61 protein-coding genes (1 of these 61 only partly in view) are annotated in these 56,733 nt (G+C 41.9%); 19 read left to right on the top strand and 42 right to left on the bottom strand.

The window, feature by feature from the left end; all coding sequences use genetic code 11:
• Positions 1–514: 514 nt before the first annotated feature.
• From rplQ to AN389_RS09505, 18 genes are all read right to left on the bottom strand, one after another.
• Positions 515–916 carry a 50S ribosomal protein L17 gene (gene rplQ, locus AN389_RS09420; RefSeq protein WP_004589197.1) on the bottom strand — a complete coding sequence of 134 codons (402 nt, stop codon included), beginning with the start codon at positions 914–916 and terminating at the stop codon, positions 515–517.
• Between the two features lie 39 nt (positions 917–955).
• The gene (locus AN389_RS09425; protein WP_004589198.1) at positions 956–1,942 is read right to left on the bottom strand and encodes a DNA-directed RNA polymerase subunit alpha; all 987 of its coding nucleotides are present in this window, start codon (positions 1,940–1,942) and stop codon (positions 956–958) included.
• Positions 1,943–1,966: 24 nt separating this feature from the next.
• Positions 1,967–2,587: a 30S ribosomal protein S4 gene (gene rpsD / locus AN389_RS09430; RefSeq protein WP_002959461.1), complete on the bottom strand. Its 621-nt coding sequence runs from the start codon at positions 2,585–2,587 to the stop codon at positions 1,967–1,969.
• 21 nt (positions 2,588–2,608) lie between these two features.
• Positions 2,609–2,995, bottom strand: a complete 387-nt coding sequence (rpsK, locus tag AN389_RS09435; RefSeq protein WP_002959471.1) for a 30S ribosomal protein S11 — start codon at positions 2,993–2,995, stop codon at positions 2,609–2,611.
• Between the two features lie 12 nt (positions 2,996–3,007).
• The gene (rpsM, locus tag AN389_RS09440; protein WP_004589200.1) at positions 3,008–3,364 is read right to left on the bottom strand and encodes a 30S ribosomal protein S13; all 357 of its coding nucleotides are present in this window, start codon (positions 3,362–3,364) and stop codon (positions 3,008–3,010) included.
• A 125-nt stretch (positions 3,365–3,489) separates the two neighbouring features.
• Complete coding sequence (rpmJ, locus tag AN389_RS09445; protein ID WP_002959476.1) at positions 3,490–3,603, bottom strand: 50S ribosomal protein L36; 114 nt, start codon at positions 3,601–3,603, stop codon at positions 3,490–3,492.
• Positions 3,604–3,625: 22 nt separating this feature from the next.
• Positions 3,626–4,954 carry a preprotein translocase subunit SecY gene (secY, locus tag AN389_RS09450; RefSeq protein WP_055015418.1) on the bottom strand — a complete coding sequence of 443 codons (1,329 nt, stop codon included), beginning with the start codon at positions 4,952–4,954 and terminating at the stop codon, positions 3,626–3,628.
• Positions 4,955–4,964: 10 nt separating this feature from the next.
• Positions 4,965–5,399, bottom strand: a complete 435-nt coding sequence (rplO, locus tag AN389_RS09455) for a 50S ribosomal protein L15 (RefSeq protein ID WP_004589202.1) — start codon at positions 5,397–5,399, stop codon at positions 4,965–4,967.
• Between the two features lie 4 nt (positions 5,400–5,403).
• A complete protein-coding gene (gene rpmD / locus AN389_RS09460; protein ID WP_004589203.1) occupies positions 5,404–5,586 on the bottom strand; it encodes a 50S ribosomal protein L30 in 183 nt (60 codons plus the stop codon).
• 2 nt (positions 5,587–5,588) lie between these two features.
• Positions 5,589–6,095 carry a 30S ribosomal protein S5 gene (gene rpsE, locus AN389_RS09465; protein ID WP_004589204.1) on the bottom strand — a complete coding sequence of 169 codons (507 nt, stop codon included), beginning with the start codon at positions 6,093–6,095 and terminating at the stop codon, positions 5,589–5,591.
• 9 nt (positions 6,096–6,104) lie between these two features.
• A complete protein-coding gene (gene rplR, locus AN389_RS09470) occupies positions 6,105–6,455 on the bottom strand; it encodes a 50S ribosomal protein L18 (RefSeq protein WP_004589205.1) in 351 nt (116 codons plus the stop codon).
• A 9-nt stretch (positions 6,456–6,464) separates the two neighbouring features.
• Positions 6,465–6,998, bottom strand: a complete 534-nt coding sequence (gene rplF / locus AN389_RS09475; RefSeq protein ID WP_055015419.1) for a 50S ribosomal protein L6 — start codon at positions 6,996–6,998, stop codon at positions 6,465–6,467.
• Between the two features lie 13 nt (positions 6,999–7,011).
• The gene (rpsH, locus tag AN389_RS09480) at positions 7,012–7,404 is read right to left on the bottom strand and encodes a 30S ribosomal protein S8 (RefSeq protein ID WP_004589207.1); all 393 of its coding nucleotides are present in this window, start codon (positions 7,402–7,404) and stop codon (positions 7,012–7,014) included.
• Between the two features lie 21 nt (positions 7,405–7,425).
• Positions 7,426–7,731 (bottom strand): 30S ribosomal protein S14, encoded by a 306-nt coding sequence (rpsN, locus tag AN389_RS09485; protein ID WP_004589208.1) that lies wholly within the window; start codon positions 7,729–7,731, stop codon positions 7,426–7,428.
• A 10-nt stretch (positions 7,732–7,741) separates the two neighbouring features.
• The gene (gene rplE / locus AN389_RS09490; RefSeq protein WP_010392500.1) at positions 7,742–8,281 is read right to left on the bottom strand and encodes a 50S ribosomal protein L5; all 540 of its coding nucleotides are present in this window, start codon (positions 8,279–8,281) and stop codon (positions 7,742–7,744) included.
• Between the two features lie 16 nt (positions 8,282–8,297).
• On the bottom strand, positions 8,298–8,612 hold the full coding sequence (rplX, locus tag AN389_RS09495) for a 50S ribosomal protein L24 (RefSeq protein WP_004589210.1): 315 nt from the start codon (positions 8,610–8,612) through the stop codon (positions 8,298–8,300).
• Positions 8,613–8,622: 10 nt separating this feature from the next.
• Complete coding sequence (gene rplN, locus AN389_RS09500) at positions 8,623–8,991, bottom strand: 50S ribosomal protein L14 (protein WP_004589211.1); 369 nt, start codon at positions 8,989–8,991, stop codon at positions 8,623–8,625.
• Between the two features lie 279 nt (positions 8,992–9,270).
• Entirely contained in the window at positions 9,271–11,241 is a 1,971-nt protein-coding gene (locus tag AN389_RS09505; RefSeq protein WP_055019694.1) for an AsmA family protein, read from the bottom strand.
• 311 nt (positions 11,242–11,552) lie between these two features.
• Here AN389_RS09505 and AN389_RS09510 point away from each other — a divergent pair, with 311 nt between their 5' ends.
• Together AN389_RS09510 and AN389_RS09515 are read left to right on the top strand one after the other, a co-directional pair.
• Complete coding sequence (locus AN389_RS09510; RefSeq protein ID WP_055015421.1) at positions 11,553–12,716, top strand: hypothetical protein; 1,164 nt, start codon at positions 11,553–11,555, stop codon at positions 12,714–12,716.
• A gap of 279 nt (positions 12,717–12,995) precedes the next feature.
• Complete coding sequence (locus AN389_RS09515; protein ID WP_055017994.1) at positions 12,996–13,682, top strand: TorF family putative porin; 687 nt, start codon at positions 12,996–12,998, stop codon at positions 13,680–13,682.
• A gap of 393 nt (positions 13,683–14,075) precedes the next feature.
• Here the strand turns inward: AN389_RS09515 and AN389_RS09520 are convergent, their stop codons facing one another.
• Both AN389_RS09520 and AN389_RS09525 read right to left on the bottom strand, forming a co-directional pair.
• Positions 14,076–17,654 carry a M1 family aminopeptidase gene (locus AN389_RS09520; protein WP_055019695.1) on the bottom strand — a complete coding sequence of 1,193 codons (3,579 nt, stop codon included), beginning with the start codon at positions 17,652–17,654 and terminating at the stop codon, positions 14,076–14,078.
• A gap of 9 nt (positions 17,655–17,663) precedes the next feature.
• Positions 17,664–18,545: an ABC transporter ATP-binding protein gene (locus AN389_RS09525; protein ID WP_055017995.1), complete on the bottom strand. Its 882-nt coding sequence runs from the start codon at positions 18,543–18,545 to the stop codon at positions 17,664–17,666.
• A 179-nt stretch (positions 18,546–18,724) separates the two neighbouring features.
• On the opposite strand from AN389_RS09525, the gene AN389_RS09530 reads away from it, so the two are divergent.
• On the top strand, positions 18,725–19,402 hold the full coding sequence (locus AN389_RS09530; RefSeq protein ID WP_055019724.1) for a nitroreductase family protein: 678 nt from the start codon (positions 18,725–18,727) through the stop codon (positions 19,400–19,402).
• Positions 19,403–19,408: 6 nt separating this feature from the next.
• Here AN389_RS09530 and AN389_RS09535 read toward each other — a convergent pair whose 3' ends face one another.
• The gene (locus AN389_RS09535; protein ID WP_055017955.1) at positions 19,409–19,717 is read right to left on the bottom strand and encodes a helix-turn-helix transcriptional regulator; all 309 of its coding nucleotides are present in this window, start codon (positions 19,715–19,717) and stop codon (positions 19,409–19,411) included.
• Between the two features lie 98 nt (positions 19,718–19,815).
• On the opposite strand from AN389_RS09535, the gene AN389_RS09540 reads away from it, so the two are divergent.
• The 3 genes from AN389_RS09540 to AN389_RS09550 all read left to right on the top strand — a co-directional run bounded on the left by AN389_RS09540 (position 19,816) and on the right by AN389_RS09550 (position 22,193).
• Positions 19,816–20,004, top strand: a complete 189-nt coding sequence (locus AN389_RS09540) for a DUF2892 domain-containing protein (protein ID WP_055019696.1) — start codon at positions 19,816–19,818, stop codon at positions 20,002–20,004.
• A complete protein-coding gene (locus AN389_RS09545; protein ID WP_055017957.1) occupies positions 20,004–20,348 on the top strand; it encodes a rhodanese-like domain-containing protein in 345 nt (114 codons plus the stop codon). Before AN389_RS09540 ends, AN389_RS09545 begins: the two co-directional genes overlap by 1 nt.
• Before the next feature lie 66 nt (positions 20,349–20,414).
• On the top strand, positions 20,415–22,193 hold the full coding sequence (locus AN389_RS09550) for an alkaline phosphatase (protein ID WP_055019697.1): 1,779 nt from the start codon (positions 20,415–20,417) through the stop codon (positions 22,191–22,193).
• Here AN389_RS09550 and AN389_RS09555 read toward each other — a convergent pair.
• Entirely contained in the window at positions 22,190–22,729 is a 540-nt protein-coding gene (locus AN389_RS09555) for a PH domain-containing protein (protein WP_055019698.1), read from the bottom strand. The genes AN389_RS09550 and AN389_RS09555 overlap by 4 nt on opposite strands.
• 231 nt (positions 22,730–22,960) lie before the next feature.
• On the opposite strand from AN389_RS09555, the gene AN389_RS09560 reads away from it, so the two are divergent.
• Positions 22,961–23,710 carry a MipA/OmpV family protein gene (locus tag AN389_RS09560; RefSeq protein WP_055015429.1) on the top strand — a complete coding sequence of 250 codons (750 nt, stop codon included), beginning with the start codon at positions 22,961–22,963 and terminating at the stop codon, positions 23,708–23,710.
• 23 nt (positions 23,711–23,733) lie between these two features.
• Here the strand turns inward: AN389_RS09560 and AN389_RS09565 are convergent, their stop codons facing one another.
• The 3 genes from AN389_RS09565 to AN389_RS09575 form a co-directional block, all read right to left on the bottom strand.
• Positions 23,734–24,351 (bottom strand): LysE family translocator, encoded by a 618-nt coding sequence (locus AN389_RS09565; protein WP_055015430.1) that lies wholly within the window; start codon positions 24,349–24,351, stop codon positions 23,734–23,736.
• Positions 24,352–24,534 carry a hypothetical protein gene (locus AN389_RS09570; protein ID WP_055017961.1) on the bottom strand — a complete coding sequence of 61 codons (183 nt, stop codon included), beginning with the start codon at positions 24,532–24,534 and terminating at the stop codon, positions 24,352–24,354.
• A gap of 119 nt (positions 24,535–24,653) precedes the next feature.
• Positions 24,654–25,052 (bottom strand): DUF3224 domain-containing protein, encoded by a 399-nt coding sequence (locus tag AN389_RS09575; protein WP_055019699.1) that lies wholly within the window; start codon positions 25,050–25,052, stop codon positions 24,654–24,656.
• A 91-nt stretch (positions 25,053–25,143) separates the two neighbouring features.
• Between AN389_RS09575 and AN389_RS09580 the strand changes: the two genes are divergently transcribed.
• Positions 25,144–26,922, top strand: coding sequence for an ABC transporter transmembrane domain-containing protein (locus tag AN389_RS09580; protein ID WP_055015433.1), 1,779 nt, complete (start codon positions 25,144–25,146; stop codon positions 26,920–26,922).
• Here the strand turns inward: AN389_RS09580 and AN389_RS09585 are convergent.
• Complete coding sequence (locus AN389_RS09585; protein ID WP_004587548.1) at positions 26,919–27,551, bottom strand: OmpA family protein; 633 nt, start codon at positions 27,549–27,551, stop codon at positions 26,919–26,921. The two genes, AN389_RS09580 and AN389_RS09585, sit on opposite strands and share 4 nt — an antisense overlap.
• Positions 27,552–27,765: 214 nt before the next feature.
• Between AN389_RS09585 and chrA the strand changes: the two genes are divergently transcribed.
• A complete protein-coding gene (gene chrA, locus AN389_RS09590) occupies positions 27,766–28,917 on the top strand; it encodes a chromate efflux transporter (protein WP_055019725.1) in 1,152 nt (383 codons plus the stop codon).
• On the opposite strand, the gene AN389_RS09595 is transcribed toward chrA, so the two are convergent.
• From AN389_RS09595 to speA, 4 genes are all read right to left on the bottom strand, one after another.
• On the bottom strand, positions 28,889–30,133 hold the full coding sequence (locus AN389_RS09595; protein ID WP_055015434.1) for a mechanosensitive ion channel family protein: 1,245 nt from the start codon (positions 30,131–30,133) through the stop codon (positions 28,889–28,891). The two genes, chrA and AN389_RS09595, sit on opposite strands and share 29 nt — an antisense overlap.
• The gene (locus AN389_RS09600; RefSeq protein WP_055015435.1) at positions 30,130–31,050 is read right to left on the bottom strand and encodes an acetyltransferase; all 921 of its coding nucleotides are present in this window, start codon (positions 31,048–31,050) and stop codon (positions 30,130–30,132) included. The genes AN389_RS09595 and AN389_RS09600 overlap by 4 nt, the downstream gene beginning before the upstream one ends.
• Positions 31,051–31,076: 26 nt before the next feature.
• Positions 31,077–31,955 carry an acyltransferase gene (locus tag AN389_RS09605; RefSeq protein WP_055015436.1) on the bottom strand — a complete coding sequence of 293 codons (879 nt, stop codon included), beginning with the start codon at positions 31,953–31,955 and terminating at the stop codon, positions 31,077–31,079.
• A gap of 64 nt (positions 31,956–32,019) precedes the next feature.
• Positions 32,020–33,900, bottom strand: a complete 1,881-nt coding sequence (speA, locus tag AN389_RS09610) for a biosynthetic arginine decarboxylase (protein WP_055019700.1) — start codon at positions 33,898–33,900, stop codon at positions 32,020–32,022.
• 197 nt (positions 33,901–34,097) lie between these two features.
• Between speA and speE the strand changes: the two genes are divergently transcribed.
• Positions 34,098–34,961 carry a polyamine aminopropyltransferase gene (speE, locus tag AN389_RS09615; protein ID WP_055019701.1) on the top strand — a complete coding sequence of 288 codons (864 nt, stop codon included), beginning with the start codon at positions 34,098–34,100 and terminating at the stop codon, positions 34,959–34,961.
• A 59-nt stretch (positions 34,962–35,020) separates the two neighbouring features.
• Here the strand turns inward: speE and AN389_RS09620 are convergent, their stop codons facing one another.
• Positions 35,021–36,247 (bottom strand): hypothetical protein, encoded by a 1,227-nt coding sequence (locus tag AN389_RS09620; protein WP_055019702.1) that lies wholly within the window; start codon positions 36,245–36,247, stop codon positions 35,021–35,023.
• Positions 36,237–36,860 (bottom strand): methylamine utilization protein, encoded by a 624-nt coding sequence (locus AN389_RS09625; RefSeq protein ID WP_055015440.1) that lies wholly within the window; start codon positions 36,858–36,860, stop codon positions 36,237–36,239. Before AN389_RS09625 ends, AN389_RS09620 begins: the two co-directional genes overlap by 11 nt.
• Before the next feature lie 159 nt (positions 36,861–37,019).
• Here AN389_RS09625 and AN389_RS09630 point away from each other — a divergent pair, with 159 nt between their 5' ends.
• A complete protein-coding gene (locus tag AN389_RS09630) occupies positions 37,020–39,062 on the top strand; it encodes a glycoside hydrolase family 97 protein (RefSeq protein WP_055019703.1) in 2,043 nt (680 codons plus the stop codon).
• A 45-nt stretch (positions 39,063–39,107) separates the two neighbouring features.
• On the opposite strand, the gene envZ is transcribed toward AN389_RS09630, so the two are convergent.
• Together envZ and ompR are read right to left on the bottom strand one after the other, a co-directional pair.
• A complete protein-coding gene (gene envZ, locus AN389_RS09635; protein WP_055015442.1) occupies positions 39,108–40,424 on the bottom strand; it encodes a two-component system sensor histidine kinase EnvZ in 1,317 nt (438 codons plus the stop codon).
• Between the two features lie 5 nt (positions 40,425–40,429).
• Complete coding sequence (gene ompR / locus AN389_RS09640; RefSeq protein ID WP_055015443.1) at positions 40,430–41,149, bottom strand: two-component system response regulator OmpR; 720 nt, start codon at positions 41,147–41,149, stop codon at positions 40,430–40,432.
• Between the two features lie 186 nt (positions 41,150–41,335).
• On the opposite strand from ompR, the gene greB reads away from it, so the two are divergent.
• The 4 genes from greB to AN389_RS09660 all read left to right on the top strand — a co-directional run bounded on the left by greB (position 41,336) and on the right by AN389_RS09660 (position 45,418).
• The gene (gene greB / locus AN389_RS09645; RefSeq protein ID WP_055015444.1) at positions 41,336–41,809 is read left to right on the top strand and encodes a transcription elongation factor GreB; all 474 of its coding nucleotides are present in this window, start codon (positions 41,336–41,338) and stop codon (positions 41,807–41,809) included.
• Positions 41,810–41,941: 132 nt separating this feature from the next.
• Positions 41,942–42,253: a hypothetical protein gene (locus tag AN389_RS09650; protein WP_055015445.1), complete on the top strand. Its 312-nt coding sequence runs from the start codon at positions 41,942–41,944 to the stop codon at positions 42,251–42,253.
• 50 nt (positions 42,254–42,303) lie between these two features.
• On the top strand, positions 42,304–42,885 hold the full coding sequence (locus AN389_RS09655; RefSeq protein WP_055015446.1) for a CBS domain-containing protein: 582 nt from the start codon (positions 42,304–42,306) through the stop codon (positions 42,883–42,885).
• 211 nt (positions 42,886–43,096) lie between these two features.
• On the top strand, positions 43,097–45,418 hold the full coding sequence (locus AN389_RS09660) for a Tex family protein (protein WP_055019704.1): 2,322 nt from the start codon (positions 43,097–43,099) through the stop codon (positions 45,416–45,418).
• Between the two features lie 245 nt (positions 45,419–45,663).
• Here AN389_RS09660 and AN389_RS09665 read toward each other — a convergent pair whose 3' ends face one another.
• The 3 genes from AN389_RS09665 to bioH all read right to left on the bottom strand — a co-directional run bounded on the left by AN389_RS09665 (position 45,664) and on the right by bioH (position 47,665).
• On the bottom strand, positions 45,664–46,524 hold the full coding sequence (locus AN389_RS09665) for a putative metalloprotease CJM1_0395 family protein (protein ID WP_055019705.1): 861 nt from the start codon (positions 46,522–46,524) through the stop codon (positions 45,664–45,666).
• Positions 46,525–46,529: 5 nt separating this feature from the next.
• Positions 46,530–46,838 carry a hypothetical protein gene (locus AN389_RS09670; RefSeq protein ID WP_055017965.1) on the bottom strand — a complete coding sequence of 103 codons (309 nt, stop codon included), beginning with the start codon at positions 46,836–46,838 and terminating at the stop codon, positions 46,530–46,532.
• A gap of 89 nt (positions 46,839–46,927) precedes the next feature.
• Positions 46,928–47,665, bottom strand: a complete 738-nt coding sequence (bioH, locus tag AN389_RS09675; RefSeq protein WP_055019706.1) for a pimeloyl-ACP methyl ester esterase BioH — start codon at positions 47,663–47,665, stop codon at positions 46,928–46,930.
• A 73-nt stretch (positions 47,666–47,738) separates the two neighbouring features.
• Between bioH and AN389_RS09680 the strand changes: the two genes are divergently transcribed.
• The gene (locus AN389_RS09680; RefSeq protein WP_055015451.1) at positions 47,739–48,416 is read left to right on the top strand and encodes a ComF family protein; all 678 of its coding nucleotides are present in this window, start codon (positions 47,739–47,741) and stop codon (positions 48,414–48,416) included.
• A gap of 8 nt (positions 48,417–48,424) precedes the next feature.
• Here AN389_RS09680 and AN389_RS09685 read toward each other — a convergent pair whose 3' ends face one another.
• On the bottom strand, positions 48,425–50,980 hold the full coding sequence (locus AN389_RS09685; protein ID WP_055019726.1) for a M14 metallopeptidase family protein: 2,556 nt from the start codon (positions 50,978–50,980) through the stop codon (positions 48,425–48,427).
• 146 nt (positions 50,981–51,126) lie between these two features.
• Between AN389_RS09685 and nfuA the strand changes: the two genes are divergently transcribed.
• Together nfuA and AN389_RS09695 are read left to right on the top strand one after the other, a co-directional pair.
• Positions 51,127–51,702: a Fe-S biogenesis protein NfuA gene (gene nfuA / locus AN389_RS09690; RefSeq protein WP_055015452.1), complete on the top strand. Its 576-nt coding sequence runs from the start codon at positions 51,127–51,129 to the stop codon at positions 51,700–51,702.
• Positions 51,703–51,708: 6 nt separating this feature from the next.
• Positions 51,709–51,978 carry a hypothetical protein gene (locus AN389_RS09695; RefSeq protein ID WP_029774191.1) on the top strand — a complete coding sequence of 90 codons (270 nt, stop codon included), beginning with the start codon at positions 51,709–51,711 and terminating at the stop codon, positions 51,976–51,978.
• A gap of 9 nt (positions 51,979–51,987) precedes the next feature.
• On the opposite strand, the gene dinF is transcribed toward AN389_RS09695, so the two are convergent.
• On the bottom strand, positions 51,988–53,322 hold the full coding sequence (gene dinF, locus AN389_RS09700; protein ID WP_146258073.1) for an MATE family efflux transporter DinF: 1,335 nt from the start codon (positions 53,320–53,322) through the stop codon (positions 51,988–51,990).
• On the opposite strand from dinF, the gene AN389_RS09705 reads away from it, so the two are divergent.
• Positions 53,302–54,327, top strand: a complete 1,026-nt coding sequence (locus tag AN389_RS09705) for a polysaccharide deacetylase family protein (protein ID WP_055017999.1) — start codon at positions 53,302–53,304, stop codon at positions 54,325–54,327. The two genes, dinF and AN389_RS09705, sit on opposite strands and share 21 nt — an antisense overlap.
• A 22-nt stretch (positions 54,328–54,349) precedes the next feature.
• Here AN389_RS09705 and AN389_RS09710 read toward each other — a convergent pair whose 3' ends face one another.
• The 3 genes in view from AN389_RS09710 to AN389_RS09720 are tightly spaced (at most 8 nt apart) and all read right to left on the bottom strand, a layout consistent with a single transcriptional unit that may run on beyond the window.
• Complete coding sequence (locus AN389_RS09710; RefSeq protein ID WP_055017969.1) at positions 54,350–55,381, bottom strand: chemotaxis response regulator protein-glutamate methylesterase; 1,032 nt, start codon at positions 55,379–55,381, stop codon at positions 54,350–54,352.
• Between the two features lie 8 nt (positions 55,382–55,389).
• Positions 55,390–56,013 carry a chemoreceptor glutamine deamidase CheD gene (gene cheD, locus AN389_RS09715; RefSeq protein WP_029774194.1) on the bottom strand — a complete coding sequence of 208 codons (624 nt, stop codon included), beginning with the start codon at positions 56,011–56,013 and terminating at the stop codon, positions 55,390–55,392.
• Positions 55,997–56,733, bottom strand: partial view of a protein-glutamate O-methyltransferase CheR gene (locus AN389_RS09720; RefSeq protein WP_055015455.1) — the 3' portion only. 94 nt of this gene lie beyond the right edge of the window; 737 of the gene's 831 nt are visible here — the last part of the coding sequence; the start codon falls outside the window, past its right edge; the stop codon is at positions 55,997–55,999. Before AN389_RS09720 ends, cheD begins: the two co-directional genes overlap by 17 nt.

A 56,733-nucleotide genomic window follows, 5' to 3' on the forward strand; every position in this document is an offset into this window, starting at 1 on the left:
CGAAGTTTTACTCGACTCACTAAGTAGCTTGCTTGCCTCGCTAAGCGTTGCCTGCTCTGCCGTCTCAGTGGGGTCGCATTATAGGGAGATCCGAAAACAGATCAACCCTTTTTTTAAGAAAACTTAAAATAAATGACTGTTCGCTGCGTATTTGAGCTAAACGCTCAAAAACACAACTAAAAGTAGCCTTTATTTAGATGATAGTAGTGCTTTTATGTAAATGAATGCTGTGATTGCGCTTATTTATAACTTACCCATTAAGTAAAGCTCTATAATAAGTTTATAAGTACTATTAAAGCTTACTAGATAGGCCCATTCATTTCTTAAGCTAAAAATTCTTAAAATTGATAAGTAGATAAGTAGATAAGTAGATAAGTAGATAAGTAGATAAGTAGATAAGTAGATAAGTAGATAAGTAGATAAATAGATAGAATAACTCAAACAATTTGTTTATCAAATCTTTGGTATTAAAAAGCCGAGCATAAGCTCGGCTTTTTGGTGTCTCTTTAAAGACTTACTCTGCAGACTGCGCGTCTTCTTGAACTTCTTCGTTAGTCGCTGGGCGACCCACTAGTTCAATATAAGCCATTGGTGCATTATCACCAGCACGGAAGCCACACTTAAGAATACGAGTGTAACCACCTGGACGGTCTGTATTACGAGGACCGATTTCGCTGAACAATTTACCAACTACTTCATTATCACGCGTGCGAGCAAACGCTAAACGGCGATTTGCTACACTGTCAGTCTTAGCCAGTGTGATTAAAGGTTCAATTACACGGCGTAACTCTTTCGCTTTAGGCAAAGTAGTTTTGATGATTTCATGTTTCACCAAAGAACCTGCCATATTGCTGAACATCGCTTTACGATGGCTACTGTTACGGTTTAATTGACGACCACTCTTACGATGGCGCATGACCCTATCCTTCTAACTAAACTAATATAGTGATTTAGATTATTCAGCTAGGCTTGCAGGCGGCCAATTTTCTAGGCGCATGCCTAGAGAAAGACCACGTGAAGCTAGCACGTCTTTTATTTCAGTTAGAGACTTCTTACCTAGATTAGGCGTTTTAAGAAGCTCAACTTCAGTGCGCTGAACTAAATCACCGATATATTGAATTTGCTCGGCTTTCAAACAGTTTGCTGAACGTACTGTTAGTTCAAGATCATCAACTGGACGAAGTAGAATAGGATCGAATTCTGGCTTCTCTTCTTTCTCTTCTGGCTCAGTTACATCACGTAAATCTACGAATGCATCTAATTGCTCAGCTAAGATAGTAGACGCACGGCGGATCGCTTCTTCAGGATCTAAAGTGCCGTTTGTTTCCATATCAATGATTAACTTGTCTAAGTCTGTACGTTGCTCAACACGGGCTGATTCAACCGAGTACGCAATACGTTCAACTGGGCTGAATGATGCATCAAGCAGCAATCGACCAATTGGACGCTCATCGTCATCAGAGGATAAACGACTAGATGCCGGCACATAACCACGACCACGCTCAACACGAATACGCATGCTGATCTCGCTGCTATCTGTCGTTAAATGACAAATAACGTGATCTGGATTAGCAATTGTTACATCGCCATCGTGCTGAATATCAGCCGCAGTCACAGGGCCTACACCAGATTTAGTCAGGGTCAGAAAAACTTCATCTTTGCCTTCTAACGTTACTGCTAGACCTTTTAGGTTTAGTAGTATTTCAATGATGTCTTCTTGTACGCCTTCTTTCGCGCTGTACTCATGCAATACACCGTCGATTTCAACTTCAGTTACTGCACATCCAGGCATAGATGATAACAGTATACGGCGTAAGGCATTACCCAGAGTATGACCAAAGCCACGCTCTAGTGGTTCTAAAACTACTTTAGAACGCGTTGGGTTGATAGCGTCGATATCGACTAACCTTGGTTTTAGAAATTCTGTAACAGAACCCTGCATTTTATCCTCTCTTAACTCTTAACTTTACTTAGAGTAAAGTTCGACGATTAGTTGTTCATTAATGTCCGCAGACAGATCTGAACGCTCAGGTAGGCGCTTAAAGCTACCTTCCAATTTCTTACCGTCAACTTCAACCCAAGTCGGCTTTTCACGTTGCTCAGCCAACTCTAGAGCAGCGATGATACGTGCTTGTGTTTTAGACTTCTCACGGATTACTACAGTATCTTCTGGAGTAATTACGTATGAAGGAATATTCACAACACGACCATTAACTAAAATCGCTTTGTGGCTTACTAACTGACGTGCTTCAGCGCGTGTGCTAGCAAAACCCATGCGATATACAACATTGTCTAAACGTTGCTCTAAAAGCTGTAACAAGTTTTCACCTGTATTACCTTTAAGGCGAGCAGCTTCTTTGTAGTAATTACGGAATTGCTTTTCTAATACACCGTAGATACGACGTACTTTTTGCTTTTCACGTAATTGTAAACCGTAATCAGATAAGCGACCTTTACGAGCGCCGTGCTGACCAGGTGCAGTCTCAAGTTTACACTTAGAGTCGATAGCTCTTACGCCGCTCTTAAGGAACAGGTCAGTACCTTCACGACGACTCAGCTTGAGCTTAGGGCCCAAATATCTTGCCATGTTATTTCTCCTAACCTATTGTTAAACGCGACGTTTCTTCGGTGGACGACAACCATTATGTGGTATTGGCGTCACGTCAGTAATGTTGGTGATACGGTAACCAGCAGCATTCAAAGCACGTACAGCAGATTCACGACCTGGACCTGGACCTTTAATGAAAACTTCTAGATTTTTTAAACCGTATTCTTGAGCAGCAGTACCTGCACGCTCTGCAGCAACCTGAGCAGCAAATGGTGTAGATTTACGTGAACCACGGAAACCTGAACCACCGGCAGTTGCCCATGATAATGCATTACCTTGACGGTCGGTAATTGTTACAATAGTGTTGTTGAAAGACGCATGAACATGAGCCATACCATCAGCAACTTGCTTTTTAACCTTTTTACGACGAATTGGTGTCTTAGCCATAATACTATCCCCTTATCGCTTAATAGGCTTACGAGGACCCTTACGGGTACGCGCATTAGTCTTTGTTCTTTGACCACGTAGTGGTAAAGAGCGACGGTGACGTAGGCCACGGAAACAACCAAGGTCCATAAGGCGCTTGATATTTAGAGTAACTTCACGACGAAGGTCACCTTCTACAGTGTACTTGCCAACTGCATCACGCAGTACGTCAAGAGTTTCGTCTGAAAGTTCACCGATTTTTGTGGTCTCGGCGATACCAGTCGCTTCTAAGATAGCCTTAGAGCGAGTCTTACCTATGCCATAAATTGCTGTTAAACCAATAACTGCATGTTTATGATCAGGGACGTTAATGCCAGCGATACGGGCCACTAACACATCTCCTATATTTGAATTTGGTAATCAAAAGTTTGAAAAGCCCGTAAGGATACTCAAACGAAGACCAAATCACAACTAAAAACACAGGCCGAGAAATCTCAGCCTGCACGACTGTTTACTTAGCCTTGCCTTTGCTTATGCTTAGGCTCACTGCAAATTACGCGTACTACACCAGCACGTTTAATAACTTTACAGTTACGGCATATTTTCTTAACGGAAGCACGTACTTTCATTGCTCAACTCCGTAAACTGACCTTATCGGCCGTAGCCTTTAAGGTTCGCTTTTTTCAGCACAGAATCATACTGATGTGACATCAGGTGAGTCTGTACTTGTGCCATAAAGTCCATGATTACTACAACGATAATCAAAATTGATGTACCGCCGAAATAGAATGGCGTTTGCCATGCCATAGTCATGAATTCGGGCACCAGACAGATAAAGGTTATATACAAAGCACCTGCCAATGTCAGGCGTGTCATCACTTTATCAATGTATTTAGATGTCTGCTCACCTGGACGAATACCTGGGATAAATGCGCCAGATTTCTTCAGGTTGTCTGCTGTTTCACGCGGGTTAAAAACCAACGCTGTGTAGAAAAAGCAGAAGAAGATGATAGCTGCAGCTAATACCATCGCATACAAAGGTTGACCAGGAGTCAACGTTGTTGCAATAGCTTGTAGCACATCAGCGACCGGACCTTCACCCTGGCCGAACCAGCTTGCAATTGTACCAGGGAACAGAATTATACTGCTAGCAAAGATTGGTGGAATAACACCCGCCATATTTACTTTTAGTGGTAAATGCGTGCTTTGAGCAGCAAATACTTGACGACCTTGTTGGCGTTTAGCGTAGTTAACAACGATACGACGTTGTCCTCGTTCGAAAAACACTACAAGATAAGTAACAGCGAATACTATAACCGCAACCATCAACAGTACAAAAACATTCAAATCACCTTGGCGCGCCATTTCGGCTGTCGAACCAATAGCAGACGGCAGGTTAGCTACAATACCAACAAATATTAGAACTGAGATACCGTTACCGATACCACGTTCAGTTATTTGCTCGCCCAACCACATTAGGAACATAGTACCTGTAACCAAACTCACCACAGCGGTGAAGTAGAAACCGATACCAGGGTTAACAACTAACCCTTCCATCATGCCCGGTAAGCTAGTCGCAATACCGATTGATTGGATAGTAGCAAGCACAAGCGTGCCATAGCGTGTGTACTGGCTAATTTTTTTACGCCCTTGCTCGCCTTCTTTCTTAAGCTCTATAAACGGAGGATACATATGCGTTAATAGTTGCGTAATAATCGAAGCCGAGATATACGGCATAATACCCAGTGCTAACACTGAAGCTCGCTCAAGCGCACCACCGCTAAACATGTTGAACATCTCAACAATGGTGCCCTTTTGTTGCTCGAAGAAATCGGCAAGTACAGCGGCGTCAATCCCAGGGATTGGCACAAATGAACCTAGACGGTAAATAATGATAGCACCTAAAACAAATAGTAATCGACGCTTCAATTCCGAAAGTCCACTTTGTGCACTTTGTGTATCTTGACCTGGTTTAGCCATCAGTACTTCCTTAGTCTTCTACCTTGCCTCCGGCAGCTTCAATAGCTTCGCGAGCACCTTTAGAAGCCTTAAGGCCTTTAACGGTAACAGCGCGTGAAACTTCGCCAGATTTAACAACTTTAACGAACAGAACGTTCTTTTTAACTAGACCAGCTGCTTGTAACGCGTTTAGGTCTACCACATCGCCTTCAACTTTAGCGATTTCAAAAAGGTTTACTTCTGCAGATACTAACGATTTGCGTGAAGTGAAACCAAATTTAGGTAGACGACGTTGCATAGGCATTTGACCGCCCTCAAAACCAACGCGTACTTTACCGCCAGAACGTGATTTTTGACCTTTGTGACCACGGCCACCAGTCTTACCAAGACCAGAACCGATACCACGACCAACACGTTTTGGAGCAGTTTTAGAACCTGCAGCAGGTGAAAGTGTATTCAAATGCATGAAATTAACCCTCTACCTTTACCATGTAAGAAACTCGGTTGATCATACCACGTACACATGCTGTGTCTTCTAACTCAACAGTGTGGTTGATACGACGTAAACCAAGACCGCGTAATGTAGCTTTATGCTTCGGTAAACGACCGATAGAGCTCTTTACTTGTGTTACTTTTACAGTTTTATTTGCCATGGTTACCCCAGAATTTCGTCTACGCGCAGACCACGTTTAGCAGCGATTGACTCTGGAGAGTTCATGTTCTCTAGAGCTTGAATCGTTGCACGTACTACGTTGATCGGGTTGGTAGAACCGTAACATTTAGAAAGTACGTTCTGCACACCAGTAACTTCTAGTACTGCACGCATAGCACCACCTGCGATGATACCAGTACCTTCTGATGCTGGTTTCATGAACACTTGTGAGCCAGCATGACGTCCTTTAACAGGATGCTGTAATGTGTTGCCATTTAGGTCTACATTGATCATGTTGCGACGTGCTTTTTCCATTGCTTTTTGAATAGCAGCTGGAACTTCACGTGCTTTACCATAACCAAAACCTACTTTACCTGCGCCATCACCAACTACAGTTAGTGCAGTGAAGCTAAAGATACGACCACCTTTAACTACTTTAGACACACGGTTTACCGCGATTAGCTTTTCAGCTAAATCAGGCTGTTGTTGCTTTGCTTCTACGTTAGCCATTGTCTACTCCTAGAATTGCAAACCGGCTTCACGCGCAGCATCAGCTAGCGCCTTCACACGGCCGTGATATTTAAAGCCACTGCGATCAAAAGCAATCTTTTCGATGCCTTTGTCAGCCGCACGTTCTGCAACCGCTTTACCAACTGCTTGTGCAGCTGAAACGTTGCCTGTGCCTTTAACTGTTTCGCTAATAGCTTTCTCAACAGTAGAAGCAGCAGCCAGTACAGTACCCTCAGCATTAACTACTTGAGCGTAAATGTGACGTGGCGTGCGGTGGATAACAAGACGCGTTGTGCCTTGTTCAATATAATTTCTACGAGTGCGTTTAGCACGACGTAGACGAGCTGTTTTTTTATCCATCGTCTTACCTTACTTCTTCTTAGCCTCTTTACGGCGTACATTCTCATCTGCGTAACGAACACCTTTACCTTTGTAAGGCTCAGGTTTACGGTATGCACGAATGTTAGCAGCTGTTTGACCAACTAACTGCTTATCTACGCCCTTAACTAGAACTTCTGTTTGGCTTGGAGTTTCAATCGTAATTCCTTCAGGAACTTCGAAATTAACTGGGTGCGAGAAACCAAGTGTTAAGTCTAAAACTTTACCCTTAGCTGCTGCACGGTAACCAACACCTACTAACTGAAGTTTCTTCTCGTAACCTTCATGCGTACCAACAACCATGTTGTTGATAAGAGCGCGAGCAGTACCTGCTTGTGCCCATGCATTAGCTACGCCTTCACGAGGTAAAGTTGTAATAACGTTGTCATTAATTTGTACTTCAACTGCATCGTTGATAGTACGCGTTAATTCACCGTTTTTGCCTTTAACTGTGATGTCCTGGCCTTTTAATGTAACTTCTACACCGGCAGGAACATTGATTGGTGCCTTTGCTATGCGAGACATAGTTCCCCTCCGATTAAGCTACAAAGCCAATGATTTCACCACCAACACCAGCACTACGTGCTGCGCGGTCTGTCATTAGGCCTTTAGAAGTTGATACGATAGCGATACCAAGACCACCCATTACCTTCGGTAATTCGTCACGTTTCTTATAGATACGTAGACCAGGGCGGCTAACACGCTGGATATTTTCAATTACAGCTTTGCCTTCGAAGTATTTCAACTCGATAGAAAGCTCAGGTTTCGCTTCGCTGTTTACTGCGAAATCTGCGATGTAACCTTCGTCTTTTAATACTTTAGCTACTGCTACTTTCAGCTTTGAAGTTGGCATCGTTACTGATACTTTCTTCGCTGATTGACCGTTACGGATACGTGTGAACAAATCCGCGATAGGATCTTGCAAGCTCATAGTCTTACTCCCGTGATACTATTACCAGCTAGCCTTTTTAAGGCCAGGAATTTCACCGCGCATAGCTGCTTCGCGAACTTTAATACGGCTCATGCCGAATTTGCGAAGGAAACCATGTGGGCGGCCCGTAATGTTACAACGATTACGTTGACGTGCAGGGCTAGAATCACGTGGTAAAGCTTGAAGCTTAAGTACCGCGTCCCAACGATCATCTTCAGATGCGTTAACATCGCTGATGATAGCTTTTAGTGCTGCACGCTTTTCAGCGTACTGAGCAACTAGTTTAGTGCGCTTTGCTTCGCGCGCTTTCATAGAATTCTTTGCCATAACCCTACCCTTATTTCTTGAATGGGAAGTTAAACGCTTCTAACAACGCACGGCCTTCCTCATCAGATTTCGCAGAAGTTGTGATTGTGATATCCATACCGCGTACACGGTCTACTTTATCGTAATCAATTTCTGGGAAGATGATTTGTTCACGTACGCCCATGCTGTAGTTACCACGTCCATCAAAAGACTTAGCACTCACACCACGGAAGTCACGGATACGTGGGATAGCGATTGATACCAAACGCTCAAAAAAGTCCCACATACGCTCGCCGCGTAAGGTTACTTTACAGCCAATTGGGTAGCCTTCACGCACTTTAAAGCCAGCAACAGATTTGCGTGCTTTAGTGATTAAAGGTTTCTGACCAGAGATAGCTTCTAGATCCGCTACAGCGTTATCTAAAATCTTCTTGTCAGCTAGGGCTTCGCCCACGCCCATATTTAATGTGATCTTTTCGATCTGAGGGACTTGCATGACAGAGCTGAAACCAAACTTCTCTTGAAGCTCAGCAACTACTTTGTCTTTATATACTTCATGCAGTTTCGCCATCATTCTACTCCAACTATTAGATAGTTTTACCAGTAGATTTAAAGATACGTAATTTCTTACCATCTTCAATCTTGAAACCTACACGATCTGCTTTACTCGTTTCCGAGTTGTAGATCGCAACGTTTGATACGTCGATAGACGCTTCTTTCTCAACAATGCCGCCAGCTTGGTTCAATTGTGGAACCGGCTTTTGGTGTTTCTTGATTAAGTTAATGCCTTCGACAAATACTCGACCAGACTCGGTAACAACTGAAAGCACTTTGCCGCGCTTACCTTTGTCTTTACCTGCTAGTACGATTACTTCGTCATCACGACGGATTTTTGCTGCCATGATAGACTCCTTACAGTACTTCTGGGGCTAGTGAAACAATTTTCATGAACTTGTCATTACGAAGCTCACGAGTCACAGGGCCGAAGATACGAGTACCAATTGGCTGCAAGTTATCATTTAAGATAACAGCCGCATTGCTATCGAAACGGATCAGAGAACCGTCCGGACGACGAACGCCTTTTTTGGTACGCACAACTACCGCGTTTTTAACATCACCTTTCTTCACTTTACCGCGAGGAATAGCTTCTTTCACAGAAACTTTAATGATATCGCCAACTGCCGCATAGCGACGGTGTGAACCACCAAGGACTTTTATACACTGCACTTTGCGAGCGCCGCTGTTATCAGCAACTTCCAGCTGAGTTTGCATTTGGATCATGTTAATGACCTCCGGTGTAGTAATTACAACTTGCCTTAAATTTGTTTAAAATCAAGGCACTTCGATTAAATCCCACTCTAAAAACAACGGAGTTGTCTCTTAAGGGCGGGCAATTGTACCAGCATTGGCTAGTGAGTGGTAGGTTATTTTTTAATTAATTTGAGTGAAGGCCAGATTAAAACTGAGTAAAAACCGCTATGTAGCTATTTTACAAGTGGTTATAAAACAACCAAGGCGCTAATAGCGCCTTAATTATTTATTTGTGGTTGCTTATTAGCTTTAGCCAAATAAGCCTTTTAGTTTATCTTTAACCTTGTCCTTGGCTTTCTCTTTTGCTTTTTCTTTGGCATCGTCTAGCTTTTGCTTTGCTTTATCTTTAAGTGCATTGCTTACATCTAGCTTAAAGCCAACGTCATGGAATGGGCCTTTTATTCGCAGTGGGATTTTAAAGCCCGTGCTGTCATCTGTAGTGCCTTGTCCTTCAATTGAATCAACAATGCCGGTCACTAACCGATAATCAACATTGGTTTTAGGCAAATCTACATCGCCCTCACCTGTAATACGAATAAGTGGGCTCATCAGGGATAGGTCGTTATTATGTCCCACGCCATTCGTAAAATTAAAGCTACCGGTGAGCGCAGAAAAATCTGTTTGCTCAGATTCTTCAAAGCCTGTATCTAGCCCTTCGCTTACCGCGCCCAAGTTACCTGTAATAAGCTCTTTACCCTTACGAACCATTTCAGCGACGTTTGCGCCCTTAACAGCCCCATCAGCAAATTCAAAATCAACCTTGCCGTTTAATCCATCAATAAAGGTTTTTTGACTTTGACCAGTCGTAGTTAAGTTCCAATTTAATGACCCTTTACCCATAAGTTTATCAAAGCCAGCTGCATCTGTGAGTAGTGGCTGCGCATCTATGTCGGTTAAATCAAAATTTGTGCTTATTTTATAAGGCGTTTGCTGGGCATTTATGTTGATAACCCCTTTACCTGTGCCCTCATAGGCTTTAAAGCTATCTAAACTTAATTTAGCAACGCTGTTGTTTAAGTCGACTGTAAATTGATTCGCACCGAGCTTAATATCATTCGCTTTTAAACCGCTTGAACGAATAACTACGTTAGCATTAAGTGCATTTAATGCGCTTAAATCAATTTTAGTATCGTCCCAAACAATCGGCTGTGCGGCTTTAGGTTCTTCGCTTTGCGGCGCTTGTTGCTTGGCTACTGCCTCCGGTAAGTATGGATTTAGATCAAGCATACCTAGGTCTATGTCGGCATTAACCGCTAGTTTATTTCCTAAGTTAACTTCACTTTTACCTTTAATCTCTAATTCATCTAGGGTAGCAATCAGCTCTTCTAGGTTAAACGTATCATTTATAAGGTGCATTTTGCCGTTTACGCTAAACGCATTAAATGCATTTTCTTTGGCGTTTAAGTCTACTCCCTGCCAAATTGCTAGCTCTTTAACAGAGTCACCACTGAGCGCTAACTCACCTTTTATATCTTTTCCTTGTTGCGCAATACTGCCGTTAAAAGTAAGGTCGACCAAGCGAGAGTCTACGCTTTGAGTAACCTCAAACATCGCCCCTTCAATAGCCTTTGCTGGCGTATCAAGTTTTACATCTAGTTCAAAGCGCTCTTGCATATATGTAATGCCGCCTTTGATCTCTAATGTTTTACGCAGTGATGGTAATAAAATAGCCAGCTCTAGGTCACTAATTTGCTGTTTAGCGCCAGTTTGCCCATCTAGGTAAGTAAATGTACCACCGTAAATAGCCACTTCACCTAGCTCTATATCAAAATTCTCTGGTAGCTTAACAGCCCCACCAGATTGAGTTTGCTCTTGCGGCTGCGCTGCTACAGCATCAAACAACTGCCAGTTAGCTTTACCGTTTTTATCAGTTTCTAATAAAATATTGGGTTCGTTAATAACAAACTTATCAAGTTTAAACTCACCACCAAATAACGATAACCAGGGTATATGCACAGCTAATTGCTCCATACTGGCCATGTCGTCGCGCGAGCCTGTCTGCATATTTGCAAAGTGCACATCGTTAAGCTCTAACTTTAATGCAGGAAATACACTAAGCGTTTTATCACCTTTAATAGTAAGTGTGCGCCCTGTTGTTTTTTCAACCTGTTCAGATACTTTATTAAAAATAGTATCAGTTGGAATTAAAAACGGAGCGGCAATAATTAACGCAATACAAAGTAAGAGTATTACACCAACAATTTTGAGTAAGGTCTTCATGATCATCCTTTCAAACGTGCAAATAATGTTCTTATCATAGCGAGTGTTAGCTTTAAAATCATTGTCGTTGCGACAAAAAAGCTGTTTATTGTAATTTATTTAATTTGAGATGAATTTATGCTTAAAAGTAAACTTTGCGAAATTGGTGACTAAAAGTAAAGCTCATCAAATTTAAATCTAGCCAAGTATTAAACCCTACAACATTGCATCCCTTGAATTGTTAGGTATGATGCACGGCCCTGTTGCTATTGGCGTATTTGCGCTAAAATAAAGCAGCTAAAAAATGTATCTACTCGGAGACTCTACAAGGCATGAAAAAACTGCTAATTTCACCGTCAAAAATGGCGCTAGGCGAACAAGAAAGTCAAATTTACCAAAACATCTTGAAGCAAGCTTCAGAACTAAGCCTAAACCTAATGGCCGTGAAAGTAGAAAACCACCCAGAGGATTTTTTAGGCTGGTGTTATGAGCTACTAAGTGCAAGTAAAGACCGCATAAATTACGACTTACTAGAGCCAAAACAGCTACCCGTTTTAAAAAAGCTGCACGATCAGCTAACCTCTGCAATTAGCTTTTTACAGCTTAAAACACTACGTGTAGCACCTTGGCCTGTTATTAGTATGTTTGTAGAGCAACATAAAGAACTTATTGCACTGGAAGAACAGCTTCGCCTTACCACGTATTTGCACACCATTCGTGAGCAAGCATTAAAAGACATGATCCCAGAGGATTTACTGGCATTTAGTGGTAAACACACTGCTACGCTCGATCCAAGCACCTATAACTTTGATGTTGAATGGTTTGCATCAACAAAAAGTGCAAAAGGTTTTCATCAAATGCTAGCCGACTTACCTGGCGCGTTTGACGATGCACTTGCTAACATTCCGCTTGAAGGAGATGTGAGCGAAGCTGATTACCAACAGTTTGTTGTTGCTTATTTACTTGCCTTTAACGGTAGCGATGAAAAACCTACCCTTGCCCCTGCTACACGTTTATTAGCAATGCGCCGCCCAGATGTATTTACGCCAATTAGTAATAGCCGTCTTGATGCATTATGCGCAGCTTTAGGTATTACAAAACTAAACAATCGCGACTTTGAGCGCTACTGGCAAGATATAGTACAAAGCATTCATGCTATGTCGTGGTTTAAAATGGCTAATGGCAGCAATGAACTAGAAGAGCAACTGGTCAGTATAAAAGCATTACTACCGTGCTTTTTTTACTATGCAGATGCCAGCACGGCCGACAATTCAAATTATATTAAGTTATTAAACAAACCTAAACGCAGCACAACAAGTGCGGGAAAACCACAACGTAGAGGCAAAGAGTCAGCCGAAATACTTGTAGACCGCGCACTTGCAGCCGATGACATTCCTGAGCATATTCGTAGCAAACGCGACTCTATTATTAGCGAAGTACAAAAAGGGCGCGGAGTAAACGAAACAATTAGTCTCATGCGCACTATATTTGGCTAAATTTACCTAACCTAACTGTATTTTTCTGGTGCAGTTAGGTTAAATTATGCACCAGCAGTGTGCGTTTCTTTACTATCACCCTAATTACCTCCTTTTTCGAAAATCCTTTAACACCTTGTTATAAAAGAACAAAAAACCAGTTTCAACCAAATAATTTTGAGCTGGCACATACAGTGCAATTCTATTTCCAGTTAAACAATAAAACGCCGCTAGCCAAAGGGTTGCCAATAAGAGAATAAAAACCTAGGCGGTAAAAAAATCATACAACGGGAAATGGACATGCTAAAACTAAAAAAAACTATCGCAATTAGCGCAATCGCTTTATTAGGTGCTACATCTTTAACATCAACAGCCGTGCATGCAGAGGTAACCGCAAACGCAGCGGCTACGTCTAACTACTTATGGCGTGGACAAGAGCAAACTGGGGGCGATGCTGCTATTTCTGGCGGTATTGATTACGCTAACGAGTCGGGCTTTTATGCAGGCACTTGGGTCTCAAATGCATCTTGGGCCGATGAAATGACGTATGAGCTAGACCTATACGCTGGCTTTGGCGGTGATATTAATGAGACAGTTAGCTACGATGTAGGTTACATTTATTACGCTTACCCAGATGCAGCTTCTGAGGCAGATGCTGATTTCTCTGAGATTTACGGTAGCATTAGTGTAGAAGGTTTTACTTTTGGTGCTGCAGTACTTGCTACTTCAGCTGCTGACGGTGATGGTACTGACTTTGGCGATTCGCTATACCTAAATGCCGATTACAGCTTTGCTGTTGGCAGTAATGGCACTGAGGTTGCGCTGCACTTAGGCCACTACTCTGGCGACTTTATAGGCGATGATAATATTATTGATTATGGTATCTCTGTATCAAAAGATGGTTTTACTTTTGGCGTATCTGACACCGACATGGATGAGTCAGATGTTAAAGTTTACGTAGGTTACGCGGTAGACTTTACGCTTTAAAACAAAATGTGTTACTTGCTGCAACACTAAGGGCCTTTTGGCCCTTTTCTCGTTTAGGGCAGCCTAAATACCCATAACGCCCTCTAAGTTTAGAACTAATGCGCTCTTCCATGTGCACCAGTTAATCAATCACTACCACCATGCTGTTAAATCATTTACCCGTAATGCCAACTCGCTTAATTGACTAATTTACTCTGAAGCAAGAGAAACGTGGCGAAACCTAGCCAAAGTAAGCTATTTAGTTGCTCTAAATCTGAGGCTTTAACGCAGCCAGCTACTACGTTTAGCCTTGAAGTAATTAAGTATTATTGAGGGTTAGTGTTATACACATTAGCTAAAACAAAAAAGGCCGCACTAAATGCGGCCTTTCAGTTAATCGTTAATCTTTAATCTTTAAAACTTAGCTAGGTTGTTTTTACTGTCTTTATCAACAAGATTAATGTACGGGTCTACCCCTGCGTACACTGGTTTTTCTTTTACTTTTAGCTCAATAGTATTAGTACCAGAGACTATTTGATGCTTTTGCGAGTAAATAACAAAGTCTTCAGCAAGTAGGTTTTCAGGGTCATCGCTAAACAATGCAATATCAATTAGCTCATCGAGTGGTTGCTCGGTTTCTTCACCTTGCCCATCGGCATGCTGCTTAGTTGCTTCAACGCTCAGTGTTACTGTATAAAAACCTTCGCTATCAACATCATCTGTAACCGACACTGCTTTCATTTCAAGCTCATAAAGCGTTATATATTTAAACTGATCATCAATAAAACGCTGCTCAGCTTGTGTTGCATCTCGCTTTAAATAACTAAGTAAATCAAGTGTGGTTGGGTATGGCGTTGCTTGGTACCTAAACTCATTCAAAAATGCTTTAAGTGCGGCATTTAAGCGCTCTTCACCTAATCGGTCATACAAAGCCATCATCACAACTGAGCCTTTATTATAGTGAAGGTATTGTTGAGCCTGCGTTTTATACAGCGGCATTTCTTCAAAGGCTTCGCCTGTGCGGCCCATTAAGTATTTATCTAACTCGTACTTTAAAAATTTACGAAGTTTCTCGGCGCCAAAGCGTTTTTTTAGCACCATAAGTGCGCTGTATTGGGAGAGCGATTCAGAAATAACGGCACTGCCCTCTACATTAGCCCCCGATACTTGATGCCCCCACCATTGGTGCGCAACTTCATGTGCGGTTACATAGTAAGGTAAGTCAACTTTACTCTCATCTCTTAGGTCTGTAATAAAGCCAATACTTTCTGAGTAAGGCACCGTATTGGCAAAACTTTGCGCAAACGAGCGGTACTTAGGAAACTCAATAATACGTAACTGCTTATGCTGATATGGCCCAAAGGCTTGCGTGTAGTAATCTATTGAATCTTGTACCGACTCAATCATACGGTCAACATTCCATGCATGATCTTTATGGTAGTACACCTCAATATTTATACCGTTATGCTCAACCTTTTTGCTTTCAAGCTCTGCCGAAAGCACAGAATAAAAGTTTAAAATGGGGGCATCCATTTCATAAACAAAAGTACGTCGTCCGTCTTTTACACTCTCGCTTTTTAAGTAGCCTGGTGTAATAGCAAATTGCGACTCATCGGTGGTTACCGTTGCCTTGTAGTTTATAAACCCATTAGCAGGACCAAACTCATTTTGCGTATAAAAACGGCTATCTTCTAGTTTATGTGCACGCTCAAGTTCGGGTAAGTCGTGCTTACGGCGCTCATATTTGTCGGCAATTTGAAAATACTTTTGATAACCAAAACGCGGTAGTAATTCTCTATTATTTATAAAAGTACCGTTATGCACGAGCTGAGTATCCGATCTTCTATCAACAAAACCGTCGTGTTCACGAATAACAGACAGCTCTCCTTCGCGCACTTCGTTAGGCATTAGTGGTTGTTCAAACTCAAACCATACCATGCCAAAATCGGTTAAACGCTCAACTATTTTCCCACCTGCAATTTTTACATCCCAGCTTTTAGCGTGGCTAGGCTCGTTAATTAACACACGGGTTATTGGCTCATTTGCGGTATTGGTAAGCTTAATTTTAGCCACGGCATTTAAAGCACGCTTTTTAGGGTAAAGATCAATGTGTAAATCAACATCAGTTATTATAGGCAGTGGCAAATCTTTGTATTGTGAAAACTCTTGCTCATATCTTACTTGTAGTGCTTCGATCTCATCACTTGTTACAAACTCGTTGATTACACGGGTGTTGTAATAAATGTTATAGCCTGCGCCCACAAATACCAATAAACTTATAACCGCTGCAATCTGGCCTTTTAAAGACATGTTGTAACGCACTAAAGATAAACGAGTCCGCAATGTTTGCGACGGGCCACGATGCCATAAAGCAAAGCCTACAATAGCTAAAAACACACTCAATGCACCCCAATATAGGGTATACCACTGCGCGCCTGGTAAAAAATGCCCGTAACCGTTTATATCAGAATACGGTACGCTGCTGCTTTGTGAAAAATGATACATATGATGCTCAAACCCGTAAGCACCCATTACCATTTGAGCAATGTAATACAGAATAAATAAACCCATACCTATGTATTTATTAGGGCTAATTATTTGTAAAAAGAACGCCAAAATAGCCATCATAATTAAAGGTAGTAATGTAAGGTAGCCTAACCTAAATAAGTACTGGCCAAGCTCTAGATTAAATTGCCCCTTAAAAAGTTGCACTGCAATGGTAAACATCATGCCTACTAAATAAAGGCCACAGACTGCAATGATTAACGCAATAATTTTAGATACCCAAAACACACTGTTATGCACCGGGAAGCTGTCAACAATATCGCCCATACCACTGTGGCGTTCTCGCCAAACCAGTTCTGCGCTGTGATAAGCAATAATAATAAACATAAATATAGCGGAGGCGTTTTGAATAATGCCCACCATGTTTTGTGTGAGCGGCCAATCTGTTGTGCCATATGCGCCAATAGGCGCAAAAAGTGGTGCGAGTAACGTAATAATACTGACACCCGCTAAAATCATAAAAGGAGCACTTAATATAACCTGCTTGAGCTCAAATAAGCTGCGCATTACTAATTGCGATTGCGTATTGACCCCTTTTGACTTGTAGTTTTTTGCGCTGCTAATAAGTGCTGCTTGTTTATTTTTTACAAACGTAGAAACAGCAAATTGCTTTTTCTGTTTTTTACTTACTACGCGATTACCTAACTTTCCGAGGCCAAAAAACATCGCTAAGCTTAGTGCTACCCATAAAATACGGTTAATTAAAAAATCGCCCGAAAGCGTTAACACTTCCGTATTTTTATCACTTACAGTCCAGTAACGGGTTAAGTCAATTAACGACCCTGTGCCAAATGGGTCTGCGTAAACAACAATATTTCTAAACGCTAAATCATCAAAATAGATACTCGCCAATTGGTAACTTATGTAGATCACCACGGCCGTTACATATACCGCCATCATAGTTTTAAAATAAACCGCCACACTATTAAAAATAGCACTGAGGACCAATAAACTTGGCACGGCTAAATATAAAAAAGGCGCAGCGTAATATATAAACTTATTAGGGCCTACTAGCTCACTATCAAGCCAGCCAACCAACAAACCAAATTGAGATCCTAAAAACACGCCTAATGGCACAGTTAAAAAAACAACGAGCACAACCAAGTAAGCACCAAAAAAGCGCCCTGATTGATAAGCAAGCGGGTTAACGGGCTTACTAAACACCAGCTCATCCATTTTGGTCTCACTATTGCGAATCGCAGAGCTTGCAACAAAGTTAACCACTAAAAACATAGCAAGCGTACAAAAGGTAACCGTTAAAACCATAATGGTATAAGGCGAGTTCATATGAACATTCGCCCCGCCTAACGGAAACTTACTACTAGAGCTTATAAAAAATGCCATAAAAAAGAAGATTAATGAGGTCACATAAAACGAAGGCTGACGCACAAAATAGCGCAGCTCAAACGCGAGCATATTAAAAAACATAGCGCCCCCTTATGCTACTTGGCTATTACGATGATTAAGCAACGTAGAAAAGTACACGTCTTCTAGGTTTGCACTGCTGAGCTCAAAACCTTCAGGGGCCTGTTCGGCTAATACGTGTAATATAGTTTGCCCAGCAAATAAGCGTTTTGAAATAACAGGCAGTTGCGGTTCAAGCTCTAGTGCTTCTTCTTGGCTCATGGCTTTGCGCCATATTTGGCCTTGGAGTTTATCGGTAAGGGCAATTGGGTTGCCCTCTAATAGTATTTTTCCGCCTGCCAGTACGGCCATGTTTGGGCAAAGCTCTGCTACATCTTCAACAATGTGGGTCGATAATATAACGACTTTTTGCTCGCCCAAGCTTACTAACAAGTTATGAAAACGATTTCGCTCCTCAGGGTCTAGCCCTGCGGTGGGTTCATCAACAATTAGTAAGTCGGGATCGCCTAGCAAGGCTTGTGCAATACCAAAACGCTGGCGCATACCGCCTGAAAAGCCACTTACCGCTTTTGAGCGATGTTGATACAAATTAGTATGTGCAAGCAAGCCTTCCACCGACTCTTTACGCTCGCCTTTATTATGAATGCCCTTTAAAACAGCCATATGATCTAGCAAGTCGTAAGCACTAACGCGAGGGTAAACACCAAAATCTTGCGGTAGATAACCCAAACGTTGACGTAGAGCCTGTGGGTCTTTAAAAACATCAATACCATCAAAAGTAATTGAGCCCGCATCGGCAGATTGCAACGTTGAAATAGTACGCATTAGGGAAGATTTACCCGCGCCATTTGGCCCAAGCAGTCCAAACATCCCTTTTCCTATAGATAAATCAACACCTTGTAGTGCATGTACGCCATTATCGTAGGTTTTAGATAACCCTGTTATTGATAGCATTTTTACTTCCTTGAATTTTAATAGTTTTTTTATTGCGCTTTTATACCACATTAAAAAAAGGAACATAAGTTACACCACGGTTAATTTTGTAACAATAAATAAACAAAGGATATTGCTTGCCTCGCATTTATTCAGTCGGTATAAAAACCAAACACACACTTTATAAGAAGCGTAAAGCCATGCAAAAACATCAAAGCCAACCACTAAACGATTTTATAGAATACCCTCACGATGAAATGCTAAAGCGGGCAAACGAATTTTTACAAACTAGTCAGCGCCGCCATAGTATTCGCAGCTTTAGCGACCGACCAGTCCCTAAAAATATAATTGAAGCATGTATAAAAGCAGCAGGCACCGCGCCTAGCGGAGCAAACCACCAACCCTGGCATTTTGTGGCTATAAATAGTAGCGATGTAAAAAAACAAATAAGAGAGGCCGCCGAAAAACTAGAGCGTTCTTTTTACGAAGGCAGAGCGGGAGAAGAGTGGCTTGATGCGCTAAAACCATTAGGTACCGACGCCAATAAACCTTATTTAGAACACGCGCCTTGGCTTATTGCTGTGTTTAGTCAAAAAAAAGGCGGTGTGAATACGGATGATAAAAACACCAATTATTATGTGCATGAATCAGTAGGGCTGGCGACTGGTTTTTTGATACAAGCTCTGCACCGTAGTGGTTTAGCAACACTGACTCATACTCCAAAACCAATGAGCTTTTTAACCGATATATGTAAGCGCGACAAAGACAACGAACGCCCTTACATGTTACTTATTGCAGGCTACCCAAGTGACGATGCAACTGTACCTACCCATGCACTTGATAAAAAGTCGCTTGATGAGATTGCCACTTTTATTTAAAGCAAACTACTCAGCCGTACTTTGCTTACAAAACCATTCGTATAGTAACGTAATAATCGACTCAACTTTTGGGTCGATTAACGAATAATAAATAGTATGCCCATCGCGGCGGGTTGCCACTAGCTGGGCTTTACGTAAACTCGCTAAATGCTGAGATAAAGCAGACTGCGCCAACGGAACATTTTGATTTAACTCTCCTACACTTTGTTCACCTTGTAATAAACTGCATAAAATCATTAAACGGTTTTTATTTGCCATCAATTTTAAAAATTGCTCTGCCTGCTGAGCGTTTACTGCAAGTTGTTCAATATTCATTGTGATGCTTAGTTATTTTGCGTGTTTTAATTATAGACTTTTATATTAGTAAATTCTAATATAATTAACATTAGAAAATACTAATATTAAGGTCATCCATGAAAATAAGTGACGCCATACTCTTAATTGGCGGTAGTGCCGTTACAATCTCTGTGCTTTTAAGCTACTTTGTTGATAGTAACTTTCAATTTTTAACGTTATTCATTGGCATTAACCTCGTGCAATCAGCCTTCACTAAGTGGTGCCCGTTAATGTCTTTTTTGCGAAAAAGAGGATTTACAGACTAATGCTTACATCAATTCCTGATTTACTAAAAATTATCACACCTAACCAACGCCGTATTGATGCAGCGCAAGCAAAGCAAGAGCTTGAACAAAATAAAGGGCTGCTTATTGATGTGCGAGAACCTGCAGAGCATGCTACAAAAGCAGCTACTGGCGCTATAAATATTCCACGTGGATTACTCGAGATGAAACTGATGGAAATAGAAAAAGACGCAGGGCGCCCTATTTACTTACATTGTGCCAGCGGTGCCCGCGCCACATTAGGCGCAGAAGCGCTAACCCGCGTTGGATACAAAAACGTAACGGTTATAACCTGTAACGCAACGCAAGTAAGTGAAGTTTTTTAACGGCTTCATAAAAAAGTAACCTAAATTGCCTACACTTTGCTTTTTACACTTAACAGGTACAAAGCAATGGCATTTACACGGAGAAGTTTTTTAAAAGCATCGGCAGCAGGATTTGGCACTGCCGTATTATCACTTGGTTTAACAGGTTGCAGGCTTGATGATAATGACGACACACCTGTTAGCTTTGATCACGGTGTCGCCAGCGGCGACCCGCTTAGCGATAGCTTAATTATTTGGACCCGTGTAACCCCACTCGATGTAACAACTAAATCATTAAAAGTACAGTGGCAAGCTGCCACGGATAAAGGCTTTACTAATATTGTGCACGATGGTGAAGCAAACATAAATGACACCACCGACTTTACCCTTAAAGTTGATTTACAAGGGCTCGATGCCAATACCGTTTATTACTATCGTTTTAATGCACACGGTAAAACTTCCCCTGTCGGGCAAGGTAAAACACTTCCTGATGGTGAAATTGATCAAGTGAAGCTAGCCGTTGTATCGTGCGCAAATTACCCTGCAGGGTATTTTCATGTGTATGGCGAAATTGCTAAGCAAAGCGATTTGGATGCAGTACTGCACTTAGGTGATTACATATACGAATATAGCAATACTGGCTATGCAACCGAAGACGCAGCACAATTAGACCGACTCCTCCCCCTTGATAACAGCAGTGAAATTATAGCGCTTACCGATTACAGAAAGCGCTATGCAAATTATCGTCTCGATGCCGACTTACAAGCAGCCCACAGCCAGTGTGCATTTATAACAGTATGGGACGACCACGAAATAACCAACGATACATGGCGCGAAGGCGCAGAGAACCATAACGAAGGTGAAGGTGAGTTTAGCCAACGTAAGCTTAATGCGCTACAGGCTTACTTTGAGTGGATGCCAATTCGTAATGTAGCCGATAAAGAACGGATTTACCGCCGCTTTGAGTTTGGTAACTTAGTTTCTTTATACATGCTAGATACCCGTGTATTAGCGCGTGATGAGCAGCTTAACTATAGTGACTTTGACCTAACCTCGCCTGCCGGGCAAAGCGCATTTGCTGCAGCAATAAGCGCGAGCGACCGTGCATTATTAGGCAATGAGCAACTTACTTGGCTCAGCGATGCCATCACTACATCAAGCACTCAGTGGCAAGTATTAGGGCAGCAAGTGTTGATGACCAAAATGCACTTACCTGTAGAGGTAATGCTGCTACTAGCCAGCTTACAAAGTACACAAGCAAATGGTGGCGACCCCAGTGCTTTACTCGCACAAGCCAATGTATTATTTGCTGAACTGGCGCAAATTAAAGGCCGAGTAATAGCGGGTGACCCAAGTGTAACAGAGGCAGAACTAGCCCGTGTTCAAACCACCATACCGTATAACCTTGATGCGTGGGATGGTTACGCCTACGAGCGAGAGGTGTTATTAGGCACCGCTATTGCAGCACAAAAAAACCTAGTAGTTTTAGCCGGAGATACTCATAACGGCTGGGCAGGAGAGCTTAAAACTGATGCCAATAACCCTATTGCAGCCTCGCAAAATGCCGGGGTAGAATTTGCAACGGCATCGGTTTCATCTCCTGGGCTTGAAAAGTATTTAGCGCTAAACACACAAGATGCGCAAACCGTAGCGCAAATAGAGCAAGTAATTGCCTTATTAATTGATGACCTTGCTTATAATAATTTAGTGGAGCGCGGCTATTTAACCGTTACATTCACACCTACAAAAGCCAGTGCTAAATGGAACTATATAAGCACAATTAAAGCGCGCGAATATCAGGTTGTAGAAAGCCGTAGTAAAGAGCTAAGCATGCTGGCGGGCGAGGCTCAATTACAAAGCGCTTAACGCTTCGCCTCTAAGCTAGCCAAACGCGTATCTATGCGCTCTACTACCTCAACTAAGCGAGCAAGTAATGCTTGGTTGAGGTGATCTTCAGCAAGCTCTTGTACTTTAGGTGCTTGCGCCACTAGGTTATCTTTTTGCTCAAGTATGGCTTCTCTAAACTCACTGGCATTTTCAACACCCAGTAATGATACCAATGCACCATGACCCGACTGTCCTGCAGTTTCAAAGCTTAACCGATATAAGCCAAAAAAACGCATAAGCGGCCCTTGGCTCAGCCCAACATCGGTTATTTTTTCAAGCGGTATCGATTTTTCTTCTTTAAATAAAATACCGCGTTTAACCACCAACTTTTGCGTGAGTAATTGCGCCGACATAGCGGCCAATATTTTACCTGCCACCAGCCAAACAATAATTAACACCACAGGTATAAGTGGAATGGTCACTAATGCAACGGCACTAAAAAAGCATGCCATGGTCATCCAGTATTGTTTCACTTTGGGATCAAAGCTGGCACTTTTTAAAATAGGGTTGCTCATTTTTTTATCCTCATTCCCATTTTATTAATCTAATCAAACGTATGCCTTTATTTAACTTACGTGACCAACGGCTTCAATGCAATTTAGCCACTAACATTCAAATAAACTTTTACACACTCTCTTACAAACACCAACAGTAAATATAGCTACACTAAAGCCTATTAGTTTTGAGATGCACTTTAATTGTCTCAGCAATTTACCTCTTTACTTATTTAACACCTAAGGCTTTTAATGAACACTTATATTAAAAACTCAATACGGATATTGGTTGGCACTCTTACACTTTGCAGTATTGCTGTACAAGCTGAGTCGCAGTTTTCTTTAGGGGGCGGCGTTATTTCTACCAGCTCACCTTATGCCGGCACAGACAGTGAAACGCTATTTTTACCTATTATTACCTACGAAGGTGAAAGGCTTAGTTTTAAAGGTTTGTCACTTGATTATAAATTAGTGGAGCAGCAAGGTTTTAACTGGTCATTAGTTTTAGAGCCAGGTGATAACTTTGATACATCAGATTCAGACCTTGCAGCCATAAAAGCCTTAGACGATAGAAAGCTATCTCTTTACGCAGGCACTAAGATTAGCTACTCTGCAGATTTTGGTAAAATAAGCGCCAGTGCGACTCATGATGTAATTGGCCACGGCGATGGCGCTAAATTTAAAACCAATTACAGTTACCCTATTAAATTATCTAAACAACTAATGCTCGTTCCTTCTGTGGGTGTTGAGCTAAATAGCAGTGATGTATCTAACTACTATTATGGTGTAGCACAGGGCGAATCTACTACCTATGCGCCTTACGAACTTAGCTCTACGGTTAACTACAATGCGGGTTTATTTTTAATGTATTACATTAATAAAAACTGGAACGTAAATGCCATGGTTAACTATAAGCAGCTCGATTCTGATATTGAAGACTCACCCATTATTGATACCGATAGCACTACGACTGTTATGATGTCGGTTAACTATCGTTTTTAATATTATTAGCGTGTGACAAATTATCACACGCTAATAATTACTCGTATCGCAAGGGCAATAAATACGACTCCCAGTATTTTATCAAGCCACGGACTTTGCTTGGTAAAACCAAAGCGATTTTTTGAAACCTCTGTCAGTAACGCGACCAGCAAATACCAGCCGGTATCAATTACAAACACGGTTAAACACATAATTATACCCACGTTTAAAGTAAGTAGCTGAGGGTCTATAAATTGCGAGAACAAGGCTAAAAAGAAAATAGCGAGCTTGGGGTTTAAAAACGCAATAGCAAAGCCATCTTGTAAAGCTTGGCCAGCACTTACTTCACTTTTTTGTACTTCAAGTTCGTTATTGCTGGGTTTTGCTAGCAATATTTTTATACCTAAATATGCCAAATAGGCTGCGCCTAAATACACCAGTATTTGATAAACAGTCGGAAACTGCATCATTAAAGCGCCTAGCCCTAATAACGATGCACCTGCGTATAACCCAACACCTGTACCATGGCTGAGCGCGGCAAGCATTCCGTTTTTCATACTGCCGTTAAGTGAGTGCTTTAAAACCACCGCTAAACTTGGCCCTGGCGACATTGCGCCCATCATACAAATAGCCGCTAGGCTTAACCATACTGTAAATGTCATTTAAAACTCTTCATTTTCAATAAGTAATGTATAACCATGCACTTTCCCATAAAAGCCTGTCAATGGCACTGCGTTTACTACTTTCCAGCCATCTTGGTTTAATTCCTGTATGCGGTCATTCAGTGCGGCTATATCTACGCCACCCAAAAAACGGGTCTTTCTAAATTCGATTACTTTTTGCATTTTAATCCTTGTGTATCTTATACCAATTCGCTATTTAGTTGTTCTAAATGAGAATTTTTTAACGCAGGTAGCGACACGTTTAAGCCCGCAAAATGATTAAGTAATATTGCGGATTGGTATTATAAGGTGTATTCAAAATCGTAGTGGTGAATCCCTTGCTCAATACGTATTTTCATACTGCCCTTTAACCCTTCTAGCTCATGAGTGCCTGAGTCGGGAATGACATTTAAAATTAGGCTGTCTTGACCTTTATCCATTGTACCAAAATGCTGTAGTACAAAGCTGCCTTTTTTACCTTCAAGCTCGCCTATTACTTGCTCTATGGCAACATAACCAGCACTGCCCTGCGTAGGAGTCATGGCGCTTAGCATTTCGCCTTGGCTGGTGGCATTTAAGCTACCTTTAAATGTTTTATCTATCGACATACGCCCTAAATTAACGCCGTTTTGGCCGCTTGCGTAGCCTTCTATAGGGGCTAGGTTTACATTAAATTCTCCACTTACGGTTGCAGTAGTCATAACGTTTCCTTATTGATGCTAATGTTTAAAAGTATTGATTTTTATTATCTTAGTGCCATATCTATACCTTAACCTTTAAAAAGAATCCACTATGTCAAAAACAAGCCCTAAGCCCGAAAAAGCCGCTTTTAGTAGTTTATTACCTATTTTTGCGTTTATTAAACCGTATAAATGGATTGTAGTGGCGGCACTTGGCGCCCTTTTAGTCACTGCTGGCGTTAACTTATCATTAGGGCAAGGCGTTAAATTTGTCATAGATCATGGTTTTATTGCAGGCTCCCAAGCCCAGTTACAACACGCTGTATTAGTGCTTATTGGTTTAATTAGTTTATTAGCCCTGGGCACCTTTAGCCGCTTTTATTTAATGTCGTGGATTGGCGAACGTGTTAGTAACGATATTCGCAAAGCGGTGTTTAATCGCATTGTTACCTTGCACCCAAGCTACTTTGAAGAAAACCGCAGTGGCGAGCTGATGTCGCGTTTAACAACCGACACCACCTTGCTGCAATCGATTATTGGCTCATCGTTTTCTATGGCACTGCGTAGCGCATTAATGTTGGTGGGCGGCTTAGTAATGCTGTTAGTGACTAACTTAAAGCTGACGCTCGTAGTTGTTGCTTGTGTGCCGCTGGTATTAGTGCCGATGATGGTATTTGGCAAAAAGGTTCGCAAACTTGCAAGTTCTAGCCAAGATGCAATAGCCGACATAAGCACCTATGCCGGCGAGATCATTCAAAATATTAAGGTAGTACAAAGCTATAGCCACGAACAGCGTGAGCAACAAGCCTTTGCACTTGAAACAGAAAAAGCCTTTAGCGTTGCCAAAAGTCGTATTAAACAGCGTTCTTTTTTAATTGCTGCGGTCATATTTTTAACCTTTAGTGCGATTAGCGTAATGCTCTGGGTGGGCGGTAGTGACGTACTGGCGGGCACTATGACCGGGGGTGAACTGGGTGCGTTTGTGTTTTATGCTATAATGGTGGCTATGTCGGTGGCAACCGTTGCAGAGGTTTACGGCGAGCTTCAACGAGCTGCTGGGGCGGCAGCGCGCCTACTTGAATTACTGGCCGTTAATAGTGAAATTAAAAATCCAGAAAACCCGCAAGACGCTCAACTACAAAATAATGCAGGTTTGCCTGCAATCTCGCTTGAAAATATTAGCTTTAATTATCCGTCTCGCCCTGATGTCAGTGCACTTAACAAAATAAGCTTAAGCATTTCGCAAGGTCAAACAGTGGCTATTGTTGGCCCCTCTGGCGCTGGTAAAACAACTTTATTTGAGCTACTTCAGCGCTTTTACGACCCAGCTCATGGCGCGATTAAATTTCATGACGTAAATATTAAAGACATATCGCTTACCACCCTGAGGAACAAAATGGGCACGGTGGCGCAAAACCCTATTTTATTTAGCTCAGATGTAATGCATAACATTCGTTACGGCAACCCAAACGCCACTGACGAGCAAGTTTATGCCGCCGCAAAACATGCCCACGCTGATGAATTTATTAAACAATTACCACAAGGTTATAACAGCTTTTTAGGTGAGCAAGGCGTAAGGCTATCGGGTGGACAAAAGCAGCGTATTGTATTGGCACGCGCTATTTTAAAAGACCCAGAAATACTGCTTTTAGATGAAGCAACCAGTGCACTCGATGCGCAAAGTGAGCACCACGTACAAGCCGCGCTTGAGCACTTAATGCAAAATCGCACAACGTTAATTATTGCCCATAGGCTGGCAACGGTTAAACATGCCGATGTGATTGTAGTTATGGAAAATGGGGAAATAAAAGCAACGGGGAGCCACCAGCAATTGCTAGCGAGCTCCCCTTTGTATCAGCGTCTTTGTGAATTGCAGTTCAACAAACACTAACCTTCTGTGTTTGGCACTATTTGAATTTCTACACGGCGGTTTTGAGCTCGGCCGTTGGCGCTATCGTTAGTGGCTATTGGGCGGGTTTCGCCGTAGCCTGTAGTGCTAATACGTGCAGCCATAATTTGCTGGTTCACTAAGTAATTTTTAACGCTTTGCGCACGCTCACGCGATAGGTTCATGTTGTAGCTATCTTTACCTGTGCTATCTGTGTGACCTTCTACGCTTAAGTAGGTTTTTTCGTACTTGTTCATTACTTTAGCAATAGCGTTTAGAGTATCGTTAAAACCTGATGAAATATAAGATTGGTCTGTCGCAAAGGTAATGTTAGATGGCATAACTAAACGTAAGTTATCGCCTTCACGTACAACTTCCACACCAGAGCCTGCTAGTTCATCACGAAACGCTTCTTCTTGCTTATCCATGTAATCACCTACAGCAGCACCGGCTAGTGCGCCAATAGCTGCACCAATAAAGATACGCTTGTCTTTATGATTACCCGTTGCTTTACCTAATACGCCACCTGCGGCGGCACCAATTGCGGCCCCCTTGCCTGTGTTGTTCATTTCGCAACCACTTAGCAATACAGCTACTACGGTTACGCTTAAAAGTGATTTAGTTAAAGTCATGTGATGTCCTATTCATTAAGAATTATAAAGCGAGTATGCAAATACATGTATGAACAAACTATGAAGAGCATGTTAAAAGCAGTTCGCTTTATACCAATCCACTTAATTAAGTGGATTGGTATTATTTGTAGATTACGAATTAATGTATGCAATTAATAAAAGTGTCATACTCCTTTGTGACAATTTAATGAACCTTAAGGAGGATATGAGCTCAATGTTAGTCGCTATTTTTAGACAGTTTTTTTTACTTGGCTGCATGAGTTTTGGTGGCCCTGCCGCACATTTAGGCTATTTTAAACGCCACTTTGTAGATACATTAAATTGGTTAACCGATACTCGCTATGCCCAATTAATTAGTTTAAGCCAAGCATTGCCAGGGCCAGGCTCTAGCCAAGTTGGGTTTGCTATAGGCGTAGAACGAGCAGGCCTATTAGGGGGTATTACCGCATTTATTGCATTCACCCTCCCTTCTTTTTTAATCATGTTATTACTAGCTGTAAGTGCACATCAATTTGACGCTGTTTATTTTGCGGTTATTGCGGGATTAAAGTTATTTGCAGTGGTTATTGTGGCCGATGCCACGTTGGGCATGGCTAAAAGCTTTTGTACTAATTATGTTTTAAAGCTATTAGCATTACTAAGCACATTGGTGCTAATACTTATACCTATGCTGAGCACACAAATAGCTATTTTAGTTATTGCAGCCACCGTTGGCGCTATTTGGCCTATGCTCAAACTTGCTCAATCAAGTACCCCTAGTAGTAATAAAAGTAAGGTAAATTGGATTGCTTTAAGCATATTTGTACTCTTACTAGCTGTTAGCTTTATACCTTTAGGTCAAAATACCAATGTGTTTGCTGCTTTTTATCAGGCAGGTGCAATGGTGTTTGGTGGCGGACACGTTGTATTGCCAATACTACAAGCGGGCTTACCCACACTAAGCGACGATCGATTTTTAAGTGCATATGCCAGTGCTCAAGCAATTCCAGGCCCCATGTTTACAATAGCCACTTACCTAGGCGCGCAACTCACTACAGAGCAGCCGTTAATAGGGGCCATAGTTGCAACCCTACTTATTTTTACACCGGGCTTTTTATTAATGCTGGCGTTTCAAAAAAGCTGGTTAAATTTGGCTAACAAACCTCGCTTTGCAAGCTCTATTGCGGCGCTTAACGCAGCCGTAGTGGGCTTTTTAGCGGCGGCGTTGTACTCACCTATTTGGACATCGGCCGTCCACAATCTATGGCAGGTTGCACTGGTTATTGCCGCTTTTGCATGGCTAAGAATGAAAAAGCCACCGATTTGGTGGCTATTAGCTTTATTTATTAGTGTGGGCCTTACTCAGTACTATTTGCCATTACTTTAAAAGTTGGCTTGTCGGTTTGCTGTGCATTAGGTGGGCTTAGTTGCCCGCTAACACTTTGATACGCTCTTAGGCCAAATACAGGCAACACTGCCAATAAGTGATCCATAATTTCGGCTTGTAAATGCTCGTAAGATATCCAGCGTTTATCTTCACTAAAGCAGTAAAACTCAATCGGCAAGCCATGGTTCATTGGTTGTAGCTCACGCACCATAAGCGTAAGTGAGGTATTTATTTTATTATGCTGCTTTAAATAGCCCTCGGCGTAGCGGCGAAACAAGCCTAAGTTAGAGACCGGATCAGGCAACGAGGCAACACGTATATATTCGTGCAGTGGTATTGCTGCATCTATTTGTTTTCTAAATTCATCACTCACTAAACAAATGCTATGCATGTCTATATTAAGCGAGCGCTTAATGCGTCGGCCACCAGACTCTTGCATTCCGCGCCAGTTTTTGAACGAGCCCGCTACCAACATATAAGTAGGAATAGTGGTAATGGTGTTATCCCAGTTACGCACTTTTACGGTGTTTAGGCCTAAATCTATTACTTCACCGTCGGCACCGTAGTTTTCTACTTGAATCCAATCACCGTAAGTAACTAATCGGTTTGCCGCAATTTGGATACTGGCTACAAAACCTAAAATAGTGTCTTTAAATACTAATAAAGTAACGGCGGCTATGGCACCAAAACCAGAGAGAATATAAGTAGGTGATTTTTCAAGCACTATGCTTACAATTAATATTGCACACACAATAAAAGTAATAAGCTTAACAACCTGCAATAGCCCCTGTATTGGCACTTCACGAGCAAAATCTAGCTGGTTATAAATGGCCCCAGCAATACTTACAATGCTGCTAAAAATAAAGCCTACATAAATAATTAATATACCTTGGCCAATGGTTTTTAGTATTTCTGCACTGAGTTCATTAACAGGGTAAACACTGTCGAAGGTTGCTAAAAAAAGCACGCTACATAACATACCTGCTATGCGCTTATTCAATTTGGTGAGCAGCGGCGAAAGTAAGCCTATACGTTCAGGAGATAACTTAGTCACCACTTTTTGAATGCCCGGCAGCATTAATCGGCGAGTAAATAAATACACCACCAGCAAAGAAAGCACACCAATAGAGGCTGCAGTAATTGCACTTAAAAAATCTGCGTCGGGTACTTTTTCAAACCAAGGAGCAATTAACTCCTGCAGGTGGGTATTGGTCATAGTGTTTCTACTTCCTTACTAATGTGTGGCTCAGGTAAATCGTGTTGAGCATAAATACTGGTAAGTTGCGCGTCTTTAGCAACCCATAGCTCATTAACGTACTTTTGAAAACTGCTTCTAAATGCTTTGTCGTGTTGGTAACTACCTAACATCTGCTGGTTAATAGCCAACACATCAATAGAAACATAAATCGAATCAAGCTCGCCCTTTAAAATATTGCGACAAACATGGCTTGTGCTGCCGCTGTACACCACACTGGTATTTAACATGGCATCAAATTGCTCGCCTAGTACCTCAAGAGCGAAAGCAATACCACCTGCTTTGGGCTTTAATAAGTACTTAAACGGGCTTTGCTGTTGTGCATGTTTAGCAGGTGTGTAGCGGGTGCCCTCTACAAAATTGATAATGGTGGTGGGGTTATCTCTAAAGTTACGGCAACTGTGTTTGGTGCGCTCAACGTCTAACCCTTTTAATTTGGGGTTTTTAGCCAGCTGGGCTTTAGTAACGCGCTTCATAAAAGGCATACCCATAGCCCATGCGCCAGAGCCAATGAATGGTACGTACTTTAATTCATCTTTTAAAAAAAACTTTGGAGCTGGTAATACATTAATTGAACTAAGCACTACAATATCTAACCAGCTCATATGATTACAAATTAGTAAGTACCAACTTTGCGAGTTTACATCGCCGTTAATATTGATGTTTATATTAGCGCAGCCAAGCCATAAACCAAGCCTATTGCCATTACACCAGCCTCGGTACAGGCTGTGCAGCATAGCGTTAATTATAGATAAAGGCAGTAAAAGCTTTATTAGACCTAGTAGTAAAACTAAGGAGCCAAAAATAATTAAATTTGAAAAAAACACGCAGCCTACAATTAAGCCATTGAGCCAATTTGGTAACCACTTTTTTAGCATAATTGTAAGCCCATTTTGTTGCCTTATTATTTATGGTTTTGTTCGAGCTGCTGAATTGTTTGCTCTTTTTCTTCCCATAAACGGTTTAGTTCGCTTTGAAAGCCCACTCTAAACTCAGAGTCGCCAGTGTAATCACCAATCAACTCCTCGCTTACAGGGCGAATGTCTACATGCACATTAATTTGCTTCACTTTGCCACCGGCAAAGTCCATAAACGTAGGTATGCCATCGGGGTAATGGATTGTTACATTCACCACTTTAGAGATTTGCTCACCCATGGCTTGCATTACAAATGCAATCCCACCTGCTTTTGGTTTTAATAAATGTGGAAAAGGGCTGTTTTGACGTGCGTGTTTTTGCGTAGTAAAACGTGTACCTTCTACAAAGTTAACAATGCTTACTGGCATTTCTTTAAATTTTTCGCAGGCTTTACGGGTGGTTTCTATGTCCTTACCACGTAGCTTTGGGTTCTTTTTTAGCTGTGCTTTACTGGTACGGGTCATAAATGGAAAGTCGAGCGCCCACCAGCACACACCTAAAATTGGCACGTAAATAAGCTCTTTTTTTAAAAAAAAGTTTAAAAAAGGTATTTTTCGATTAAATACACGCTGCAGCACTAATATATCTACCCAGCTTTGATGATTAGCAATTACTAAGTACCAGTCTTTTAATTTGGTTTCTTCAAGTCCAGTCACATTAATTTTAGTTGGCGTGAATAAGCGTTGGTTAATGCTATTAACCGACACCCAAATAGTGGCACACTGCTTAGCAACCCAGCTTAAAAACTTTTGCATAGGTTTGATAGGGATTAATTTTAATAGCCCACAAATAAAAATAGGTAAAAACCAAATAAGTGTGTTTATTGTGTAAAGTAAAATACTAAATACACTACGAATTACTGACATTTATTTCTATTCCTTTAAACAATGCGCAGCAAACAACCGCGCTTTTAACACTGAGTATGTAAAGTTAATCTTCAAAGTAAGTATAACCTTCAAGGCCGGCATTTAGTTCAGCTAAATAGCCTGCTTTACACTGCTCAGACACTGCTAGCTTGTTGACCAATAGTTCAAAGTTTTGTGCCAAAATGGCGCTATCATAGTCAACAAACTTTAATACATCCTTAACGCTATCACCTTTAATGGCATTGGTTAATACATAACCGTCGTCGTTAAGCTCTACATGCACTGAGTCGGTGTCGCCAAATAGGTTATGTAGGTCACCTAAAATTTCTTGGTAGGCCCCTACCATGAACATAGCTATATGGTATTGCTCTCCGTGTTGGTATTCAGGTATAGGTAAACTGGTTTCTATGCCTGCACCTTCTACGTACTCACGGATTTGTCCGTCAGAGTCACAGGTAATATCTTGAATAATCGCACGCTGCGTAAGTGGCTTATCTAGGTTTTCGATTGGCATAACCGGGAACAACTGCTCAATGCCCCATACATCAGGTAACGACTGAAACAGTGAAAAGTTAACAAATAGTTTGTCGGCTAACTTTTCGTGTAAATCGTCAAGTACCTCGCGGTGCGCACGCGCGTTATCGCTAAGTGATGCTCGCACTCGGTGCAAAATAGTAAAATATAACTGCTCTATTTTCGCCCACTCTAGCATGCTTACTAATCCATGCACATATTGGTCATGGGCTTCGCTAAATAAGTGCATTGCATCGTGGTAAATCTCTAGCGCCATACGCGGGTTTAAACGCTGTAAACACTGCCACATTTCATCAAGTACTAACGCGCTATTTTGAAGTGGCGGCTCAGGGTTTGCATGATTGGGCGCTTTTTCTACGTCTATCACATCGGTAATTAACACCGCGTGGTGCGCTGTTAAAGCACGCCCTGATTCGGTAATAATGGCAGGGTGCGTTAAACTATGCTGATCGCACACCTCAGCAAAAGCGTTAACCACATTACGTGCGTATTCTTCAACGGTATAGTTCATCGAGCACGCACTACGTGAGCCTGAGCCTTCGTAATCTACGCCTAAGCCACCGCCTACATCAACGGTATTGAGCGGTACACCTAGCTGAGTAAGTTCAGCAAAGTGGCGTGCACATTCGCGCAGGGCGCGGTGTATGTCGCGTATATTGGCAATTTGGGAGCCAATATGAAAATGCACCATTTGCATTAAATGCAATTTATTATGCTTTTTAAGCACCTCAACAGCACTAAGCACTTGCCCTGCGGTTAAACCAAATTTACCTTTTTCGCCCCCGGTATTTTGCCATTTTCCTTTACCCACCGAGTTTAAGCGAATGCGTATACCAATGGCTGGCTCTATGCCAAGGTTATCTATTTCCTCAAGTAAAGTAGTGAGTTCTGATAATTTTTCGACTACTATTTTAACACTGTGCCCCATAGCTTGACCAATACAAGCTAAACGTAAAAATTCACTGTCCTTATAGCCATTGCACACAATAGTAATGGGTTTATCAGCTATGCCTAAAATCGCCATTAGCTCGGGTTTTGAGCCAGCCTCAAGGCCAACTAAACCACTTGGGTGCGCCAATAGCTTGCTTACCACAGAGCGCTGCTGATTAACCTTTATTGGGTATACACACGTATACTTGCCTTTGTACTCGCGGTTGCTTTGAGCAAGCGTAAATGCATTAGTGAGCGTATCTACGCGGTTTTTTAAAATATCGGTAAAGCGAACTAATACCGGTAAGGTTAAACCTTGCTGCTTAAATTGTTCTGTGAGCTGCGTTAAAGAAATCGCATTTTTAGATTGGTCGCCATCTGGGTAAGCAACCAGCTCGCCTTGTGCGTTAATATCAAAATAGCCATCGCTCCAATGAGCAACATTATATGTAGCGCGTGCTGTTTCTAAACCCCAACTCATGGCAACTCTTCTTTAATCAATTAGCTATAAAGGCGCATTTTAATACGTCACTATCCCCTACGCTAACAAAAATTGAACTTTAACTCGATACTGGCTAACTTTATTGGCTAAGCAGTTAAAATTTCATTGAGCAAAACGCAAAGCGCTGGCAAAATTGCCCCCTTTTCATACTCAACTTAAAAAGTGTAAAAGCAACTATGGCAAATTTAGATCAAAGTAAGTGGTTTACAGAAATTAGCGACCGTGATGGTAGCGCATTTTCATTGCGTATTAACAAAAAGTTGGATGAAAAACAGTCTCCTTTTCAAAAGGTAGAAATGTTCGAAACCACAGACTTTGGTAATTTAATGATCATCGATGGTTGCACCATGGTTAGCACTCGTGAAAACTTTTTTTATCATGAGATGATCAGCCACCCTGCACTTTTAGCGCACCCAAATCCTAAAAACGTGGTTATTATTGGCGGCGGTGACTGCGGTACATTACGTGAAGTATTAAAACACCCAGGTGTAGAAACCGTAACGCAAATAGATATAGACGAAGTAGTAACGCAAATGTCGTTAAAATACTTCCCAGAGCTTTGTGAGTCTAACAACGATACACGCGCAACCGTTATGTTTGATGATGGCATTAAATACATGCGCGAAGCTGCGAGCGAGTCTATTGATGTTGTTATTGTTGATGGCACAGACCCAGTAGGCCCAGGCGAGGGGTTATTTAACCACGCGTTTTACACGAGCTGCTTAAATGCACTTCGCCCGGGCGGTATTTTAGTGCAGCAAAGCGAATCGCCATTAATGCATATGCCACTATTAGTAGAAATGCGTGAGGCTATGTTAAATGTAGGCTTTAACGACTTACAAACACTGCCATTTCCACAGCCAATTTACCCAAGCGGTTTATGGTCGGTAACGCTTGCTCGTAAATCACAAGCATTTAATGGCTTTAGAGAAGCCGATGCAGAGCAAGTTGCACAGCAAAGCGAATACTACAACAGCGGTATTCATCACGGCGCACTTGCTACACCAAACTTTATGAAACGCGCATTTGATAAAAAATAGACACTAAGGGAGCCTATAAAGCTCCCTTTTTTAAAATCTATTTTTTAAAAGCGCCTTAGTTAAAAGCGCCATTGTGCGTTAGCCATAAGTTGCTGCTGTGATATTCGCTGAGCAAACCCACTACCCGGCCTATTTTGTACAAAGCTATGCAGCGCTGAACCCTCAACACCTATTTGTACCGTATCGGTTAATTGGTAACGCCACGTAGCTGTTAAGCCTTCGCCGTGGCTGGCGTTAGGGTCAAACGCGGTGGTGTCATCGTCATCTACTTTAAAATAGTCATACCTAAGCGATAACCTATGCTTACCCGCCTTATGACTAAGCATTAAATAATGGCTAAAAAAACGGTTATAAATAAGCTTATTAGCGCCCATTTCAGTTTTACCATCGAGTAGCTGGGCAATAAAACGGGTTTTTCCTGTCAATTTATATAACCACGCTAAGCTGCTAAAACGAGTATGCCAAGCGTATTGCCCTGTTGTGCGATTAAAAACGCTCGGTTCGGCGTTATTATCGTAATAATAAAACCTAAACTGCGAGCGCTTTAAATAATCCCAATGCACACCGGCGTAATAGCCAAAACGACCATCAACTTCTTCAAAAGGCAGTACTTGGTTAGCTTGCCAGCGTAATTCGTCACTATTTAATGCCGCAATAGGTGCAAATTGTACACTTTCGTTAAAGGTTGTTTGCCTATCGTGCAATGCAAATCCGCGCCACGAAAGTAACGTCCCTGTTGGGTCGTTTCCTTTGTAAATAGCTGCGCTCACACTAAAGCTGTGCTTAGAATTAAAACGTTTTCCGGGGCGTTTAATACTAAGCTCTCCACCGACGGTGCGAAGCTCTTCGCCTATCCAACTATTAATGGCTGAATTAGTATAATTGTAAGGTGAAGTCCAGCCTATATCGGGGTTTTCTAGCGACATACTAGGATAAAACCCACCGAGCTTTACATGCCATTTATAACGGCTGTTTACTAACGGCTGATACTGTAAATACGCTTGGCTTAAACCTAAAGTAGTTTTCGGCTCTTGATTGGCATTAACAACGGCATGTGCGCGCCAAGCACTACTTAAATCGGCCTTAAAGTCTATAATTCCTTGCGATAACAAAATGCTATCACTGCTATCCCCATGGCGATATAAACCAATACCGCCATCTTGAAAGCTTTGAGTATCATCGCTTGCAACCGCACGTACCTGAATAAGCCCATTAACTTGCGAAAAAGCCGGTAGGCTCATAAAAAGTAAACTAAGTATTACTGTATTTTTGCGCTTAATAGTCATCGAATTCATCCGTAGCAAAGTCTATTTGCTCGGCTATGGCCTGCTTTACGGTGTAGTGTATAGGTGACTCGCTCACATTAACGCTGTGGGTTTCTACGTTGCTTATATCGCTAAAGCCAGAATGCCATACGCTCATGCTGTATTGCCCATTAGGGGCAGTTAAATTAACCACACCGTTGTCGTCGGTAATTGCAAAAACGGTGCTATCAACCACCACAATATAGCCTAGCATCCAGTCATGAATATTACAGCCAAGTTCAACCACCCCTGTTTGATCAAACGTTATGGGCGCTTTAGGTTGCTCTTTGTAAAGTTTCAACTCAAAGGTTTTAGCTTTAGAAAACGAATAAACATGGTGCATAATAGAGTCGGCATTAGGAAACTCTACCTTTGCATTTTGCGGAACCACTAACGTATGCGGCGTAAACTCGCGGTTTTTTTGGCTCATTGCATAGGTTTTACTTGCTTGGTTACTAGCTTCAATGGGCGCTCCGCTTAGCCACACTACCGCATTTGCTAAAGGCTGATTATTGGCATTTTTTATAGTTATTGTTGTTGCTGCTACGCAAGTACTCATACTTAGCAGTAATATACTGAGTAAGGGTTTTATCATGGGGCTAATCGCTATTATCAATTTGTTTACATTATAGACCGATTAAACCGTTAAATTCTTTCTATTTTTTAAAACATTGAATACGTATGTAGACAGTCGTATTAACAACTCAGTGCCATTATCCTTAAAGGTCACCACCGACTCATCAAAGGACACACAATGAGAACATCCGCACTTTTACTACTGGCGTTTGCTGGCAATAGCTTTGCACAAACCGCTGTAGTTGAATCACCTAGTTCACAAATAAAAGTGACTATTTCAGATGAAAATAGCACACCCAGCTACGCTATTAGCTTTAAAAACAAACCCGCTATAAACGCATCGCGCCTGGGTTTTGAATTTAAAACCCAAGCGGCATTTAGCGATGGTTTTAAAATTACCCATGTTAAGCAGCAAAGCGTAAATACCCAGTGGCAACAACCTTGGGGCGAGCGACAAACGGTTACTGATAAACACAACGAAGTTGCGGTTACGTTTACAAAAAACGAGCCTAATGGGGCAGCCTACACAGTGCGCTTTAGAGCTTTTGATAGTGGCGTTGGGTTTAGATACGAAGTGCCAAAACAAGCAGGCTTTGAGCAAACACACATTACCAAAGAGCTCACCGAGTTTGTCATTAACAATAACAACAATGCCACCGCCTGGTGGATACCCGCCCGCGGTTGGAACCGATACGAATACGTTTACAACACGACCGCATTAAATGACGTCCCCCTTGCGCATACGCCGTTCACCTTAAAAACCAATGACGGTACCCATATAAGCATTCATGAAGCAGCCTTAGTTGATTACGCAGGTATGGTGCTTAATCAGCGCCGCCCAGGCACTTTTAATGCCGATTTAACACCGTGGTCAGACGGCATTGCTGTTAAAAAGCAAGGGGCGTTTAATACCCCTTGGCGCACCATTCAAATTGCCGACAGCGCGGTTGGCTTAGTCAATTCAGACATAATATTAAATTTAAACGAGCCTAATAAACTCGGTGATGTATCGTGGGTAAAACCTGGTAAATACGTGGGTATTTGGTGGGGCATGCATATAAACACGCAAACCTGGGGCAGCGGCGAAAAGCACGGTGCCACCACACAAACCACCAAATACTACATGGACTTTGCCGCAGAATATGGCTTTGATGGCGTACTAGTAGAAGGCTGGAACATAGGTTGGGACGGTGACTGGTTTTTTAATGGCGATGTATTTAGTTTTACACAACCCTACGACGACTTTGATATAGCGGCCCTTACTCAATATGGCAAACAAAAAGGCGTGCAGTTAATTGGCCACCACGAAACATCGGGTAATGTAAGTAACTATCGCGACCAAATGGACGAGGCCTTTGCCCTTTACGAAAAATCAAATGTAAGCCAAGTTAAAACGGGTTATGTGGCCGACGGCGGTAATATAAAGCGCATAGACGAAAACGGCATTGCCCGTCATGAGTGGCACGATGGCCAATTTATGGTTAACGAGTACCTGTACAACGTAAAGCTGGCTGCTAAACATAAAATTAGTATTAACACCCACGAGCCAATAAAAGACACCGGCCTGCGTCGTACCTACCCAAATTGGATTGCCCGCGAAGGGGCACGCGGCCAAGAGTTTAATGCATGGGGCACGCCACCTAACCCACCAGAGCATATTCCTATGCTGGCGTTTACCCGTATGCTGGCAGGGCCTATGGACTTTACCCCAGGTATTTTTGATATGAGTTTTAATGGCTTAGGCGATAATACAAACCGCCCGCAAACAACGCTTGCCAAGCAGCTTGCACTGTATGTAGTGCTATATAGTCCGATTCAAATGGCCGCCGACTTACCTAAAAACTATTTAGCTAAGCCTGATGCATTTCAATTTATTCAAGACGTACCCACCGATTGGCAGCAAAGCATTGCGCTTGATGGCGAAGTGGGCGATTTTATTGTATTTGCCCGTAAAGAGCGCAAACGCGATAAATACTCAGGAAACGACTGGTATTTAGGCGCCGTAACCGATGAAAAAGCCCGTACTATTGAGGTAAAACTCGACTTTTTAGAAAAGGGTAAAAAGTTTGAAGCGCAGATATACCAAGACGGTAAAAACGCTGAATGGAAAAACAATCCGTACGATTTAGATATCGAAAAGCGCATAGTTAGCGCAAACGACAAGCTAACGTTAAAACTAGCAACAAGTGGTGGTACAGCAATCCGCTTTAAAGCACTTTAAGTTTTAACGCTATTAAAGTTATTAAAATAGCCAACTCTGCACAGCTTACTGTGCAGAGTTTTGTATTTTTATCGGTAAATAAATTTGTGCACTTAGGCCACCCTCTGGGCGGTTTTCAAGCTTAACTTTACCATCGTGCATATCAATAATACGCTTAATAATGGCAAGGCCTAAACCACTACCTTCGCTGCCACGCGCTGCATCTCCTTGCTTAAAGGGCTCGAACACCGATTCAAGTTCGCTTTCTGGAATGCCTGGCCCGTTATCGTTTACCGCTATCACAACGTATTTTTTGTTTGAATTAAAGTAGCTTAAAACTTCTATGTCGCCGTCAGAATAACGCAGCGCATTTTCAATCATGTTAGTAATTACACGTTTAATAGCCACACTGCTTAACGGAACAAGTCCCACGCTAGGGTTACCTTTAAAGGTAATAACACGCTGATGTTTAAGCTCACAATTAACCACTTCAGACACGAGTGCGTTTATATCTTCGCAAACAAGCTCATCTGTTTTGTGGTGGCGTAAATACTCAATAAATTGATCGATAATGCCGTTCATATCTTCAATATCGTATATGATGCCCTCGCGAAGGTAGTCATCCTCATCGCTCATCATTTCGGTTGCAAGACGAATACGAGTTAGCGGGGTACGTAAATCATGAGAAACACCAGCCATGAGTAAACGGCGGTCGTTTTCAAGAGCGGCAATGCCACGCGACATCTGGTTAAATGCACGGGTCACTTCGATTACTTCACTGGAGCCCTCTTCTTCAAGCTTAGAGCTAAAATCGCCCTTACCTACTTTCATAGCAGCTTGCTGCAACGCCTTTAATGGCCGGTTCAAGTGCCTCGCAAATAGCCAGCCGCCTAATACACTTAAAAAACCAATACTTGATAAGTAAAAGGTTAAAAATTCGAGATTGTTTTCTTGATACCCGCTAAGCGGTACTTTTACCCAATACCCCGGCGCTTGCGGCGCTTCTACCCAATAAATCAGTGGGTCGGTTTGGCTAATGCGCACCCGCGCCGAGCCATTTAATTGCTCAGACATACTACGCGACAGCATCGAGTACTCTCGGGTTTGACCAAGCCCTTGGCGCATTGCCTCGCGCTGCGTCATCACTTCTATACCAGTAATTTCAAAAAATTTTTCAGATACTTCGTCGTTTATTTCTACGCCATCTTCCCAGTCTATAAACACCGTTTTAATTTGCTTTGCAAGCATAAGGTTTACTTGCTCTATGGTCGGTTTTACAACGTAAAAGCTTACCGTAACATAGGACACTATTTGGTTAATTAGCAGTAAAGCGGCCACTAAAAATACAGTTTGTCCAAACGCACTTCGCGGAAAAAATCCCATATAAACTACTTTTCACCGTCAGGAACAAACACATAACCTAAACCCCAAACCGTTTGAATATAGCGCGGGTTGGCGGCATCTACTTCAATCATGCGGCGAAGTCGCGAAACCTGCACGTCTATACTGCGCTCAAGGGCGCTGTAATCCCGCCCTCGAGCAAGGTTCATTAGTTTATCACGGCTCAGTGGCTCGCGCGGGTGCGATACAAGGGCTTTAAGCACGGCAAATTCTCCGCTGGTGAGCGAAATGGTTTTATCGCCTTCACTCATTTCACGGGTGGCTAAGTTAAGTGTAAATTGGCCAAACACAATAAGGTTTTCTTCTGCTGCGGGTGCGCCCGGCACTTCTTTAGCACGGCGACGTAAAATAGCTTTAATGCGAGCCAGTAATTCGCGCGGATTAAACGGTTTAGGGATGTAGTCATCTGCGCCTAGCTCCAAACCAATAATACGGTCGACCTCATCGCCTTTTGCTGTCAGCATCACAATAGGAATTTCGTTTTCTTTTTGGCGTAGCCGGCGGCAAATTGATAAGCCATCTTCGCCTGGTAGCATTAAATCAAGCACCATTAAGTGAAAGTTTTCTCGCTCAATGAGTCTATCCATTTGCTCTGAGTTTGCGGCGGTTCTAACAATAAACCCCTGCTCTACTAAATAACGCTCTAGTAAGCTGCGCAGGCGCATATCGTCATCAACAACTAATACTTTTGTGGTTTCGTGTCCCATTGTTTGTTTCTTATTTTTATCTCCAATTAATAGTTAATATAAATGAAAAACTTAATAATCAAAATCTAATTGCGCGCTTAGATTGTTACTGAACATTTCAAAGCTTAATTTTAATAAATTTTACACTCGACAAATTTTAGCAAGTTTAATAACGTGCACAGCATTAGAGTTAATGAATAAAAGCCGATGAAAACAAATTTAATAACCCGCGAAGGTTACATACAATTACAGCAAGAGCACGACCATTTATGGAACGTTAAACGCCCTGAAGTCACTAAAATAGTAAGTTGGGCGGCAAGCCTTGGCGATCGCTCAGAAAACGCAGATTATCAATACAATAAGCGCTTACTGCGCCAAATTGATCGCCGCGTTCGGTATTTGCGAAAACGCCTACCCGATTTAAAAATTATTGATTACTCACCGCAGCAAGACGGTAAAGTATTTTTTGGTGCATGGGTAGAAATAGAAAACGAACAAGGCGAGATAAAAAAATTTAGAATTGTGGGGCCTGATGAAATATACGACCGCAAAGACTACATATCAATTGACTCACCTATGGCGCGCGCCCTAATAAAAAAACAAGTAGATGATGATTTTGAGGTACCTACACCACAAGGTAAAAAAGAATGGTATGTAAATAGTATTGAATATCAAAAATAATCCCCCATAACATTATTAATAGGGAATGACATTGATTCAGATCAGCTAAATTTTTTATTGTGTAATATATCTCATTAGGATATATATTAAGTTCGCAGGTTTATTTTTAACCTGATTTTTAAGGTAATGGCTATGTCAAACTTAGTACAGCGCATATGTAGTAATGCCGTATTGTTTGCACTTTTAATGAGTGTGAGTTTGACGCTGCACGCCAATACCACCGAAGTAAGTATAGATAACGCCAGTGTATCTAATCATTTTATCGCTTGTGAATTTCCTGACCAAGCCCCCCCCGACATTGACTTAGATTCTCATGTTAATGCATTTGCTATTAGGTTGTTTCAACCGCTACCTAATGTAGTTTCATCTTTTTACCAAAGTACAAACCTAAACCGTCCTTTTAGTACGGCATATCAACGTGGTCCACCTAGCTATTTAATTTAATTCACAATTTTACTTTTTGATTAAATTTTATAACGAATAAGGTGACTACCATGTCTAACTTTAAAGAATTGCGTACCCAAAATATTTCTAATGCTGTTATTGCAAGCACGTTTGAAGAGCAACAAGCCGCTATTGATTTAACATCTCCGGCATTAACCGTAATCAATAACTTTACCCAAAAAACGCCTATTCGCGCTCCATACGACACAACAATTAACGATGCGCTTAAACAGGTGTTAGCAGAGCATTCTGACTATGTATTGGTAACTGATGAGGCGCAAAAATTAATTGGTATTGTTTCAAGTGCCGACTTACAAAGCGCTAAAATTACAGCCATTGCACAGCGGTTAAATACCACTCGCAATGAAGTGAGCCTTCGCTACATTATGACACCTATTAGCCAACTTAGTGGTGTAAGTATGCAAAGCCTAAGCTATGCAAGTATTGGCGATGCACTGCAAACAATGGAACATCAAGGCAGTATGTTTTTATTAGCAACAACCACTAATAACGAAATATGCGGTTTAATTTCGGCGCGTCAAATAGCTAAAACGTTACATATTCCGGTACATATTACCCCTATTGCTCACACGTTTAGTGATGTTTTAGAAAGTGTAGAGCACCCTCACTAAAGCGCGCTTTTTCACTTTGTCAGCTCAGCCAAGCCAACCATCTTAAAGCAAGCAAAATTGCTTGCTTTAAGAGCTTTTTATTACAACCTGCTGTGATATTATTCAACTAATAAATACCTACCAAACTCATTAAATAGCAACTTTAATAAGCTGGGTATAACAGTACCAGAGGGATTTTCTGGTTTTATTTTTTGTATTAAAAGGTTTATGCATGAGCGATATCTCTGCACGTTTAGCCACTGAGCTAAATGCACAACAGCAACAAGTTGTTGCTGCTACAAAATTACTTGATGAGGGCGCAACGGTTCCTTTTATTGCGCGTTACCGTAAAGAAATTACCGGTGGATTAGACGACACGCAATTACGCCTTTTAGAGCAACGTTTGTCGTATTTACGCGAGCTTGAAGAGCGCCGCAGCTTTATTTTATCAACCATCGAATCACAAAATAAATTAACGCCAGCGCTAAGTGCCGATATTACCAGCGCGCAAAGCAAAACTGAGCTTGAAGATTTATACCTTCCTTATAAAGCGAAGCGCCGTACCAAAGGTCAAATAGCTATTGAAGCAGGCCTTGAGCCACTTGCCGATGCGCTATTTAACGATGCAAACTTAGACCCTGAGCAACACGCACAGCAGTATATTAATGCCGACCAAGGTATTACAGATACCAAAGCAGCCCTTGATGGTGCTAAATTTATTTTAATGGAACGCTTTGCAGAAGATGCTAAGTTATTAGCAAAATTTAGAAGCCACATTAGCCAACACGGCGCCATACAAAGCACACTTATTGACGGTCAAGAGCAAGCGGGTAGCAAATACCGCGACTACTTTGATCATCAAGAACCTCTTAAAAAGGTCCCTTCGCACCGTGCACTTGCTATGTTACGCGCACGAAACGAGGGTATTTTACAGCTAAGTGTTAACCCAGAACCAAGCAGCGAAAATGCAGCCCAGCTATGCGCACAAATGATTGCTGATCACTACCGCTTAGAAGTGAAATATAAAGCAGCTAGCGCATGGTTGTTAAGCGTTGTGCAATGGGCTTGGAAAATAAAGCTTGGCCTACACTTAGAAAATGAATTTTTAGCAGCCATGCGAGAAAAAGCCGAAACCGGCGCTATAGATGTATTTGCTAAAAACTTAAAAGACTTACTTATGGCCGCGCCTGCTGGGCCACGAACCACGCTTGGCCTCGATCCTGGGTTACGTACTGGCTGTAAAATTGCCGTAGTTGATGGCACAGGTAAATTGCTTACAACGCAAACTATTTTCCCCCACGCGCCACAAAATCACTGGGAAAAATCGTTGCGTACATTAGAGCAATTATGTCGCCAGCATAAAGTAGAGCTTATTGCGATTGGTAACGGAACCGCATCACGCGAGTCTGACAAGCTAGTAGGCGAACTTATTAAGGCTAATGCTGAGCTTAAATTAAATAAAATTATGGTAAGCGAAGCCGGTGCATCTGTTTATTCTGCGTCTGAATTTGCAGCGAATGAATTTCCTGATTTAGATGTGTCTTTACGTGGCGCGGTATCTATTGCGCGTCGCCTGCAAGATCCACTTGCCGAGCTTGTTAAAATTGAGCCAAAATCAATTGGTGTAGGCCAATACCAGCACGATGTATCGCAAAGCCAATTGGGTCAAACACTGACCGCAGTGGTAGAAGACTGTGTAAACTCTGTGGGTGTTGATTTAAATATGGCGTCGGTGCCGCTCCTTACTCGCGTGTCGGGGTTAAATAAAACCTTAGCGCAAAATATAGTAAATTACCGCGACACTAACGGCACGTTTACTAAACGTAGCGAACTTAAAAAAGTTGAGCGTTTAGGACCAAAAGCGTTTGAGCAAGCTGCAGGCTTTTTGCGAATTAATAACGGGAAAGATCCACTTGATAACTCATCTGTTCACCCTGAGGCTTATCCTGTTGTTAAACTTATTTGTGAGCGTAACAACCTTGATGTAAATAGCTTAATTGGCAACAGCGAGTTTTTAAATAAACTGGTTGCTAATGACTACACCGACGAGAAGTTTGGCTTACCTACTGTAACCGACATCATTAAAGAGCTAGATAAACCTGGGCGCGATCCTCGTCCTGAGTTTAAAACTGCTGAATTTAAAGCCGGCGTAGAAAAAATCACAGACTTAAAACCTGGAATGATTTTGGAAGGTGTGGTTTCTAATGTAGCTAACTTTGGTGCGTTTGTTGATGTAGGTGTACACCAAGATGGTCTAGTGCATATTTCGGCAATTACTAATAAGTTTATCTCTGATCCTCGCGAAGTAGTAAAAGCCGGTGACATTGTAAAAGTAAAAGTGGTTGAGGTAGATGCCCCACGTAAGCGTATTAGCTTTACTATGCGCTTAGATGATGAAATAGACACAAGCAATAAACCCGCTGCTGCGCCGCAAAAGCAACGCAGTAACCAAGGCCAGCAACCGCGTGCAGCAAAACCAAAGCGCGATAACGGTAACGCCATGATGGGTAATGCCTTTGCCGATGCATTTGCTAATGCAAAAGTAAAAAAATAATACCAATCCGTATAATTAAGTGATCTATTTTAGGGTGGATAAACATGTTGATAGCAAAGCAAAAAATTCGCTATTTAGTTGTTCTAAATGAGAATTTTTTAACGCAGATAGCGACACGTTTAGCCCCTGAAAATGATTAAATATTAATGCGGATTTGTATAATCCCCTTTTGCTATAAGAAGTGATGTCTTCTTAAACTAAAAAGCCGCTCATTGAGCGGCTTTTTTAATTATGCTTAACTAGTTTTAACCAAACGCAGAAAAACCACTCTCGTTTTGTGGCGAGCTAGTCATTTGATAAAAATTAGCAATACGGCCAGCTCGAGCGTCTACTTCAGGATCGCGTGATTGCTCTGTATTTGTATCGCTTTGAGACTCAGCGGTGCTGGTTTCGTTTATTGATAACGCACTTTGTGGCTCTTGTGCTCGCGCTTCATCGTCAGCAGGGGCTGATAATTCAGCTTGTGCTGCGGCCATTTTTTGGGTTGCATCAGCCGCGATTGCCCTGTCGGCACTTGATGGCTCTGCTGGGGCAAGTGCGGCTGCACGTACCGTTTGCATTTTCTCTATAGTGGCTTGCGGATCGTCGGGGATTACAGATACATCAATTAGTACCTCACCGCCTACCGCGTAATTAGTGCCATCTGGTCCACGTTGGTATTCATAGCTTGGCGAGCCTGCATACTGCCCACCCACCGATGCATGAGCTTGCTCATGCACACGCACTTCAGTGTCGCGCGCTTTAAGCTCTTTAATTTGCTGCTGTTCTATTTCAAGCTGTTGCTGCTCTTGTTCTTCCTCGGAGGTGTCTGCGCTTGCTTGTTGATTTTGTTGCTGTTCGTTATTTGAATCTTCGCTGCCTTGCTGACGCTGCTCAACAGTTTGCTCATCACTCAGCTTACCGGTTGCATCGTACGTGGCGGGGTCTGCACTTGTTGGCAGCTTTGCTTTATCAGCATCACTTTGCGCTTTGGTTTCTGTGTTACTGGCACTATTAGGGGCAGGGGCAGGAATAACGTCGCGCAGTTGGTTGTCACGCCGAGCGGTTTCCGTATAAACATTGGCGGTGTTTATATTGATAGACGGAAATGGCGTGACAATATTCATAACGTTTAAGCTTTAATATCGATTAGCGTACCAAGCACTTCATCAGCCGTTTGAATAGATTGCGTGTTTGCTTTGGCATTAAATTCTTCGACTTTTAAATTAACAAGCGCTTCGTCAACTCGAGCGGGTTGTGCAACAGGCGCTGTTACAGCTTCATCTGAACTCGCTGCTGTTAACTGGCGCTGTTGGGCTAGCTGTGTATCGTCTTGCTCTTCAATGGTGGCACGGTTTATCTCTGCGCTTGCTCGCTCTATACCTTGGCTTGCACGATTAAACCCTTCTACACCACTATTAAATACTGAACCAATAGCCATGCTGTACCTCCAAAAAATAAATATTGTTTAATTATCGCTCACTTTATGGGCAAAATAAAGCTTTAAACAGGACCTTTCTTTAGGCTATTTTAAAGCATTGATTTAACGACAGATAAAAACTCTCTTTTATGAGAAATAAACGGCGCGTGCGAAGCTTTGTCTAGTACTTCGTATTCAAACTCAGTATTTAGTGCTGCCATTTTATTAATTGCTTTGTAAGGTACCAGCGCATCTAAACGACCAAATATCGCTTTTATAGGCACTGGGCAATGTGTAAATACGTCGCGCAAATCATCATTTTGTAAAATGCTTAAACCCGCACTTAACGCCTCACTTTCTGGGGCGTTATACTGGTTTAACAATTGCTTTAGCTGCTTTATATCATCGCGTGCCGACTCGCTCCCCATAGCCTGAATAGCTAAAAAGCGCTCTATGGTTTTTTCTCGGTGATTAACTAATTGCTCTTTAAATTGCTCAAGCACGCTGGCTTTTATGCCAGGCCAATCATCTGCCTCGGCGAAAAAAGGGGTTGAGGCAACTAAAATAACTTTTGAAACTTTTTCAGGCCAATGCTTTGCAATATACAATGCAAACAACCCTCCTAGCGACCAACCCATTACAATAGAGCTAGGGCTAAGTTGCTCGCTTACGATTTCAGCCGCATCGTGAAAATTATAAGGGCTTGGGCAGCTATTGCTGTTGCCAAAGCCAGGCAGGTCAATACTGCGCACCGAGCCACTGTATAAAAACGTTAACTCTGGCTGCACTAATTGCCATACGCCTTGATTCATACCCCAACCATGTAATAAAACTAACTCGCTTTGCATATTTGCCTAACCTTAACCAAACTTAGCTCCATCATAACGGTTAATAACGCGAAAGCAACGCAAGGAGCTGCCAATGCAGCACACATTCTTTAACTGGCTGTTTCCCTCTTACTGCTTGCAATGTCAGGGGGTTGTTAGTACTCAAGAGGCCCTGTGTAACTATTGTTTGGCAGATTTAAACGTGTTTGATTTGAATAAGCACAGCAATTTATTACACCGCCCTGATATTGTAGAAATGTTTCCAAATTGCGAATTTGATAAGCTCTTTGCCTGCGCTTTTTACCAACCCCCTTTTGAGCACTGGCTTAAACGCCTCAAATTTAATAATCAAATTCATTATAAAAAAGCACTGCAACAAGTAATTAAATGCCAACTTGCTCTATTTTTTGAAAATTTAGCTACCCAGCCCGACATTTTTATCATTCTACCCTTGCATCAACGCCGTTTTTTAACACGAGGGTTTAATCAGGTCAGTCAAGTATGGCAGCCTTGTTTAGCCAAACACGCTTGCATTAGTAATGCGCTTACACGAAATAAAGCCACGCAAGCACAGTCCCGACTATCTAAAGCCAAACGGATTCAAAATGTAAAAAATGCCTTTGTATGTACACAAGATATGAGCGGAAAAACAGTGGCAATAGTCGATGATGTAATGACCACAGGCGCAACGCTCAACGCAGCTACCCGAGTATTAAAGGAAGCGGGCGCTAAACAAGTGTGGGCTTTTGTTACTTGTTTAACGCCACTTTAACAGTGTACTTAATCGCCTCTCACTCTAAATGTATGGCCAAAAAATAACGCATTACTGAGTAATCGACTTGTGCCGTACCAGTATCCTCTAAAAACGGGGTTATCGGTCATCGCAATAACACTGCCACGCCCGTATGAGTGAGCAATCATGGCTGCTGCACCGGCAATTTGCTGCTCATTTACGCCATCGGTAAACCCTGCTAGTAGTGGTTTTTGTGGGTAAGTGAGTATGTTTACAAACGGTGCGGATGATTTTTCTAATAACCAGGTGCTATTTTTAAATACTGGCAATGTTTCGCGATTAAGCGAAAATGTAAGTGGATGCGTGGTGTCCACATCGGTATTAAAAATAGCGCCGGCTATGCGTTGTCGCCCTGCTAAATGGTCTTTATCTGCGTAATTTAACCCTTGAGTATTAAAAGCGCTGGCTACATCTTGCCTAGATAAATAATTAGCTTTAAGTAATTGCTGATCGGCTAAAAATTTAGCGCCGCCTTTGTGGCCCCAAATTACGCCGCCTTTTCTTACCCAGCTTTTAATGGCAACTTTATCACTATCAGGTAAGCCCGAGTAATTGCCATTCGCTAGTACAATGTGGCTGTAATTATTTAAGTCCAGGCTACCCAAGCGCTCCATTTCTACTATGGTCGGAGAAATACCGACAAAGCGGTCTAGGTAATACCAAACTTCGCCTGCTTCGTATTGGCTTACACCTTTACCGCCAACAAGCAGTACTTTTGGCTCGTTTAATACTGCCATAGTGCGCGACCCTAAATCGGCGCCTTTACTAGTAAGACCGGTGGTAATAGGCTTTATCGCAATACCAAATTGGGTTTGCGCATCGTTTAAAATAGCCACCCAATCAGGATTCGTTTGCAACCCAGCAGGAACAATAATACTGCCAGGTGCAAAGTCTATTTCGGTGGTGCTGCTTTTAGCTGTTAATGCGCTTAACGCTACACGCGCTTTAATGCCTTGCTTTAGCAAGCTATTTAACATTTTAGGTGCTAAGTAATCATCCCAAGCAAAACCAAATGCATAACTTTGCTTTAACGCAGCAAATGATGGTTTAACGGCTTTTTGCCATGCAGTACTTGCAACCTCTAAACCCCAACTACTTTTTACTTTTGCAAACTCTAAATTAAACGCATGGGCAAGGGTCCAACCCGATACATCGTAAAATGTGTTGTCGGCAAAGCTTTTTTGCTCGCTAAAAATAGCCTTAACTAATCTAAATTGAGGTTGTGCCAGCGGGACAAAGTAACTATTTGTAGAAAAGTTTTTACCATTGGCTTTTAGCGTTTTGGTAAGTGGGTAAGCATTTATTTGATGCTGCTTTAACAGGTTTAAAAATAGCTTAATGCGGGTGCTGTCTTTAGCACCCTCAACCACATAGCCTTCAAAACTTTCATCATGTGCTAAATCAATTGCTTGGTTATAAAATTTTGCCTGATAGGTTAATAGCGCCTCACGGTTATCTACCGCTGCTTTAAAGGTTGATAGGCTGGTTAATAACTGATTTTTAATAGTAAAAGGAAAGGTAAGCGTACCGTTTATGGTGTCTTGTACATGCCCACGTGAGCTTGCTTGCTCAAATAAAATACCTATACCGCCGTTTACATCTGGGTAGGTTGAACCCTTGCCGTAATAAAAGTCGTCAAAGCTTTCTTCGGTAAAATAAAGGGCATTATTTTTGTCTAAGGTTTTAGCATGGTAATTGGCTATAACTTTAGTAAGCGTTACGTTTTCATCTGGGGTGATTGGGTGCTTGCGACTAGCAATACCAGGTTGAAAAAAGTAGCTGCTGTTAGGGCCCATTTCATGAAAGTCGGTAAGAATATTTGGCTTCCATTGATGAAATTTAGCAATGCGTGCTCGCGACTCTGGATGTTGTAGCAATAACCAATCGCGGTTTAAATCAAACCAATAGTGATTTGTACGGCTACTTGGCCAGCTTTCTACGTGTTCACGCGTTTTTGGGTCGCTTGATAAGTTCATCCCCCGATTACTATTAGCCCAATTGGCAAAGCGAGCCAAGCCATCGGGGTTAAGTGAAGGGTCGAGCAAAATAACGGTATTATTTAATAGCTTTTCTATTTCTGGGCCTTGCGCTGCAGCAAGGTAATACGCAACTAATAAAGCGGCATTGCTGCCTGATGACTCATTGCCGTGCACACTGTATCCCATCCAAACTACAGCAGGCTCATTTTGTGTGTTTTTAGCTTGCTCACTGTTTGTTAAACGGGCTAAATGCGCTTGGCGAATTTGCTCTAAACTAGCGAGTTTTTCAGCGCTACTAATACTTAGCATCACAAGCGGACGTTGCTCGTGTGTGCGCCCTATTACTTCAAAATTTATACGATTACTTTTTTGCGCTAGAATTTCCATATAACGCACAAGTTGGTCGTGCCTTACATGCCACTCACCTACTTCGTAACCAAGTACGTCTTGTGGGGTGGGTATTGTTTTATCAAACTCTACATCTTGTTCAAAATAATACGAAAGTGGTTTTGCCATACTTGAAAAGCTAAGCATTACCACCATTATAGTTACTATCCAGCGCATATAAATCACTCTAAAAATGTTTGTTATTTGCACGCTAGCATTGCTTAAAATAGATGCCAACTTTTTACGCTCAACACTAGCCGCAACACGATGAGCGGAGTATGATATGCAGTATCCGAGTAATTTAGTCAAGTATAGACGGTTTTATGATTTCTATTTCCGAAACAGCACAAGCGCATTTTGCTAAACTTTTAGCAGATCAAGCACAACAAACTAATATTCGTGTGTTTGTTGTAAACCCTGGTACATCACAAGCGGAATGTGGTGTTTCTTATTGCCCAGAAGACGCCGTAGAAGACAGCGATATTCGTCTTAACTTTAATGGTTTTGATGCCGTAGTAGATACAGAAAGCGCCCCTTTTTTAGAGGAAGCTGAAATTGATTTTGTTACCGACAAAATGGGCACTCAGTTAACGTTAAAAGCGCCTAATGCAAAGGCACGTAAACTAGGCGATAACGCATCACTAAATGAGCGTGTTCAACACATGCTTGAGACCGAAGTAAACCCACAGCTAGCTAACCATGGTGGCCAAGTAAGCTTAGTTGAAGTAACCGCTGAAGGTATTGCTGTACTTCAATTTGGTGGTGGCTGTAATGGCTGTTCTATGATCGATGTAACCCTAAAAGAGGGCATCGAGAAAGAAATGGTTGCTAAATTTGATGAAATCACCGGTGTTGCCGATATTACCGAGCACCAAGCGGGCGATCACTCTTATTACTAAGCAATAATGTTAAAGCCGCTTATTTATCGCTTAGGGAGCAACCCTAAGTTGAGTTTAACGCGCTTTTTTCGCGGCTTAGCACTGTTTGTGCTAGCCGTGATATTTATCGCCCTTGGCTACTACACTCATTTTAGTTTGCAAATTATAGGCGTGGTTATTTTAATCCCGGCATTATTTTTTGCTGCATGGGGATATAGCGGTATTTTTGCCAATCGTTTCTCACAAGTTTTAAAAGATATGGGGCCAAAAGATCACGACCCCGACCTATGGAAATGACGCGTTCGCTTAATCGAGTAGCTGATTCGTTGCTTTTAACTGCAAGTACTTAATAATTAACGTAACGCCGCGCATAAACATAAAGCAACTCATGGCCAGCCATAATGCATTATTTTGCCACTCTATAAACACCCAAAACACCCCAAAAAAGCCAACAGCAGCTGAAAGAATCATACTGTTACGCATATTTTTTGCCCGTGTAAGCCCTACAAATACGCCATCAAACAAAAAGCAGCTCATTGCTAACATAGGCAATACGATTACCCACGGTAAGTAATTTGTCGCCGCTTCTATCACTTCGGGCACATTAGTTAAAAGCTTAATAATAGCGCTACCAAACACAGCAAAAAATACGCTGTACAACACGCCAAAAAGCATTCCCCAAAACACACTTATTTTTACCCATAACCTGATATTATTAACGCTTTGCTGGCCTTTTGCTTGGCCAACTTTGGCTTCGCTTGCATAGGCAATGCCATCAAGCGCAAAGCTTACTAACATTAAAAAGTTAAGTAATACTGCATTTGCTGCAAGCGTTGTTTCGCCTAAGCGCGCACCATAAAAAGTCATAAAGCTAAAGCACAGTTGCAAAATTAAAGAGCGAATAAATATATCTCTATTTAAACTAAGTAGCTCTGTCATTTTGCTGATACTAAGCCAGTTTGGCACGCTTAGCGCCACGCCTTGCCTTTTTGCGAGCTTAATCACTAGTAACAACGCAAAAGCCAACGCACAGTAATCTGCAATTAACGACGCCCATGCTGCTCCCGCTACTGCCCAGTCTAAATACACCACAAAATATATATCGAGCACTATGTTGGTAATATTGGTCACTAGCAGCAAGTAAAATGGCCCACGTCCATAATGTACGCCAAGCATCCACCCTAGCAGCACTAAATTACACAGTGCGGCAGGGGCACTAAATATACGAATACTAAAATACTGATATGCTTGCGCTAAAACCTCGCTATTTGCGCCTGACAAAAAAGAGATTGCTTGTTTTATCAAGGGGGAGAAAGCAATAAGCGCTAACGCCACAAACACAGCCAGCAATAAGCTGCGTTTTAAAAGCGCAGCCAACTGTGTTAAGTTATTTTGCCCGTATGCTTGGGCTACTAACCCTGTGGTACTCATACGCAGAAAACCGGCGAGCCAAAATAAAATAGAAATAACCGTTGAGCCAAGTGCAATCCCCGCTAAGTAATGTGCACTACCTAAGTGGCCGATAACAGCAGTATCAACAATTCCTAACAGTGGGACAGTAATATTTGATAATATCATTGGTCCCGCTAGCAACAGCAAGCTTTTATGGTGTGCCTTATTATGTTTAAGAAATTGTTTCATTTAGTTTTAATTACTCTCATTTGTTTTTCAGTACGTGCTCATGCGGCAGTTATTCTACAGTATCACCATGTAAGCGAAACCCTTCCGGCTGTGACCAGTGTAAGCGCAAATACCTTTACCAAGCACATGAACTATTTAAAAGAACACAATTTTAATGTTATAGCGCTAAATGAGCTAATAAACGCTATACAACAGGGCAAAAACTTACCTGAGAAAACAGTCGCTATCACCTTTGACGATGGTTATAACAATAACTACGAACAAGCAGCGCCAATTTTAGAAAAATTTGGCTATCCCTATACTATTTTTGTAAACCCTACCCTTATTGATGAAGGCAAAGGCTACGTAATGGGGTGGGAAAAATTAAAAGAGCTCGCTGGCAAGGGAGCGTTAATTGCAAATCATACAGCCCAACATGACTACCTGCATATCAAGCTAAAAAATGAGAGCGATGCGCAATGGCGGGCTCGTATAAAACAAGATATTTTGCACTCGCAACAACGCATTAAAGAAGAAATAGGTCACGATTACAAATACCTTGCTTACCCGTATGGCGAGTTTAACAACACACTACAAGAGCTTGTAAAAGAACTTGGCTTTGTTGGTATAGGCCAACACTCAGGTGCGGTTAATAGTAATTCTAATTTTACACGTTTGCCCCGTTTTCCAGCCTCTGGCTTTTATAGTAAATTAGATACGTTAATCACAAAATTAAACTCACGAGCGTTTAATATAAAAAATCTAGTCTACCAAGACAGTGTAACCTCGCAAAATCCACCAACACTGAGTATTGAGTTTGAAATGGGCGATTTTCATAAAAGTCAGTTTGCGTGCTATGTATCAAGTGTAGGGCAGGCGAAATTAACGTGGATAAACGACACGACTGTAAAAATTGACTCGCCAAAGGCGCTAAATAAAGGTCGCTCACGCTTTAATTGTACCGCGCCTTCTATCAAGCATGCTGGTAGTTACTATTGGTTTTCACAACCGTGGGTTATTCAGTAGTAATTACAAGCTATAACTCGCCTTACACCTTTATAGCTTGATGCAATAAGCGCTGCGTTACTTTATCAAGCGCAACAATTTCATTAGCGGCACCTAAATCTACTGCCGCTTTGGGCATTCCCCACACCACAGAAGAAAACTCATCCTGGGCAATGGTGTAACCCCCCGCTTGTTTAATACTTAGTAAGCCCTTTGCGCCATCGCTTCCCATACCGGTGAGCAGCGCTGCCACAATGTTTTTTGCGCCGCACTCAAGTAACGAGTTAAATAATACATCTACCGCCGGTTTATGGCGGTTCACCGGTTCAGAATCATCAAGTTCGCAATATAAACTCACCCCTCTTTTTTTTATGCTTAAATGCAAACCACCTGGGGCTATATACGCACACCCTGCACTAAGCTTGTCACCGTGCTGCGCTTCTTTTACGTTAATAGCACAAGTGCGGTCCATACGCTGCGCAAACGAGGTACTAAATACCGGAGGAATATGCTGAGTGATCACAATTGGCGGGCTATTTACTGGCATTTTTATAAGGACTTCTTTTATTGCTTCTGTGCCCCCTGTCGAAGCCCCAATAGCAATAACTTTGTTTAATAAAAATTGTGCATTGGTGGGCAAAGGCTCGCTCACTGTCGTGGCTTTTTTAAAGCTTCTTACCCTTGCACCTGCCGCCACACGCACTTTTTGCTGCACGACATACGCATATTGACTCATTTGCTGCTTAACATTCACAGTCGGCTTGGCAATAAAGTCCACCGCACCAAGCTCAAGCGCTTCTAAGGTGATAGGTGAGCCTTGCTGGGTTAATGTAGAAATCATCACAACGGGCATAGGTCTTAAGCGCATTAGGTTTCTTAAAAAACTAATGCCGTCCATTTTTGGCATTTCTACATCGAGGGTAAGCACATCTGGATTGAGCAATTTAATCATTTCTCGTGCTTGGTAAGGGTCTTCGGCACAGCCAACAACCTCGATATCGCTCGCCTGAGATAGTATTTCGCTCAGCAAACGCCTTATCAGTGGTGAATCATCGATTATCAGAACTTTAACCATTGCGGCTCCTAAAACAGCTCTATGTTAGTCTCGGTGGCTTTATCTTGTTGCTTAAGGTTTTGCAGGTAGCGCACTTCGCGTTTTTCAATTGTATTGTTATGCAAATTCTTCAGCTTTTTTACGTGGACTTTGCCCGTATGCGGATGAAAAAAAATTTTTCGAGGCCACGGCCCCCCCATATCTTGTGCTACAAGATTAAGCGACTCTTCCTGAATATACGCATTGGCGAAGCTAATATTCCCTATCCCTATGTCGGTCATGGCGCTAATTATTTTTCCGCCACCAAAGAGCTTTATTTTTAAATTTTTTCGTGCAGCGCCACCTTTTAACACTTCGTTGATCAGGTATTCCATTGCCCAATTTCCGTAGCGACAACTTAAACTATGTGCACTGTTTAACTCTAAACCTTTTTTTACCGGCAGCATAAAATGATTTACGCCTCCTATACCGGCTTTTTCATCATATACACACGCGGCTATACATGAGCCTAGCACTGTAGAAATAAGCTCATCATTTTTAGATACATAAAATTCGCCAGGTAATATTTTTGCCACCACACTTGTGCGCCCTGCATCCCAGTAACGTTTTATATGTTCAAACCCTGGGAGCACCGGCCTAAACTGTGCGTGCATTGTGTTGCTTTTGATACATGGTTTTCCCTAAATTTTTAAACTCAGCATGATCTTTTCCCATACTCTCTGAGTGTCCTAAAAACAGATAGCCGCCTCGATTAAGTGCATTTGCATAACGTTTAAACAAAGTATCTTTTGTTTCTTTATCAAAATAAATAACCACGTTACGACATAAAATTACATCAAAATGCCCTTTCATGGGCCACTCTTGTAAAAGGTTAAGGCGTTTAAAAAAAATGTGCTTATTTAGTTGTGGTTTCACTTTATATGTTTGCCCATCTTTGCTTTTTAAAAACCACTTTTTAAGTACATTGTTTTCTAAACCATTTACATTAGCCGCGGTATAAATACCCGCTTGCGCTTTGGCTAATACATTAGAATCTAAATCGGTTGCTAAAATTTTTACATCCCACGAACTTGGGAATAAATCGGCAAGGGTTATTGCTAAGCTGTAAGGCTCTTCGCCTGTAGAGCAACCCGCTGACCATACGCGTACTCGTTTTGTTACTTTGTTAGTGCTAAGTAACTGCGGCACTATGGTGTTTTTTAAAAACTCAAAGTGGTGGGGCTCTCTAAAAAAGGAGGTTAAGTTAGTGGTAATCGCATTAATAAATGCGTCAAACTCAGCCTCTTTATTATTGTGTAAGTACTCTAAATACTGCGAAAAGTTTTTAAGTTTATGCTCTCTTACCCTTCTTGCTAAGCGGGAATACACCATTT

Source organism: Pseudoalteromonas sp. P1-7a (assembly GCF_001401855.1).
Taxonomy (GTDB): Bacteria; Pseudomonadota; Gammaproteobacteria; order Enterobacterales; family Alteromonadaceae; genus Pseudoalteromonas.

Coding starts and splice junctions, on each gene's coding strand:
- rplQ (WP_004589197.1), bottom strand. CDS start 916: ATGCGCCATCGTAAGAGTGGTCGTCAATTAAACCGTAACAGTAGCCAT.
- AN389_RS09425 (WP_004589198.1), bottom strand. CDS start 1,942: ATGCAGGGTTCTGTTACAGAATTTCTAAAACCAAGGTTAGTCGATATC.
- rpsD (WP_002959461.1), bottom strand. CDS start 2,587: ATGGCAAGATATTTGGGCCCTAAGCTCAAGCTGAGTCGTCGTGAAGGT.
- rpsK (WP_002959471.1), bottom strand. CDS start 2,995: ATGGCTAAGACACCAATTCGTCGTAAAAAGGTTAAAAAGCAAGTTGCT.
- rpmJ (WP_002959476.1), bottom strand. CDS start 3,603: ATGAAAGTACGTGCTTCCGTTAAGAAAATATGCCGTAACTGTAAAGTT.
- secY (WP_055015418.1), bottom strand. CDS start 4,954: ATGGCTAAACCAGGTCAAGATACACAAAGTGCACAAAGTGGACTTTCG.
- rplO (WP_004589202.1), bottom strand. CDS start 5,399: ATGCATTTGAATACACTTTCACCTGCTGCAGGTTCTAAAACTGCTCCA.
- rpmD (WP_004589203.1), bottom strand. CDS start 5,586: ATGGCAAATAAAACTGTAAAAGTAACACAAGTAAAGAGCTCTATCGGT.
- rpsE (WP_004589204.1), bottom strand. CDS start 6,095: ATGGCTAACGTAGAAGCAAAGCAACAACAGCCTGATTTAGCTGAAAAG.
- rplR (WP_004589205.1), bottom strand. CDS start 6,455: ATGGATAAAAAAACAGCTCGTCTACGTCGTGCTAAACGCACTCGTAGA.
- rplF (WP_055015419.1), bottom strand. CDS start 6,998: ATGTCTCGCATAGCAAAGGCACCAATCAATGTTCCTGCCGGTGTAGAA.
- rpsH (WP_004589207.1), bottom strand. CDS start 7,404: ATGAGCTTGCAAGATCCTATCGCGGATTTGTTCACACGTATCCGTAAC.
- rpsN (WP_004589208.1), bottom strand. CDS start 7,731: ATGGCAAAGAATTCTATGAAAGCGCGCGAAGCAAAGCGCACTAAACTA.
- rplE (WP_010392500.1), bottom strand. CDS start 8,281: ATGGCGAAACTGCATGAAGTATATAAAGACAAAGTAGTTGCTGAGCTT.
- rplX (WP_004589210.1), bottom strand. CDS start 8,612: ATGGCAGCAAAAATCCGTCGTGATGACGAAGTAATCGTACTAGCAGGT.
- rplN (WP_004589211.1), bottom strand. CDS start 8,991: ATGATCCAAATGCAAACTCAGCTGGAAGTTGCTGATAACAGCGGCGCT.
- AN389_RS09505 (WP_055019694.1), bottom strand. CDS start 11,241: ATGAAGACCTTACTCAAAATTGTTGGTGTAATACTCTTACTTTGTATT.
- AN389_RS09510 (WP_055015421.1), top strand. CDS start 11,553: ATGAAAAAACTGCTAATTTCACCGTCAAAAATGGCGCTAGGCGAACAA.
- AN389_RS09515 (WP_055017994.1), top strand. CDS start 12,996: ATGCTAAAACTAAAAAAAACTATCGCAATTAGCGCAATCGCTTTATTA.
- AN389_RS09520 (WP_055019695.1), bottom strand. CDS start 17,654: ATGTTTTTTAATATGCTCGCGTTTGAGCTGCGCTATTTTGTGCGTCAG.
- AN389_RS09525 (WP_055017995.1), bottom strand. CDS start 18,545: ATGCTATCAATAACAGGGTTATCTAAAACCTACGATAATGGCGTACAT.
- AN389_RS09530 (WP_055019724.1), top strand. CDS start 18,725: ATGCAAAAACATCAAAGCCAACCACTAAACGATTTTATAGAATACCCT.
- AN389_RS09535 (WP_055017955.1), bottom strand. CDS start 19,717: ATGAATATTGAACAACTTGCAGTAAACGCTCAGCAGGCAGAGCAATTT.
- AN389_RS09540 (WP_055019696.1), top strand. CDS start 19,816: ATGAAAATAAGTGACGCCATACTCTTAATTGGCGGTAGTGCCGTTACA.
- AN389_RS09545 (WP_055017957.1), top strand. CDS start 20,004: ATGCTTACATCAATTCCTGATTTACTAAAAATTATCACACCTAACCAA.
- AN389_RS09550 (WP_055019697.1), top strand. CDS start 20,415: ATGGCATTTACACGGAGAAGTTTTTTAAAAGCATCGGCAGCAGGATTT.
- AN389_RS09555 (WP_055019698.1), bottom strand. CDS start 22,729: ATGAGCAACCCTATTTTAAAAAGTGCCAGCTTTGATCCCAAAGTGAAA.
- AN389_RS09560 (WP_055015429.1), top strand. CDS start 22,961: ATGAACACTTATATTAAAAACTCAATACGGATATTGGTTGGCACTCTT.
- AN389_RS09565 (WP_055015430.1), bottom strand. CDS start 24,351: ATGACATTTACAGTATGGTTAAGCCTAGCGGCTATTTGTATGATGGGC.
- AN389_RS09570 (WP_055017961.1), bottom strand. CDS start 24,534: ATGCAAAAAGTAATCGAATTTAGAAAGACCCGTTTTTTGGGTGGCGTA.
- AN389_RS09575 (WP_055019699.1), bottom strand. CDS start 25,052: ATGACTACTGCAACCGTAAGTGGAGAATTTAATGTAAACCTAGCCCCT.
- AN389_RS09580 (WP_055015433.1), top strand. CDS start 25,144: ATGTCAAAAACAAGCCCTAAGCCCGAAAAAGCCGCTTTTAGTAGTTTA.
- AN389_RS09585 (WP_004587548.1), bottom strand. CDS start 27,551: ATGACTTTAACTAAATCACTTTTAAGCGTAACCGTAGTAGCTGTATTG.
- chrA (WP_055019725.1), top strand. CDS start 27,766: ATGTTAGTCGCTATTTTTAGACAGTTTTTTTTACTTGGCTGCATGAGT.
- AN389_RS09595 (WP_055015434.1), bottom strand. CDS start 30,133: ATGACCAATACCCACCTGCAGGAGTTAATTGCTCCTTGGTTTGAAAAA.
- AN389_RS09600 (WP_055015435.1), bottom strand. CDS start 31,050: ATGCTAAAAAAGTGGTTACCAAATTGGCTCAATGGCTTAATTGTAGGC.
- AN389_RS09605 (WP_055015436.1), bottom strand. CDS start 31,955: ATGTCAGTAATTCGTAGTGTATTTAGTATTTTACTTTACACAATAAAC.
- speA (WP_055019700.1), bottom strand. CDS start 33,900: ATGAGTTGGGGTTTAGAAACAGCACGCGCTACATATAATGTTGCTCAT.
- speE (WP_055019701.1), top strand. CDS start 34,098: ATGGCAAATTTAGATCAAAGTAAGTGGTTTACAGAAATTAGCGACCGT.
- AN389_RS09620 (WP_055019702.1), bottom strand. CDS start 36,247: ATGACTATTAAGCGCAAAAATACAGTAATACTTAGTTTACTTTTTATG.
- AN389_RS09625 (WP_055015440.1), bottom strand. CDS start 36,860: ATGATAAAACCCTTACTCAGTATATTACTGCTAAGTATGAGTACTTGC.
- AN389_RS09630 (WP_055019703.1), top strand. CDS start 37,020: ATGAGAACATCCGCACTTTTACTACTGGCGTTTGCTGGCAATAGCTTT.
- envZ (WP_055015442.1), bottom strand. CDS start 40,424: ATGGGATTTTTTCCGCGAAGTGCGTTTGGACAAACTGTATTTTTAGTG.
- ompR (WP_055015443.1), bottom strand. CDS start 41,149: ATGGGACACGAAACCACAAAAGTATTAGTTGTTGATGACGATATGCGC.
- greB (WP_055015444.1), top strand. CDS start 41,336: ATGAAAACAAATTTAATAACCCGCGAAGGTTACATACAATTACAGCAA.
- AN389_RS09650 (WP_055015445.1), top strand. CDS start 41,942: ATGTCAAACTTAGTACAGCGCATATGTAGTAATGCCGTATTGTTTGCA.
- AN389_RS09655 (WP_055015446.1), top strand. CDS start 42,304: ATGTCTAACTTTAAAGAATTGCGTACCCAAAATATTTCTAATGCTGTT.
- AN389_RS09660 (WP_055019704.1), top strand. CDS start 43,097: ATGAGCGATATCTCTGCACGTTTAGCCACTGAGCTAAATGCACAACAG.
- AN389_RS09665 (WP_055019705.1), bottom strand. CDS start 46,524: ATGAATATTGTCACGCCATTTCCGTCTATCAATATAAACACCGCCAAT.
- AN389_RS09670 (WP_055017965.1), bottom strand. CDS start 46,838: ATGGCTATTGGTTCAGTATTTAATAGTGGTGTAGAAGGGTTTAATCGT.
- bioH (WP_055019706.1), bottom strand. CDS start 47,665: ATGCAAAGCGAGTTAGTTTTATTACATGGTTGGGGTATGAATCAAGGC.
- AN389_RS09680 (WP_055015451.1), top strand. CDS start 47,739: ATGCAGCACACATTCTTTAACTGGCTGTTTCCCTCTTACTGCTTGCAA.
- AN389_RS09685 (WP_055019726.1), bottom strand. CDS start 50,980: ATGCGCTGGATAGTAACTATAATGGTGGTAATGCTTAGCTTTTCAAGT.
- nfuA (WP_055015452.1), top strand. CDS start 51,127: ATGATTTCTATTTCCGAAACAGCACAAGCGCATTTTGCTAAACTTTTA.
- AN389_RS09695 (WP_029774191.1), top strand. CDS start 51,709: ATGTTAAAGCCGCTTATTTATCGCTTAGGGAGCAACCCTAAGTTGAGT.
- AN389_RS09705 (WP_055017999.1), top strand. CDS start 53,302: ATGTTTAAGAAATTGTTTCATTTAGTTTTAATTACTCTCATTTGTTTT.
- dinF (WP_146258073.1), bottom strand. CDS start 53,322: ATGAAACAATTTCTTAAACATAATAAGGCACACCATAAAAGCTTGCTG.
- AN389_RS09710 (WP_055017969.1), bottom strand. CDS start 55,381: ATGGTTAAAGTTCTGATAATCGATGATTCACCACTGATAAGGCGTTTG.
- cheD (WP_029774194.1), bottom strand. CDS start 56,013: ATGCACGCACAGTTTAGGCCGGTGCTCCCAGGGTTTGAACATATAAAA.